The sequence below is a fragment of the Achromobacter sp. 46006 genome, assembly GCF_059761975.1.
Map to the genome: position 1 here is coordinate 1 of NZ_JCBANN010000037.1, position 52,217 is coordinate 52,217.

Annotated in this window: 43 protein-coding genes and 1 other RNA gene; 22 read left to right on the top strand and 22 right to left on the bottom strand. The window is 67.0% G+C overall.

Going from position 1 to position 52,217, the window contains the following annotated elements; translation table 11 throughout:
* Positions 1-59: 59 nt before the first annotated feature.
* From AC6LKG_RS17425 to cphA (AC6LKG_RS17445), 5 genes are all read right to left on the bottom strand, one after another.
* Positions 60-398, bottom strand: coding sequence for a BON domain-containing protein (locus tag AC6LKG_RS17425; protein ID WP_498166258.1), 339 nt, complete (start codon positions 396-398; stop codon positions 60-62).
* 77 nt (positions 399-475) lie between these two features.
* On the bottom strand, positions 476-640 hold the full coding sequence (locus tag AC6LKG_RS17430) for a DUF1328 domain-containing protein (protein WP_006389411.1): 165 nt from the start codon (positions 638-640) through the stop codon (positions 476-478).
* A 25-nt stretch (positions 641-665) separates the two neighbouring features.
* Positions 666-866: a CsbD family protein gene (locus AC6LKG_RS17435; protein ID WP_006389412.1), complete on the bottom strand. Its 201-nt coding sequence runs from the start codon at positions 864-866 to the stop codon at positions 666-668.
* A gap of 599 nt (positions 867-1,465) precedes the next feature.
* Positions 1,466-4,036 carry a cyanophycin synthetase gene (gene cphA / locus AC6LKG_RS17440; protein ID WP_498166260.1) on the bottom strand — a complete coding sequence of 857 codons (2,571 nt, stop codon included), beginning with the start codon at positions 4,034-4,036 and terminating at the stop codon, positions 1,466-1,468.
* Between the two features lie 62 nt (positions 4,037-4,098).
* Entirely contained in the window at positions 4,099-6,714 is a 2,616-nt protein-coding gene (gene cphA, locus AC6LKG_RS17445; protein WP_498166262.1) for a cyanophycin synthetase, read from the bottom strand.
* Between the two features lie 260 nt (positions 6,715-6,974).
* Between cphA (AC6LKG_RS17445) and AC6LKG_RS17450 the strand changes: the two genes are divergently transcribed.
* Together AC6LKG_RS17450 and AC6LKG_RS17455 are read left to right on the top strand one after the other, a co-directional pair.
* Positions 6,975-9,260: a cyanophycin metabolism-associated ABC transporter gene (locus AC6LKG_RS17450; RefSeq protein ID WP_498166264.1), complete on the top strand. Its 2,286-nt coding sequence runs from the start codon at positions 6,975-6,977 to the stop codon at positions 9,258-9,260.
* A gap of 14 nt (positions 9,261-9,274) precedes the next feature.
* Positions 9,275-9,745 carry a cyanophycin metabolism-associated DUF1854 family protein gene (locus AC6LKG_RS17455; protein ID WP_498166266.1) on the top strand — a complete coding sequence of 157 codons (471 nt, stop codon included), beginning with the start codon at positions 9,275-9,277 and terminating at the stop codon, positions 9,743-9,745.
* Between the two features lie 4 nt (positions 9,746-9,749).
* Here the strand turns inward: AC6LKG_RS17455 and AC6LKG_RS17460 are convergent, their stop codons facing one another.
* Positions 9,750-10,889: a GNAT family N-acetyltransferase gene (locus tag AC6LKG_RS17460; protein WP_498166268.1), complete on the bottom strand. Its 1,140-nt coding sequence runs from the start codon at positions 10,887-10,889 to the stop codon at positions 9,750-9,752.
* Between the two features lie 106 nt (positions 10,890-10,995).
* Here AC6LKG_RS17460 and AC6LKG_RS17465 point away from each other — a divergent pair, with 106 nt between their 5' ends.
* From AC6LKG_RS17465 to AC6LKG_RS17485, 5 genes are all read left to right on the top strand, one after another.
* Complete coding sequence (locus AC6LKG_RS17465) at positions 10,996-11,829, top strand: ferritin-like domain-containing protein (protein WP_498166269.1); 834 nt, start codon at positions 10,996-10,998, stop codon at positions 11,827-11,829.
* 10 nt (positions 11,830-11,839) lie between these two features.
* Entirely contained in the window at positions 11,840-12,556 is a 717-nt protein-coding gene (locus AC6LKG_RS17470) for an MOSC domain-containing protein (RefSeq protein WP_498166270.1), read from the top strand.
* Complete coding sequence (locus AC6LKG_RS17475; protein ID WP_498166271.1) at positions 12,553-13,749, top strand: lytic murein transglycosylase; 1,197 nt, start codon at positions 12,553-12,555, stop codon at positions 13,747-13,749. The genes AC6LKG_RS17470 and AC6LKG_RS17475 overlap by 4 nt, the downstream gene beginning before the upstream one ends.
* Before the next feature lie 123 nt (positions 13,750-13,872).
* Entirely contained in the window at positions 13,873-14,286 is a 414-nt protein-coding gene (locus AC6LKG_RS17480) for a YidB family protein (protein WP_498166272.1), read from the top strand.
* Between the two features lie 89 nt (positions 14,287-14,375).
* On the top strand, positions 14,376-15,296 hold the full coding sequence (locus AC6LKG_RS17485; protein WP_498166274.1) for a DUF4434 domain-containing protein: 921 nt from the start codon (positions 14,376-14,378) through the stop codon (positions 15,294-15,296).
* Between the two features lie 12 nt (positions 15,297-15,308).
* Here AC6LKG_RS17485 and AC6LKG_RS17490 read toward each other — a convergent pair whose 3' ends face one another.
* The 16 genes from AC6LKG_RS17490 to ompA form a co-directional block, all read right to left on the bottom strand.
* On the bottom strand, positions 15,309-16,439 hold the full coding sequence (locus AC6LKG_RS17490) for an acyl-CoA dehydrogenase family protein (RefSeq protein WP_498166276.1): 1,131 nt from the start codon (positions 16,437-16,439) through the stop codon (positions 15,309-15,311).
* A gap of 9 nt (positions 16,440-16,448) precedes the next feature.
* Positions 16,449-17,123 carry an alginate O-acetyltransferase AlgF gene (locus tag AC6LKG_RS17495; protein WP_498166277.1) on the bottom strand — a complete coding sequence of 225 codons (675 nt, stop codon included), beginning with the start codon at positions 17,121-17,123 and terminating at the stop codon, positions 16,449-16,451.
* Positions 17,120-18,595 carry an AMP-binding protein gene (locus AC6LKG_RS17500; RefSeq protein ID WP_498166279.1) on the bottom strand — a complete coding sequence of 492 codons (1,476 nt, stop codon included), beginning with the start codon at positions 18,593-18,595 and terminating at the stop codon, positions 17,120-17,122. The genes AC6LKG_RS17495 and AC6LKG_RS17500 overlap by 4 nt, the downstream gene beginning before the upstream one ends.
* A 22-nt stretch (positions 18,596-18,617) precedes the next feature.
* Positions 18,618-18,857, bottom strand: a complete 240-nt coding sequence (locus AC6LKG_RS17505; RefSeq protein ID WP_498166280.1) for an acyl carrier protein — start codon at positions 18,855-18,857, stop codon at positions 18,618-18,620.
* 25 nt (positions 18,858-18,882) lie between these two features.
* Positions 18,883-20,463: an MBOAT family O-acyltransferase gene (locus AC6LKG_RS17510; protein ID WP_498166281.1), complete on the bottom strand. Its 1,581-nt coding sequence runs from the start codon at positions 20,461-20,463 to the stop codon at positions 18,883-18,885.
* Positions 20,464-20,469: 6 nt separating this feature from the next.
* On the bottom strand, positions 20,470-21,576 hold the full coding sequence (locus AC6LKG_RS17515) for an alginate O-acetyltransferase AlgX-related protein (RefSeq protein WP_498166282.1): 1,107 nt from the start codon (positions 21,574-21,576) through the stop codon (positions 20,470-20,472).
* Positions 21,577-21,580: 4 nt separating this feature from the next.
* On the bottom strand, positions 21,581-22,579 hold the full coding sequence (locus AC6LKG_RS17520; protein WP_498166283.1) for an alginate O-acetyltransferase AlgX-related protein: 999 nt from the start codon (positions 22,577-22,579) through the stop codon (positions 21,581-21,583).
* A gap of 37 nt (positions 22,580-22,616) precedes the next feature.
* Positions 22,617-25,346 (bottom strand): NfrA family protein, encoded by a 2,730-nt coding sequence (locus AC6LKG_RS17525; RefSeq protein WP_498166284.1) that lies wholly within the window; start codon positions 25,344-25,346, stop codon positions 22,617-22,619.
* Positions 25,343-27,043: a glycosyl transferase family protein gene (locus tag AC6LKG_RS17530; RefSeq protein WP_498166286.1), complete on the bottom strand. Its 1,701-nt coding sequence runs from the start codon at positions 27,041-27,043 to the stop codon at positions 25,343-25,345. Before AC6LKG_RS17530 ends, AC6LKG_RS17525 begins: the two co-directional genes overlap by 4 nt.
* An 18-nt stretch (positions 27,044-27,061) precedes the next feature.
* Positions 27,062-29,275: a hypothetical protein gene (locus AC6LKG_RS17535; protein WP_498166287.1), complete on the bottom strand. Its 2,214-nt coding sequence runs from the start codon at positions 29,273-29,275 to the stop codon at positions 27,062-27,064.
* 35 nt (positions 29,276-29,310) lie between these two features.
* Positions 29,311-30,471 (bottom strand): non-hydrolyzing UDP-N-acetylglucosamine 2-epimerase, encoded by a 1,161-nt coding sequence (wecB, locus tag AC6LKG_RS17540; RefSeq protein ID WP_498166288.1) that lies wholly within the window; start codon positions 30,469-30,471, stop codon positions 29,311-29,313.
* Positions 30,472-30,865: 394 nt separating this feature from the next.
* Positions 30,866-31,254: a transfer-messenger RNA gene (ssrA, locus tag AC6LKG_RS17545) on the bottom strand.
* A gap of 64 nt (positions 31,255-31,318) precedes the next feature.
* Positions 31,319-32,497, bottom strand: a complete 1,179-nt coding sequence (locus tag AC6LKG_RS17550; protein ID WP_498166290.1) for an MFS transporter — start codon at positions 32,495-32,497, stop codon at positions 31,319-31,321.
* 367 nt (positions 32,498-32,864) lie between these two features.
* Entirely contained in the window at positions 32,865-33,539 is a 675-nt protein-coding gene (locus AC6LKG_RS17555) for an HAD-IA family hydrolase (protein ID WP_498166292.1), read from the bottom strand.
* Positions 33,536-34,264, bottom strand: a complete 729-nt coding sequence (gene ubiG / locus AC6LKG_RS17560) for a bifunctional 2-polyprenyl-6-hydroxyphenol methylase/3-demethylubiquinol 3-O-methyltransferase UbiG (RefSeq protein ID WP_498166294.1) — start codon at positions 34,262-34,264, stop codon at positions 33,536-33,538. Before ubiG ends, AC6LKG_RS17555 begins: the two co-directional genes overlap by 4 nt.
* 146 nt (positions 34,265-34,410) lie before the next feature.
* Positions 34,411-35,007, bottom strand: a complete 597-nt coding sequence (gene ompA, locus AC6LKG_RS17565; protein ID WP_498166296.1) for an outer membrane protein OmpA — start codon at positions 35,005-35,007, stop codon at positions 34,411-34,413.
* A 412-nt stretch (positions 35,008-35,419) separates the two neighbouring features.
* Between ompA and gyrA the strand changes: the two genes are divergently transcribed.
* The 15 genes from gyrA to cysM all read left to right on the top strand — a co-directional run bounded on the left by gyrA (position 35,420) and on the right by cysM (position 52,152).
* Positions 35,420-38,077 carry a DNA gyrase subunit A gene (gyrA, locus tag AC6LKG_RS17570; protein ID WP_498166297.1) on the top strand — a complete coding sequence of 886 codons (2,658 nt, stop codon included), beginning with the start codon at positions 35,420-35,422 and terminating at the stop codon, positions 38,075-38,077.
* Positions 38,077-39,207, top strand: a complete 1,131-nt coding sequence (gene serC, locus AC6LKG_RS17575) for a 3-phosphoserine/phosphohydroxythreonine transaminase (protein WP_498166298.1) — start codon at positions 38,077-38,079, stop codon at positions 39,205-39,207. Before gyrA ends, serC begins: the two co-directional genes overlap by 1 nt.
* A complete protein-coding gene (gene pheA, locus AC6LKG_RS17580) occupies positions 39,200-40,285 on the top strand; it encodes a prephenate dehydratase (protein ID WP_498166300.1) in 1,086 nt (361 codons plus the stop codon). The genes serC and pheA overlap by 8 nt, the downstream gene beginning before the upstream one ends.
* A gap of 7 nt (positions 40,286-40,292) precedes the next feature.
* The gene (gene hisC / locus AC6LKG_RS17585; RefSeq protein ID WP_498166301.1) at positions 40,293-41,414 is read left to right on the top strand and encodes a histidinol-phosphate transaminase; all 1,122 of its coding nucleotides are present in this window, start codon (positions 40,293-40,295) and stop codon (positions 41,412-41,414) included.
* Positions 41,411-42,313 (top strand): prephenate dehydrogenase, encoded by a 903-nt coding sequence (locus tag AC6LKG_RS17590; protein ID WP_498166303.1) that lies wholly within the window; start codon positions 41,411-41,413, stop codon positions 42,311-42,313. The genes hisC and AC6LKG_RS17590 overlap by 4 nt, the downstream gene beginning before the upstream one ends.
* Before the next feature lie 5 nt (positions 42,314-42,318).
* Positions 42,319-43,641 (top strand): 3-phosphoshikimate 1-carboxyvinyltransferase, encoded by a 1,323-nt coding sequence (gene aroA, locus AC6LKG_RS17595; protein WP_498166304.1) that lies wholly within the window; start codon positions 42,319-42,321, stop codon positions 43,639-43,641.
* A gap of 30 nt (positions 43,642-43,671) precedes the next feature.
* Positions 43,672-44,361 (top strand): (d)CMP kinase, encoded by a 690-nt coding sequence (gene cmk / locus AC6LKG_RS17600; protein WP_498166306.1) that lies wholly within the window; start codon positions 43,672-43,674, stop codon positions 44,359-44,361.
* Positions 44,362-44,634: 273 nt separating this feature from the next.
* Complete coding sequence (gene rpsA / locus AC6LKG_RS17605; RefSeq protein WP_026382780.1) at positions 44,635-46,347, top strand: 30S ribosomal protein S1; 1,713 nt, start codon at positions 44,635-44,637, stop codon at positions 46,345-46,347.
* A 3-nt stretch (positions 46,348-46,350) separates the two neighbouring features.
* Positions 46,351-46,710, top strand: coding sequence for an integration host factor subunit beta (locus tag AC6LKG_RS17610; RefSeq protein ID WP_006388263.1), 360 nt, complete (start codon positions 46,351-46,353; stop codon positions 46,708-46,710).
* Positions 46,711-46,903: 193 nt separating this feature from the next.
* On the top strand, positions 46,904-47,218 hold the full coding sequence (locus AC6LKG_RS17615) for a LapA family protein (protein ID WP_498166307.1): 315 nt from the start codon (positions 46,904-46,906) through the stop codon (positions 47,216-47,218).
* Positions 47,219-47,278: 60 nt separating this feature from the next.
* On the top strand, positions 47,279-48,496 hold the full coding sequence (gene lapB / locus AC6LKG_RS17620) for a lipopolysaccharide assembly protein LapB (RefSeq protein WP_498166309.1): 1,218 nt from the start codon (positions 47,279-47,281) through the stop codon (positions 48,494-48,496).
* Positions 48,493-49,434 carry a D-glycero-beta-D-manno-heptose-7-phosphate kinase gene (gene rfaE1 / locus AC6LKG_RS17625; protein ID WP_498166310.1) on the top strand — a complete coding sequence of 314 codons (942 nt, stop codon included), beginning with the start codon at positions 48,493-48,495 and terminating at the stop codon, positions 49,432-49,434. Before lapB ends, rfaE1 begins: the two co-directional genes overlap by 4 nt.
* Positions 49,431-50,420: an ADP-glyceromanno-heptose 6-epimerase gene (rfaD, locus tag AC6LKG_RS17630; protein ID WP_498166312.1), complete on the top strand. Its 990-nt coding sequence runs from the start codon at positions 49,431-49,433 to the stop codon at positions 50,418-50,420. The genes rfaE1 and rfaD overlap by 4 nt, the downstream gene beginning before the upstream one ends.
* Positions 50,421-50,619: 199 nt before the next feature.
* A complete protein-coding gene (locus AC6LKG_RS17635; protein ID WP_498166314.1) occupies positions 50,620-51,108 on the top strand; it encodes a ComEA family DNA-binding protein in 489 nt (162 codons plus the stop codon).
* 132 nt (positions 51,109-51,240) lie between these two features.
* The gene (cysM, locus tag AC6LKG_RS17640; RefSeq protein ID WP_498166315.1) at positions 51,241-52,152 is read left to right on the top strand and encodes a cysteine synthase CysM; all 912 of its coding nucleotides are present in this window, start codon (positions 51,241-51,243) and stop codon (positions 52,150-52,152) included.
* The last annotated feature ends 65 nt before the right edge of the window (positions 52,153-52,217 follow it).

Below are 52,217 nucleotides of genomic sequence, written 5' to 3' on the forward strand. Positions count from 1 at the left end.
GCGCCTGTGTGTGAGCACAGGCGCCGTTATTCATTGCATGGCCATCAAGGGCCGGCGGTTTACTTCTTGTTCTTGGCCGGGTCGACCTTGATGTCGTTCATGACCTGCTTCACGCCTTCGACGCCGCGTGCCACGGTGGCGGCATGATCGGCTTCGGCGGCGGTGCCGACGCTACCGGTCAGCTTGGTCACGCCATCGGTGGTTTCGACGGCGATGTCCAGCGCGCTCAGTTGCTTGTCGGCCACGAAGGCGGCCTTGACCTTGGTGGTCACGGTCGCGTCGGACGCGTATTCGCCCACGGATTGCTTGGGCTTGCCGTCATTGGCGGCAAAGGCCATGGAAGTGAAGACAGCGCCCGTACCCAGTGCGGCGGCGGCGATCAGCTTGCGAAATTCCATAGTTGTGCTCCTTGTGTGTGGTTCAGCGCGTTTGTGACGCAACGGCTAAGCGAAAGTTCTTTGGGTGCGATGTTCTTCTATTTCTTGCGGAAAGCGCCGCCCAGAATGGACAGCAGCGCCAGAACCAGGAAGACGAAGAACAGGATCTTGGCGATGCCCGCGGCGCCGGCGGCGATGCCGCCGAAGCCCAGGACTGCCGCGATGATCGCAATGACGAAGAAAACTACGGCGTAGTGCAACATGTCGGCTTCTCCTGGTGGCTCGGGATCAGGGGTTGCGATCGAAGAAATCGCGCACTTCCTTTTCCGCCTGTTCCTTGGTCTTGCCGTAGCGCTCCTGGATCAGGCCAGCGAGGCGTTCGGCGTTGCCTTCGGTACGGGTCAACTCGTCGTCGGTGAGTTCACCCCAGGCCGCTTTGGCCTTACCGGTAAGTTGCTTCCACTTGCCAGCAATGATGTCGTTGTTCATGGTGACCTCTCTTCGTTGTGGCGGACGCTGCGGGCTTATGGCCGATAAGCTGCTGCGTTCGCGGTTGAGTTGGGCACTGATCAGCTTGAGTTCAAGGTACAGGTCGGCCGCGAGGCCTGTCAAAGAACGCTGTGGGTAAATGTAACTGCCGGGGACGAGTCAAATCGGCCGTCTTTCGACGGCCGGTAGCGCAGGCGTACCAAGGGCGAGAGTTACATTTGAGCAACCTATTGTCCCGATTTGAGCGGGGCTGGTAACGGGGTCTACACGCCAATGGCGCAAGGGCGCGGGCGAGTGGGTCGGCGTCGGCGCGCTGGATGCGCAACCGGCGCGGCGATATAGTCGGAACTTGTGCCGGATACCGCCTGGCGGTTGGCGTGATCGTCGACATCACTCGAAAAAGGACAGGTATGACGCAACGAATCCTCGGCACGATCCTGCTGACGCTGGCCGCCATGGCGACGTTGGGTTGCACGCACGTGACGGACCGGTATCAGGCCGCCGCGCCGGACACGGTCTTGCGTGGTTAGGCTGTCGCGGCGCACAAGCAAAAGGGGCGCTGGGCGCCCCTTTTGCTTGTGCTGCGACGCCGCGCGGCGTCAGGCTTCGCCGATGCGGCGGGCAATGTGCGCCAGGGCCTCTTCCACCTGGTCGACCAGGATCAGGCAGAGATCGCCCGCATTCAGGCGCGCCAATGCCTTGTCGATCGCCAGGAATTCGCCGTGGATCTCTTCGATGTGGCGGGCGCGGCTGGCGTTGATCAGGCCTTGCTGCAGCAGCGCCAGCACTTCGCCGTCGGCGCGGCCGCGCTGGCATTGGTCCTGGTACAGCAGCACGTCGTCGAAGGCTTCGCCGAGGATCTCGGTCTGCATGCGGATGTCTTCATCGCGCCGATCGCCGGCGCCGCTGATGACCACCGAGCGGCGCTTGGCGGGCATGGCATCGACCGCGCGCACCAGGGCCTGGATCGCATCGGGGTTGTGGCCGTAGTCGGCGATCACGGTGGCGCCGCGGTAATCGAACACGTTGAAGCGGCCCGGCGCGGTCTGGGCGTCGTTGACGAAGGTCGCCAGGCCGCGGCGGACGATGCTCCAGTCCAGGCCCAGCGCCCAGGCCGCGGCGATCGAGGCCATGGCGTTTTCGACCTGGAAGACGATGGTGCCATTGCGCGTGAGCGGGATCTCGGCCAGCGGGAAACGGGTTTCCTCGCTGCCCTGGGCCGCGACGATGGCGTCGCCATCACGGTAGACGACGCGCAGGCCCTGGGCCCGGTGCGTCGCCATGATCGGATGGTTGCGATCCTCGGCGAAGTAGGTGACTGAACCCGGGCAGCTTGAGGCCATCTCCGCCACAATGGGGTCGGCGGCGTTGAGCACGGCGGTGCCGCCGGGATGCACGTGTTGCACGATGACGCGCTTGACCACGGCCAGATCCTCGACGGTGCTGATGTAGCCCAGGCCGAGGTGATCGCCCATGCCGATGTTGGTGACGATGGCGACGTTGCAGCGGTCGAAGGCGAGGCCTTCGCGCAGGATGCCGCCCCGCGCGGTTTCGAACACCGCCGCATCGACGTCCGGATGCATCAGCACGCTGCGGGCGCTGCGCGGGCCGCTGCAGTCGCCGGTGTCGATGCGCAGGTTGTCGACGTAGACGCCGTCGGAGTTGGTCATGCCGACGCGGTTGCCGGCAGCGCCGAGGATGTGCGCGGTCAGGCGCACCGTGGTGGTCTTGCCGTTGGTGCCAGCCACCGCCACCAGCGGAATGCGGCCATCCTCGCCATCGGCGAACATGTTGGCGATGATGGCTTCGCCCACCGCGCGGCCCTTGCCGAACGAGGGGTTCAGGTGCATGCGCAGACCGGGCGCGGCGTTGACTTCGACCACGCCGCCGTTCTGCTCTTCGAGCGGGTAGTGCACGCTCTCGGCCACCACGTCGACGCCGCAGATGTCCAGGCCGATCATGCGCGCGGCCGAAACGGCGCGCGCCGCCATCTCCGGATGGACTTCGTCGGTGACGTCGGTGGCCGATCCGCCCGTGCTGAGATTGGCGTTGTTGCGCAGGAAGATCAGGGTGCCCGGCGCGGGCACGGACTCGGCATCGAAGCCTTGTTTTTTCAGCGTCGCGAGCGCGATGTCGTCGAAGCGGATCTTGGTCAGCGAGGTGGCGTGGCCGTCGCCACGCAAGGGGTCGGCGTTGACCTGCTCGACCAGTTGGCGGATGGTGTGCACGCCGTCGCCGGTGACCTGCGGCGGATCGCGGCGCGAGGCCGCGACCAGCGCGCCGCCCACCACCAGCAGGCGGAAGTCGTGGCCGGGAATGTAGCGCTCGACGATGACTTCGGAACTGATTTCCTCGGCCACTTCAAAAGCCTGGATCACGCGCTCGCGCGTCTCGATATTGACCGCCACTCCGCGTCCCTGGCTGCCATCGCGCGGCTTGACCACCACCGGGCCGCCCAGTTCCTGGGCCGCGGCCCAGGCGTCTTCGGCGGTGGTGACCGAGCGGCCCAGCGGCACCGGCACGCCGGCGGCGTCCAGCAGCATCTTGGTCAGGTCCTTGTCCTGCGCGATCGATTCGGAGATGGCGCTGGTCAGGTCGGTCTCGGCGGCCTGGATGCGGCGTTGCCTGCTGCCCCAGCCAAACTGCACCATGCTGCCTTGCGTCAGGCGGCGGTACGGAATGTTGCGGGCGGTGGCGGCATTGACGATGGCGCCGGTGCTGGGGCCCAGGCGCACGTCTTCGTCCAGTTCGCGCAGGCGCTTGAGGGCGTCGGCCAGGTCGAACGGCGTGTCGTCCAGCGCGGCCTGCACCAGCTGCTGCGCCAGATCCATGGCGAGACGGCCGACTTCTTCTTCGCTGTATTCCACCACCACCTGGAACACGCCGGGTTCGATGGTGGACGAGGCGCGGCCGAAGGTGACGGGGCAGCCGGCGTAGGCCTGCAGCGTCAACGCGACGATCTGCAGCACGTGCGCGATGGAGACCGCGCCCTGGTGGCCCTCGGGGCGCAGCAGGCCGGTCTGGGGCAGGCGCGCGCGCAGGCGGGCTTCGAAGTCGGGCAGGCTGTCGATCGAGCATTCGGCGTCGGCGCACGACACGATGGCTTCGATCGCGGTGTTCTTGCTCCACAGATTGGGGCCGCGCAGCGCTCGGATACGGGAAACTTCCATGGCAGGTATTCCTGTCTAGCTTGCGCGCGCCGGCGGCGGTGGCCGTGGCGCGCGCGATGATGTCAGTGTTGCTGGATCCAGCGGCGGACGAGATCGATGGTGGGCCCGGAGAAGGCTTCGTCGGATTGCAGCAGCACGAAGTCGCCCGCGGCGATACCGGAAAGCTGGCTCTCGATGGCCTTGCCGTGGTCCGGCTCGTCGATGATCTGCCTGACGCGGCTGCCTTGCTCCAGCCCCTGGCGCAGCAGCGCGCGCGCCTGTCCGGCGGGGCGCTTGCTGGTGACGGTGGTGTCGTCGTACAGCACGACGCGGTCGAAGGCATCGCCCAGCAGCTTGCCCTGTTCGATCAGGTCCACGTCGCGGCGGTCGGCGCCGGCGGAATAGACGGCGGCGCGGGTGGTCGACGGGAACTGGTCGATGGCGGTGATCAGCGGACGCAGCGCGGAGGCGTTGTGGACGTCGTCCACCACCACGGTGCTGCCATTGCGTTCGAACAGCGTGAACTGCCAGGGCGCGTCGGCCTGATCGATGTCGAAGGTCTCGATGCCGGCGCGGATCAGTTCGACCGGGATGTCCAGCGCCCAGGCGGCGCCGACCGCGGCCAGCACGTTCTCGACCTGAAAGGCCACGCGGCCGCCATGTGTCAGCGGGATCGCGGCGACGTCGGCCAGGCGTTCTTCATGCGCGCCTTGCGCCAGGACGATGGCGCCATCGCGCACGAACACGGCGCGGCCTTCCTGCTGCAGGTGCGCGGTGATGGCGGGCAGGGCCGGTTCGATGCCGAAGAAGATCACGGCGCCGTCGCACAGTTCGGCCATTTCCACCACGCGCGCGTCGCGCGCGTTGAGCACGGCGGCGCCGGTCGGCAGCACCACGTCGACCTGGGTGCGGAACACATTGAACATGCGTTCGGTTTCGTTGATGTCGAAGTCGCCGAGGTGGTCGGCGTCGTCGATGTTGGTGACCACGCCCACCTGGCAGCGGTCATAGGCCAGGCCCTGGCCCAGGATCACGCCGCTGTCGTTCTCGATGACGGCGGCGTCGACGTTGCGGTTCATCAGCACGCGGGTGCCGGACGCGAAATCGGCGCGGTCGCCTTTCTGTACTAGCCGGCGGTCGAGATACAGGCCTTCGCTGCAGGCCAGGCCGGTGCGCTTGCCAGACAGGTGCAGCAGGCGCGCCACCAGGCGCGCGACCACAGTCTTGCCGTTGGTGCCGGTGACGCCGACGATGGGGATGCGGCCGGCATCGCCTTCGGGAAACAGATGGTCGACGATGGCGCGGCCAACCGGACGCGGGGGGCCGTCGGCTGGCTTCAAATGCATCAGCAGCCCGGGGCCGGCATTGACTTCGACAATAGCGCCGCGCTGTTCGTCCAGCGGGCGCGAGATGTCCTCGGCCACCAGGTCGACGCCGGCGATGTCCAGGCCGACGATGCGGGCGGCCAGGGTCACGGTGGCGGCGACGCTGGGGTGCACGCGGTCGGTGACGTCGAAGGCGACGTTGCCGCTGCGCTGCACCAGCACGCGCTGGCCGTCGGCCGGCACGCTGTCTTCCGACAGGCCCTGGCGGGCGATCTCGAGGCGCGCGGCCGAATCCAGCCGCACCGGATTGAGCGGATGGTTTTCGGTGCGGCCACGGCGCGGGTCGGTGTTGATCTGGCTGTCGATCAGTTCGGTGATGGTGGACTTGCCGTCGCCGGTGACCCAGGCCGGCTCGCCGGCGGCGGCGGCCACCATGCGGTTGCCGACCACCAGCAGGCGGTGTTCGTTACCCAGCACGAAGCGCTCGACGATGACACCGCTGCCTTCTTCCACCGCGACGCGGTAGGCCGATACCACTTCCTCGCGCGTAGTCAGGTTGGTGAATACGCCGCGGCCGTGGTTGCCGTCATAAGGCTTGACCACGACCGGCAGGCCGATGTCTTCGGCGGCCGACCAGGCGTCGTCCTCATTGTCGACCAGGCGGCCCTCGGGGACGGGCACGCCGCAGGTCGAAAGCAGTTCCTTGGTCAGGTCCTTGTCGCGCGAAATGCCTTCGGCGATGGCGCTGGTGCGGTCGGTTTCGGCTGTCCAGATGCGGCGCTGGCGCGAGCCGTAGCCGAACTGCACCAGGTTGCCCTCGAACAGGCGGATGTAAGGGATGTCGCGGTCGTCGGCGGCATCGACGATGCAGGCGGTGCTGGGACCCAGGCAGTGCTGGTCGACCAGCCGGCGCAGGCGCGCCACGGTGGCCTCGACGTCGAACGGACGGTCTTCGATGGCGGCCATGACCAGGTCGCGGCCTTCGTTCAGCGCCGCGCGGGTAACCTGTTCCTGCCAGGCGCGCACCACGACCTTGTAGACGCCACGCGTGGAGGTTTCGCGGGCCTTGCCGAAACCGCCGCGCAGGCCGGCCAGGTTTTGCAGTTCGAGGGTGACATGTTCAAGAATGTGGCCGGGCCAGGTGCCTTCCTTGACGCGGGCCAGGAAGCCGCCGCGCACGCCCGGGCTGCAGCGGTGCTCGATCAGGGTCGGCAGCCAGGCGGTCAGGCGCTCGTAGAAGCCCGGGATCGTGTTGGAGGGGGAGTCCTCCAGTTCGCCGATGTCCACCCATGCCTCAAGTACCGGACGGTACGTCCAAATGTTCGGGCCGCGCAAAGCCACGACATCGAGAAATTCAATGTCTTTCTTTTTCATGTTTTAATTTACTTGAGAAGCAGGTTGGCACGCGCGGACGCCCCTGTGCAAGACCGCGGATTTATTGGGGTTGCGCCTTAAGAATAATGCCAACGAGTGGGGGATCCCAGATATTCCTAATTAGAAAAATCGGCTGATACTATACGACGCCTTCAAAGGCGTGAACTCGTTGTGTTGTAAGGAAGGGACACGTTTCCGGCCTGGGGCCGGAAAGCCGTCGCCGCCTTGTAGGGCAGAGTCCTGGCCCGGTATGCGTTCCAATGAAAAAACCACACCTGCTTTCCGGCCTGGCCGAAGCCTTTCCTGCCCGTTGGCGGGATGAATTCCGCGCGGAACTGGCGCAGGGCGAAACCCTGCTGGCCTGGCTCGAGATAGACCTGGACCAGCGCCTGAAGTTCCGCCCGGGACTGGTGGCCGTGACCGACCGCCGCCTGATCGCACGCAATCCGGCCGATACCGCCTGGGAAAGCTGGTGCTACGGCCCTCAACTGTCCCTTAATCTGTCCGACCACGCCGGCGCCGCCGTACTGGAATTGCACGATGACGCCGCCCGCCTGGGCATCTGGCGCTTCACCCTGGCCTGCAATCCGGCCGCACTGCGGCTGCTGGGCCAGTTCGAGGCGCAGCAAGCCATCCGCCTGTCGGGCCGGCCGGCAGCGGCGCCGGGCGAGCGCCAGTGCACCATCTGCAACAACGCCATCCCGGCCGGGCAGGAGGAGTGTGCGGCGTGCAACCAGGAACAGGCGGCGCCGTCCTCGACCTGGGCGCTGCTGCGCCTGTGGCGCTTCGCGCGGCCGTACCGCGGCCCGCTGCTGGCCGGTTTCCTGCTGACCCTGCTGGGCACGGCGGCGACCCTGGTGCCGCCCTACCTGACCATGCCGCTGATGGACGACGTGCTGATTCCGTTCCAGAACGGCGCGCCCATCGATTACGACAAGGTCCGCCTGTACCTGGGCGGGCTGCTCGCGTCCGCGTTCCTGGCGTGGGGGCTGGGCTGGGCCCGCACCTATATCCTGGCCTGGGTCAGCGAGCGCATCGGGGCTGACCTGCGCACCACGACCTACGAACACCTGCAGCAGTTGTCGCTGGAATATTTCGGCGGCAAGCGCACGGGCGACCTGATCTCCCGCATCGGCAGCGAGACCGACCGCATCTGCGTTTTCCTGTCGCTGCACCTGCTGGACTTCGCCAACGACATCCTGATGATCACCATGACCGCGGTGATCCTGGTGTCGATCAATCCCTGGCTGGCGCTGGTCACGCTGGTGCCGCTGCCGTTCATCATCTGGATGATCCACGCGGTGCGCGATCGCCTGCGCCATGGCTTCGAGAAGGTCGATCGGATCTGGTCGGAAATCACCAACGTGCTGGCCGACACCATTCCCGGCATCCGCGTGGTCAAGGCCTTCGCCCAGGAAAAGCGCGAAGTGGCGCGTTTCCGCGAGGCCAACAACCGCAACCTGGAAGTGAACGACCGCGTCAATACCACCTGGTCGCTGTTCTCGCCCACGGTCACCCTGTTGACCGAGGTGGGATTGCTGGTGGTGTGGATCTTCGGCATCTGGCAGGTCTCGCAGAAGCAGATCACGGTGGGGGTGCTGGCTGCGTTCCTGGCGTACATCGGGCGCTTCTACACGCGGCTGGATTCGATGAGCCGCATCGTGTCGGTGACTCAGAAGGCCGCCGCCGGCGCCAAGCGCATCTTCGACATCCTGGATCATGTGTCGAGCGTGCCGGAGCCGCAGAACCCGGCCAGGCTGCCGCAGATCAACGGCCGCATCGAATTGCGCGACGTCGGCTTCCGCTATGGCAACCGCCAGGTCATCCGCGGCCTGGACCTGAGCATCGCGCCCGGCGAGATGATCGGCCTGGTGGGCCACAGCGGGTCGGGCAAGAGCACGCTGATCAATCTGATATGCCGCTTCTACGATGTGTCGGAAGGCGCGATCCTGGTGGACGGCGCCGACATCCGCTCGGTGCGGGTGGCGGATTACCGTCGCAACATCGGGCTGGTGCTGCAGGAACCTTTCCTGTTCTTCGGCACCATCGCCGAGAACATCGCCTATGGCAAGCCGGACGCCACCCGCGACGAGATCGTGGCCGCGGCCCGTGCCGCCCACGCCCATGAATTCATCCTGCGCCTGCCGCACGGCTACGACTCGCTGGTCGGCGAGCGCGGCCAGGCGCTGTCCGGCGGCGAGCGCCAGCGCATCTCGATCGCGCGCGCGCTGCTGATCGATCCGCGCATCCTGATCCTGGACGAAGCCACTTCGTCGGTGGACACCACCACCGAAAAGGAAATCCAGAAGGCGCTCGACAACCTGGTGCGCGGCCGCACCACCATCGCCATCGCCCACCGCCTGAGCACCTTGCGCAAGGCCGACCGGCTGGTGGTGCTGGATCGCGGCCAGATCGTCGAGCAGGGGCCGCACGAGGAACTGATGGCGCGAGAGGGCGCCTACTACCGGCTGTACCAGGCGCAGGCGCGCCAGAACGAGGCCGACGCGCAGGCCTCCGGCAGCGAAGACATGGCCGCCGTGGCCTGAGCGAGATGACCGTCATGACGCTTCCCGTTTTCCAGTTGCGACGCAATGCCTTCGGGCGCCTGGTGTTCGAGGGTGCAGATGGCATCGCGCACGAAGGCGTGATTCCGGTGCGCGCGTTTCCCATCAGCGAAGCCGACCGCGGGTTGTCGCTGGTCACAGGTGAAGGCCGTGAATTGCTGTGGATCGAACGGTTGGCGGAGGTGCCCGCCGCCCAACGCGCGCTGATCGAGGAAGAGCTGGCCGGCCGCGAGTTCATGCCCGAGATCCGCAAGCTGGCCAGTGTGTCCACCTTCGCCACGCCCAGTGTCTGGAGTGTGGAAACCGACAGAGGCCCGACCCGATTCACGCTGCGCGGCGAGGAGGACATCCGCCGCCTGGGGCCGCAGACGCTGCTGATCGCCGACAGCCACGGCATCTTCTACCTGGTGCGCGATATCCTGTCGCTCGACAGGCACAGCCGCAAGCTGCTGGATCGCTTCCTCTGACCGCTCAGTCCGAGGCCGCGCGCTTGAACGGCGTGTGGGCCTCGAGTTCGCCCAGGTAGTCATCCACCGCGGCGGTTTCCTCATCGAGAAAGTGCTGGATCGCGGCGGCGAAGCGCGCGTCGGCCACCCAGTGTGCCGACCAGGTGGGGGTAGGCAGCAGTCCGCGCGCCATCTTGTGTTCCCCTTGCGCGCCACCCTCGAAGCGGGCCATGCCATGGGCGATGCAGTAGGCGATGGCCTGCAGGTAGCAGGTTTCGAAATGCAGCCCGGGCACGTATTCCATCGCGCCCCAATAGCGCCCGTACAGCGTGTCGCCGCCCGCCAGATTCAGGGCCGCGGCCACCGGCTGGCCGTTGCGCTCGGCCATGATGAGCACGAAGGCGTCTGGCTGGTCGCGATAGGCGCGCAGGAAGAATTCGCGGCTCAGGTAGGGCGGGTTGCCGTGGTTGAAGTAGGTATGGCAGTAGCACTGATAAAAAAAATCCAGGTCGGACGCGTCGATCTGCGCGCCGCGCAGCCAGCGGAACGCCAGCCCGGCCTGCGCCACCTTCTTGCGGTCCTGGCGGATCTTCTTGCGCTTGTCGTGGCTCATCGTGGCCAGGAAGGCGTCGAAGTCGGCGTAGCCCGGATTGGTCCAGTGGAACTGCACGCTCTCGCGCACCATGAAGCCGGCCTCGCGCAAGGCGCGCAGGTCGGCCGCGGCGGGAAACAGCAAGTGCAGCGACGACACCTGGATCTCTTCGGCGAAGGCCACCAGCCCGCGCACCAGCGTATCGCGGTCTTCGTCGCCGGCGGCCAACAGGCGCGGGCCTGAAACCGGGGTGAACGGCACCGCCGCCAGCAGCTTGGGGTAATAGCGCAGGCCATGGCGCTCGAAGGCGTCGGCCCAGGCGTAGTCGAAGACGTACTCGCCGCGCGAATGCGATTTCAGGTAGAGCGGCACGGCGCCGGCCAGCGCCGCGCCGCGCCACAGCATCAGGTAGTGCGGCGACCAGCCGGTGCGCGGCGCCACGCAGCCGCTGTCGTGCAGGGCGTGCAGGAAGGCGTGCCGCAGGAACGGCTGGTCGCCGGCCAGCGCGTCCCACTGGCGGGCGTCGACGCGGGCAAGGTCGGTCTCGATGGTCAGGCGGAGCGGCGAATCCATGGACGAATGATAAAGTCTTCGTTGGCGCGTGGCGCACCGCGCCCGATGAGTGCGCAGGGTTATTGTCTTGCGGGCGGCGCGGGGTCGCCACGCAGCGGAAATTCTCATGGACAGCAATTCGATCCTTTCCCCGGGCGGGAGCGGCCCGGACGGCGGCGCGGCCTGCCTGCGGGCGCAGGCGCTGCAAGCGCTGGCCGCCACCGGCTGGGCGGACAAGCTGGCGCGGGTGCGCGCCATCGGCGCCGATGCGCCGCTGGATGGCGCGCGGCGCTATGTTGCGCATACCGCCCTGCCGGGGCGGCCCGCCGTACCCTCGCTGGTATCGCCGGCCGAGGTGCCGCAGCGTTCCATGGCCACGCTCGAGGGCCGCGCCGCGCTGCTGCACGCCCTGGCGCATATCGAGTTCAACGCGGTCAACCTGGCGCTGGATATTCTCTGGCGCTTCGCGGGGATGCCGGATGCCTTCTACCGCGACTGGTTGCGCGTGGCGCATGAAGAGGCCAGCCATTTCGAACTGCTGAACCGGCGCCTGGCCGACCTGGGCTACGCCTATGGCGATTTCCCCGGCCACAACGGCTTGTGGGAAATGGCCGAGCGCACCGGTGACGACCTGCTGGCGCGGCTGGCGCTGGTGCCGCGCACGCTGGAGGCGCGCGGGCTGGATGCTTCGCCGTTGATCCGAAACAAGCTGGCGGGGGCCGGTGACGCCCAGAGCGCGGCCATTGTCGACATCATCCTGCGCGACGAGATCGGCCATGTGGCGATCGGCAACCATTGGTACAAGCATCTCTGCGCCGAGCAGGGCAGGGAGCCCGTGGCCTGCTATGCCGAACTGGCCGCGCGCTACAAGGCGCCGCGCCTGCGCGGCCCCTTCAACCTGCAGGCGCGGCGCGCCGCCGGCTTCGACGAGGCCGAACTGGCCGCGCTGCAGGCGGACTGAGGACGCACGCATGGAAATCGTCATCGACGCGTTGCTGACGGGCGTGGTGCGCCCGCTGGGCGATTCCGGCCGCGGCAGCGGCATCGACAAGCATCCGGTGGCCGCGCCGCTGTGGCTCGGCGCGCACGGGCTGCGCGGCGATGAACAGGCCGACCACCGCTTCCATGGCGGCCCCGAGAAGGCGCTGCACCACTATGCGCGCGAACACTATGCGGCCTGGCTGCGCGACCTGGGCGAACGCGCCGTGCTGCGTGCGCCGGGCGCGTTTGGCGAGAATCTCTCCACCACGGGCATGACCGAACACGACGTCTGCGTCGGCGACACCTATGCCGTGGGCCAGGCCCTGATCCAGGTGTCGCAGGCGCGCCAGCCGTGCTGGAAGCTGAACCACCGTTTCGACCAGGCCGGCATGTCGGCCCGGGTGCAGGCCAGCGGCAGGACCGGCTGGTACTACCGCGTGCTGCGCGAGGGCTGGCTGGCGCCGGGCGATACGCTGTCGCTGCGTGACCGGCCCTATCCCCAATGGACGCTGGCCCGCGTCCAGGACATTCTCAACCGCCGGGTGCTGGACGTGCCCACGCTGACCGAGCTGGCCGCGCTGCCGGCGCTGTCGCCCAACTGGCGCGCGCTGTTCGAGAAGCGCGCCAGACTGGGCCAGGTCGAAGACTGGCAACGGCGCCTGCAAGGCGACGCGGCCGATCCCTCCACAGGAACCTCCACGACATGAAGATCCGCTACGCCGCGTCCCTGGCGGCCTTCGCCCTGGCGCTGTCCAGCGGCGCCGCGCAGGCCGCGGACGCCTTCGCGACCTGCCTGGCGGGCCTGCGCGCGCCCGCGGCCAGGGCCGGCGTGTCTGGCGCCACGTTCGACAGGCACACCGCCAACCTGGCGCCCGACATGGCGGTGATCGGCCTGCTCGATGCCCAGCCCGAATTCAAGACGCCGATCTGGGATTACATGGCGGCCCTGGTCGACGACGAGCGTGTCGCCGACGGCAAGGACGGCATCGCGCGCTGGCGCGCCGAGCTCGATCGCGCCGCCTCGCGCTATGGCGTGGATCCCGCCACCATAGCGGCGGTGTGGGGCGTCGAGAGCAACTACGGCCGTACCCTGGGCGGACGGCCGCTGCTGACGTCGTTGTCGACGCTGTCGTGCTTCGGCCGCCGCCAGGCGTATTTCCGCGGCGAGTTCTACGCCACGCTCAAGATCATCCAGGACGAGCATATCGATCCGGACAAGCTCAAGGGCTCGTGGGCCGGTGCCTTTGGCCAGACCCAGTTCATGCCGTCGACCTATCTGCGGCTGGCGGTGGATTTCGACGGCGACGGCCGGCGCGATCTGATCGACAGCGTGCCGGACGCGCTGGCGTCCACGGCCAATTTCCTCAAGCGCGCCGGTTGGAAGAGCGGGCTGGACTGGGGCTACGAGGTCAGGCTGCCGTCCGGCCTGAGCACCGCGGGCGCGGGGCGCAAGAACAAGCGCCCGCTGGCGTTCTGGCGCGGCCAGGGCGTGACGCGCGCCGACGGCACGCCGCTGCCGCCGGGCGATACCGCGGCCGGCCTGCTGCTGCCGGCCGGCCCCCAGGGGCCGGCTTTCCTGGTGACGCGCAACTTCGACGCGCTTTACTCGTACAACGCCGCCGAGAGCTACGCGCTGGCGATCGCGCACCTGTCCGACCGCCTGCGCGGCGGTGGGCCGCTCGCGCGGGCCTGGCCGACCGACGATCCGGGCCTGTCGCGGGCCGAGCGGCGCGAGCTGCAGCGGCTGCTGATTGCCCGTGGCTATGAACCGGGCGAACCCGATGGCATGATCGGTGAACGCACCCGCGAGGCCTTGCGCGCGGCGCAGCGAGCGCTGGGCCTGCCCGCCGACGGCCGCGCCGGCCAGAAGGCATTGCGGGCGTTGCGCGGCGCGGGCTGAGGCGGTGGGCGGTCCACGGCAAACGACAAGTTTTGCAAAGATCGGGGGGCGGTATCCGTCGGATGGCGGAATGTGCGGCGCCATGGGCCTATACTGGATTTCCGATTTTCCTGGAGTACGGCGATGAGTCTATTGGATACTTTGGCCTCGATGGCTGGCGGTGGTCAGCAGGGGGGCTCGGCCTCGTTGCTGCCGGCCTTGATCGAACAACTGAACAAATACCCGGGCGGCCTGTCGGGCCTGATCGCCAGCTTCCAGCAGGGGGGCCTGGGCGAAATCGTCGCATCGTGGATCGGCAAGGGTCAGAACCTGCCGGTCAGCGCCGACCAGCTCGGCCAGGTGCTGGATCCGGGCGTGGTCAATGAGCTGGCCGCCAAGACCGGTCAGGACACCGGTTCAGTGCTGGGTTCGCTGTCCTCGCTGCTGCCGCAGTTGATTGATAAGGCCACGCCCGAAGGCGCCGTCCAGCCGGGCCAGTCCTTCAACCCGACCGACCTGCTGGCCTCGCTGTCGGGCCTGCTCGGCAATCGCGGCTGATCCCGGCAAGGGTTCTCTTCCTGACCCGCCCACGCCTCCAATCCTCCGCGCGCCGCCGTCTGCTGCAGGCGGCGGCGCTGGGCGCCCTCATGCCGCTGGCGGCCTGTGCGCCGCCGATCTCGCTGAACGCGACGTTCCTGCAACTCTGGCTCAGCCACCTGGACCTGACGCGCGCCGAATGGCGCCGCCGCTTTGCCGCCTATCGCCAACTGGGCTGCCGCGAGCTGTTCCTGCAGTGGGTCGGCCTGGAAGGCGGCCGGCCGGATGACTGGATGGCGCCGCCATCGATGCTGGACATCATCTTCGAGGAAGCGGACCGCAACGGCCTGGGCGTGCACGTGGGCCTGCCCTATGACCAGCGCTGGTGGAACATGCTGGCCGCGTCCGACGACACGGCGCTGGCCGCCTACCTGGACCATACCCGCGACCGCGGGGTGGCCTACATGCGCGCCGCCGCCTGGCCCAAGCGCCGCAATTTCCGCGGCTGGTACGTGCCGTACGAGCTTGAGCAATACAACTGGGCCCGGCCCGAACGCCAGGCGTTGCTGGTGCCGTGGCTGGACGCTTTCACCCGCGCCTCGCTGGCCAGTTGCCATCGCATTCCGTCCATTTCGACCTACCACAGCCGGCTCGGCGGCGACGGCTCGCTGATGCAGCTATGGTCGCGGGTGCTGGACGCGGTAAGCATCCACCCCATGATCCAGGACGGCGTGGGCGTGGCGGGCCTGGCCAACTACCGGGCGCTGGAACCGCTGCACGACATGCTGCTCAAGCGCCGCGCCCCGTTCGACCTGATCATGGAGTTGTTCGAGGAACTGCCCTCGGGCAGCACGGACGGCACCACGTTCAAGGCGCGTTCAGCCGATTTCGGCCGGGTCAAGCAGCAGTGGGACGTGGCGCGCGGTTATGGCGCCAAGCGCGTCGTGGCATTCACGATGGACCCCTGGGTGATCGGCGATACGCCCGAGGCCCGCGCGCTCAGGGATGCCTGGATGGCGGCGCGCGTCTGAGCCCGCGGGTCTTCAGAGAAAGCTGCGGCCGATGATCTCCCGCATGATTTCGCTGGTGCCGCCGAAGATGCGCAGCGCGCGCGCATCGACCCAGGCGCGGCCGATGCCGTACTCGGCCATGTAGCCATAGCCGCCGTACAGTTGCAGCAGGTCGTCCAGCACCGCGCCCTGCATTTCGGTGGCGTTGAGCTTGGCGATGGCGGCGCTGGTGGCGTCGAGTTCACCCGCCATGTGGCGCGCCAGGCAATCGTCCAGGAACACCCGCAGCATGGCGCTCTGGGCGCGCGCGCTGGCCAGCTTGAAGCGCGAGTTCTGGTAGTCGAACACCCGGCGGCCGAATACCTTGCGGTTGCGGGTGTATTCGGCCGCCTCGTCCAGCATGCCCTCGAGCGAGGCGCCGGCGCGCAGTGCGATCGCCAGGCGTTCGCGCGCGAGTTCCTGCGTCAGGTATTCGAAGGCGCCATTCTCCTGGCCCAGCAGGCAATCGGCTGGCAGGCGCACGTCATCGAAGTACAGTTCGCAGGTGTCCTGGCAGTGCTGGCCGATCTTGTCCAGTGCCGCGCCCTTGGTGTAGCCGGGCAGGTTCTCCTCGATGCAGAACAGCGACAGGCCGCGCGCGCCGAGGTCGGGGTCGGTGCTGGCCAGCACGATCGCCAGACCGGCGTTGACGCCGTTGGTAATGAAGGTCTTCTGGCCGTTCAGGATGTAGTGATCGCCATCGCGGCGGGCGCGCGTGCGCACCGCCTTCAGGTCGCTGCCCGCGCCCGGTTCGGTCAGGGCGATGGCGCCGATGATTTCCCCGCGCGTCATGGCGGGCAGCCAGCGCTCTTTCTGCGCGGAGGTGCCGAAGGCGTCCAGGTATGGGGCAACCATGTCGGAATGGATCGAGAAGCCGATGCCCAGGAAATTGGCGCGCGCCAGTTCCTCGATCACCACCGCGGCATGGCCGAAGTCGCCGCCGAGCCCGTAGGGTTCGGGCAGCGCGCAGTTGAGCAGGCCTTCTTCGCCGGCGCGGCGCCACAATGCGCGCGGCACGAGTCCGGCCTTTTCCCAGCCGGCGTAGTGCGGTGCGATCTCTTCGGCGACGAAGCGCCGCACCTGATCGCGAAAGAGTTCGTGGTCGTCCCGGAACACGCGGCGCATGCGGCCTCCTTACTTGCTATAGGGGTCCGTGGCGCTGGCCTGGCCGCGCAGGTTGGGCGCGGTGGCGCTGCCGGTGAGGAACAGGCTGTAGTGGTCGCCGGGCTGCAGGGCCGGCAGCGCCAGCGAGGGCGACAGCACCGTGCCGCAACCGGCCGCCAGCGTGGCGCTGACCGGGTTGATGGCGCGCGCCGCCGAGGCGCCCGGCTTGACGTCCTGGAACAGCGTGGGCCCGGTGGGGCTGACTTCGAGCCTGGCGCCGGGGCAATCGGCCGCCAGGTTGTAGAAGCGCAGCTCGGCCTTGAGCGCGTCCTGCGTGCCGTTGCTGTCATCGATGGCGGAGTAGGTGACGTTGACACCGTCGCGGCGCACCACCAGGGTGGTGAAGGTGTCGGGTTTGACCTGCAGGCTGGCCGCCGGCTTGCCGTCGATCAGCAGATCGAATCGCTGGCTGCCCTTGACAATGGCGTAGGTGGTGGCCGGTTGGGTCGGGCCGATTTCCTGAGACGGACCGTTGGCGATCTGCACGCGCACGGGGCCGGTGTCGGGATTGACGACCCGCACGAATGACGAGCCCGCGGGGGGGCGGGCGGCATAGAGCTGGGCGAACACGCCCTCGGCCTGGGCGGCGGCGCCCGGCAGGGCCAATGCCAGCGCCAGGGCGGGAAAATGAATGGGACGGATCATGCTTGCGGCTCCGGTTTCTTGCTGAGGCGGGCATCGAGATACATGCGCTCGAGTTGCTTGCGGTCCGCCTTGTCGGTGCTGGTGGTCGGGAAGCGATGGCAGGCGACCAGCTCGGACGGGATCATGTAAGGGGGCAGCTTGTGGCCCAGCGCGGCTTTCCAGTTGTCGAGCGCCGCGGGCAGCGGTTGCAGGCCGGCGGGGCCGGGCGCGGCCGGCTCGACGAAGCCGATCAGCCGGATGATAGCGCCATCGGGCCGGCGCAGCGCCACGGTGGCCCCGGCGCGCGCGCCGGGCAGGGCGGCGATGGCGGCATCGATCTCGGCCAGTTCGATGCGGTAGCCGTGCAGCTTGATCTGGTCGTCGATGCGGCCGCGGAACGTCACCAGGCCGCGCGCATCGATCTCGCCCAGATCGCCGCTGCGGTAGCCGCGCTTGCCATTGCGCGTGAACATGCGCGAGGCGTTCAGGTCAGGTCGGTTGAGATAGCCGCGCATGACGTGGTCGCCGGCGATGCTGATCTCGCCGTTCTCGATGAAGACCCCCGCATAGGGCTTGGCGCGGCCGACGGGGAACGGATTGGGCGCTTCGCCGCGCAGGGCGGCATCGATCTCGACCCAGGTGGTGGAGCAAGTCGCCTCGGTGGGGCCGTACGAGTTGATGATGCGCACGGCGGGAAAGCGCCGCCACAGCTCCTCGGCCAGCGTGGGGGTGAGCGATTCGGCGCCGAATACGAACACGCGCAACAGCGGCAAGTGGGCCTGGTCGAAGTCCGGATTGAACAGTTGCTGGCGCACGAACGAAGGGGTCGAGGCCCAGACATTGATGCGGTTGTCGGCCAGATACCGCACGAAGGTATCGCGTTGCGCGATGGTTTCGCGCGGGCACAGCACGCACGCGCCGCCCAGTTCCAGTGCGCCGACCCAGTTGAAGAGCGAGAAGTCGAAGCTGAACAGCATCTGGTCCATGAACGCCGGCGCCGGGCCCAGGTTCAGGCAGTCGCGGATCCAGCCGGCGAACAGGGTCACGCTCTCGCGGCCGATCTGCACGCCCTTGGGATCGCCGGTGCTGCCAGAAGTGAACATGATGTAGGCCAGACCTTGCTCGGCCAACGGCGCGGGGCTGGCGCAGCCGGGCGCGAAGGCGCCGGCCTGTGCGTCATAACGCAGGCCGGCGCGCACCAGGTCGCCGATGCGGGCGATGCGCTCGGGCGGATTGATGACATCGACCGGCACGAACGGCACGCGCAGCCGCAGGCAGCCCAGGATCGCCACCAGAAAGGCGGCTTCCTTGTGGCCCGAGATCACCAGCGGCACGCCGGCGCTGACGCCCGCCCGCAGTGCCTGCTGTTCCCAGGCCCGGATGGCGGCCAGCAGCGCGTCCCAGGTGAGGGCGCCTTGCGCGTCGACCACCGCGATGGCGTCGGCGCCGCTGGCCGTGTCGGCGAAATCGTAGGCATTGAAATCAAAACGCATGTTGCAGCCCCCCGGGGAAACGTCAGGCGCGCGCGTGCTCCGCGATGAATTCCGCCAACGTGTGTACGGACTCCAGGTGCACGTCGATCTCGGTCGGCGGGATCTTGCAGCCGAACTGGCGCTCCACCGCCAGCGCCACGTCCACGGCGGCCAGCGAGTCCACCAGGCCTGATTCGATCAGCAGGGTATCGGAATCGACCTTGGTGAGGATGATGCCTTCGATGAGTTCGGCGACCTTGGCTTCGATGTCGTTGATGTCCATAGCGTGCTCCGAGACCGCGCCGCGGTCAGAATTGGAAATAGAGGAACCGGGTTTCCTTGTGCAGGTTCACCAGGCAGACGAACAGCAGGGCCAGCATCACCGTCAGCCAGGCCAGGTTGGGGCGCCAGCGCATCCAGGGCGTGGGCGCTTCCTGGGGCTTGAACAGCGCAGGCGAGTAGCGGCCCAGGATCTGGTGCGCGTTCGGCGCGAACCAGGCGATGCCCAGCAGCACCACAGCATAGATCAACTGCAGGTGGTGGCCGACCAGCACCCGCCAGGCATCGCCCCAGGCCAGGCCGCTGACGTGGGTGGCCAGGTCCAGCGTTTCCATGCCGCGCAGGCCGATCATGCCCTGCATCAGCAGCATGGCGTCGCCGACACCGTGCGCGCGAAAGAAGGCCTGCGCCACCAGCACCGCCACAAAGGTCAGCAGCACGCAGGCGGCGCGCTTGACCACGCCCAGATTGCGGGCGGCCGCGGGCTTGCGGCCGACCACGAAGATGCGCCAGGCGTGGTTCACCGACAGGTACATGGCATGCAACAGGCCGAACACCAGGAACTGGAAGCCGGCGCCGTGCCAGACTCCCGCCAGCGCCATCGTGAACAGCGTCGGCGTGACGATGCTGGCCAGGAAGCCGCCCACTGTGGCCACTCCCTGGGCGCCGACCGGCAGGTTGCGGTCGGTGCGCCATTTTGAAATGGCCATGGCCACCGGGTAGTACAGGTAGGCCGTCAGGTAGCGCGTCAGCGTCATGTGCCAGCGCGCCCAGAACTCGATGATGCTGCCGGCCTTGTAGGGCGAGTTGAAGTTCAGCGGAAAGCGGATGCCGAACATCTTGGCCAGGCCCAGCGCCATGTCCGAATAGCCGGAGAAGTCGAAATAGAGTTGCAACGCATAGCACAGGCTGGCGCCCCACGAGGCCCAGAACTGCAGTTCGCCCGGCGCGGCGAAGCCGGCATCCGCGTAGGGCGCGATGCCGTCCGCCAGCAGCACCTTCTTGGCCAGGCCGATCACGAACAGCATGCCGCCGACCGACAGGTTCTCGGCCTTGAAACGGTAGTTTTCCGGCTGCGCGAACTGCGGCATCATCTCTTTGTGATGCAGGATCGGGCCGGCGATCAAGTGCGGGAAGAAGGTCACGAACAGCACGTAGCTGAGCAGGCTGCGTTCCTTGACCACGCCGGCGCGGCAATCCAGCAGGTAGCCGATCTGGGTGAACGTGAAGAATGAAATGCCCAGCGGCAGGATGATCGCGTCCATGGTCGAACTGGTCATGCCCAGGTCGGTCAGGAAATTGAGCAGCGTGGCGAAGTACTTGTAGTGGAACAGCAGCGCCAGGTCGGCGCCCACGCCCAGGCCCACGATCAGTCCCTGCAGCTTTGGCCGGGCCGCCGTGTGCAGGATCAGCAGGCTGACCACGAAGTTGAAAGCGATCGACCCCGCCAGCAGCGCCACGAATTGTGGATTCCACCAGCCATAGAACACGAATGAGGTCAGGCACAGCCACAGTGCCGCCAGCCGCAGGTTGAGACGCCCCGCGCCGTAGTACACGGCCAGCGTGACGGGCAGGAATATCAGCAGGAACAGGTAGGAGTTGAATAGCATCTGGGGTCAGGGCAGTCGGGCCAGCACGGATTTCTCGTCGTCGGTCAGCGGCAGCGACAGCGCCATTTCGGAAAACTCCCAGATCACCAGCTTCAGGCTTCGGGGCCAATGGTCGCGTTGCTTTAGCGCCACCAGCAAGGCCCCGGAAAACTGGCCGCCATCCAGGCTCAAGTTCCAGACCTCGCGGCCCAGCCCCATGCCCAGCCGTTCGGCGAAGTTGCTGCGGCGGCCGTTGGAACTGCCCGCCAACATCACTTCCACCGGTGGCGTGTCGTCGAGCAGCCCGCCGCCGCGCACCGGTTCGATCTTCTGCGGCGCCGCCAGGTCCAGCTCGGGACGCCACCCGGGGCGCGCCTGTTCCAGTCCGGCCAGCACGATCAGGTCGCCCATGCGCGGTTGCGGTGCGCCCGCCGGTTCTACCCTGAAGGCCTGGCTGCCGGGGCCGCCCAACAGGGGCAAAGCGGCCTGCGCCACGCGGTCGGCGGCGGCCTGGGCGCCGGCGGCATTCATATGCACGTCGGTGCGGAAGAAACGCGGCGCCTCGGCCTGCGTCAGGGCATCGCGCAGGTCGACAAAGGGCACGCCCTGCGCGCGCAACGCCTGCTGCCAGGCGTCCAGCGTGCGTTGCATCGGCAGCGAGACCGTCTGGCCGCACAGGTGGTCGGCCTCGATACGCGACTTGTCGGGCACGGCCACCACCAGTACCTGCACCTGCCGCTGGCGCAGTTGTTCGACCCAATGGCGCATCAGGCGCAGGCGCTCATCGAAGACGTGAACCCCGGGCTGCGGCCGCAGGCCGTCACGGTAGAACAGCCATTGCGGACAGCCCATGGCGACCTGGTCGCCCAGGTCGCCTAGCAAGCGATAGCGGATCGAGGCGTTCCAGGTATTCACCGCGGCCTGCGCCGGCAGGCTCAGCGACTGGTTCAGCCTGGTGCCGGCAGAACCGTTCAGCCACGCCGCGGGCGCGATGTCGGCGGCGCGCAGCCTGGCTTGCGCCAGGCACCAGGCGCCCCAGCCCAGGCCGAGCGCCAGCAGCACGCCGATCACGATCGCGTTGCGCCGGTGGCCGGGCTCCGCCGGTGCCGTTACCGCCTTGTCCGGTTGGGCCACGGCGCTACTTTCCCACCGCCGCCTTCATGCGGCCGCGCCAGGTGTCGACGGTCATGATGGAGGCGTTGTCCCACAGGCCCTTGGCATCCGGGCCCTGCGCATAGGTGGGCTCGAACATCTGCCACACCAGCACTTGCGGTTTGTTCTGCTTGAAGGCGGGCGACTCCAGGTACTCCAGCAGCACGATCCATTGCCCGACGTTGCCGGGCTTCCAGTTCACGGAAACAGGACGGTCCAGCGCATTGGAGAGTTTCTGCGGAAAGCCGAAGTAGGGTTGCACCATGCTGTGGCCGGTCACGTGCACCGGCGCGGGCGCGTCGTCGATCAAGCTCTGGTTGTCGGCCTGGCGGCGCACGGTGAAAGTCTCGCGGCCGGCCTGCTTGCGCTGCTCGGGCGTCAGGAACAGTTCGGCCAGGTCGCCATAGCGGCGTTCATTGACTACGCTGCCCAGCGGCATGCCGCTGCCGGGCTTGCCGGCCAGCGTCTTCACGTCCTGCTTGATGCGTTCGGCCAGGGCTTCGGCGGTGGCATCGGCGGCGGCCTGGGTCCAGTGTTGGTCGGTCCGATAGAACACGTTCTGGCCGCTGTCCTTCAGGCGGCGCAGCACGGCTTCGTCATCGATGGTGGCGATGCCGGCGGCCTTGAGCTTTTCCTGGATGGTCTGGTAGCGCTTCTTGACTTCGGCGCTCAGCGCGGTACCATCCGGCAGCTTGTCCTGGTAGAACAGGGTCTTGTCGGGCAGCACCAGCACTTCCAACTGGATGCCCCTGGCCGCCAGCGCATCGCGGGCTTCGCGCACCAGTTGGGTGGCGGCGTCGATGCCGCGCGTGTCCACCTGGGTCAGGCTGCCCCAACCGGGGAACAGCCAGTTGTCCTTGCCCTGGATGACGATGGACGACGCCTGCTGCGCCTGCGTGAGGCCGGCGGCCAGCGCCAGCAGCGCGCCACACAGCGCCGAAGCGAAGCGCAGGCGGCGCGGCGGGCGGGAGATAAAAGTGGTCATGCTTGCGGACTCCTTCATGGATACGTGCGGACGCGGTTCAATACGACAGGGTCAGGTTGATGAACAACCCCTTGGCCCGGTCGGCCTGGCCGCCGCCGATGTTGAAGCGGTACTGGGTGGTCAGATCCAGGTACGAACGCGGCGCGTTGTAGTGGTCTTCGCGGAACCAGTAGCGCAGATTGAAGCCGGGGCCGGCGCCCATCGACCACGATGAGCCGTCGCCAAGCTGGCGATACGAATCCGAGCCATCGATGTCCAGACCGACCATGCGGTTCTTGTTCCAGAGCCAATCGGCACCCACCACCGCATAGGGGAAGAACACCAGGCGATCGCTGAGCGCATCCATCCGGTAGCTGCGACCCACGCGCAGTTCGCCGGCGCCGAAGGCCTGGTCGCGTTTGATCCTGCCCGAAGTCCGGTCGGTGTCGGCGCCGGTGGCGTTGTTGCGCTTCCACAGGCGCGCCGACATGTCCTGCCACGAGTAGCCCGCCTGCACGTAGCCTTCCATGGTGAACCAGTCGGGACGGTCGATGCGCAGTGTGGTGCCTTCGTACAGGCCATACGTGACATAGGCCAGCCAGCCGCCGCCGCCGGCGTCGGTCTTGTAGTAGGCGGTCTCGTTGCTGCGGTTCAGGCTGCAGCGCAGGTCCGCCGGCGCCGGGCTGAAGGTGCCCTTGCGCGTGGCGGTTCCCAGATTGAATTGGCGTTCCAGGCCGAACGTCAGGCCGACCTCGGTGGATGGCGTGAAGCGCATGCCCAGCGAGCCCACCGTGGTGGGGATGCCAGAAATTCCCTGGTTCGAGGTCTCGGCCACATTGATGGTGCCACCGCAAGGGTCCGACACGGTCTGGCCGGCGGTCTTGCCGCCCTTGTTGTAAAGCGTGTTGGACAGGCGCCCATACAGCTCGAACGTGCGGGTCGACGAATTCAGGAAGTCGGATGGCCGCCAGAAAATCTCGGCCGTGCTGAATACCGCGTCGCCCGGCACGGTGATGGCCGCGCCGCCCAGCCCGGACGATGCCGGCCGGGCCCCACGGTAGCCGGCCGAGACATAGCCGCCCCATTCGCGCGACAGCCCGGCGATGCCGCTGCGGGTGTCAAAGCGCTGCTGTGGCGTCAGTTCCAGCTTGCCGGCATCGGCCTCATCGATGGCCTGCTTCAGCTTTTCCACCGCGCCGCGCTTGTCGCCCACGCCGGACAGGGCATAGCCTTCGTCCAGGATCACGGTCGGCGGCGCCTTGCCGGTGGCGCGCGCGGCCTGGAAATCCTGCAGCGCCAGCCTGGGCTGGCCCATGCGCTGGTGCAGGTAACCGCGCTGCATCAGCAGCGCGGGGTCGTCGGGCTGGGCGGCCAGGGCTGCGCTCATGCGCTGTTCGGCTTCGGCCAATTGCGCAGCGTTGCCCGCGGCCAGCGCGGTGGTCAGCAGGCGCTGAAACTCTTTGTTGGCCGGATCCTGTTCGGCCGCCTTGCGCGCCAGGGCGATCGCTTCCTGGTAGTCCTCGCGGGCATAGGCGGCATAGGCCTGGGCGGCCGGACCGCCGCTGCCGGCGGCATCCGAGGGCAGCAATTCGCACGATGTGCCGTAAGGCGTGTCGCGGCAGTCCTGCAAGGGCGCGGGGTAGTTGGCCAGCGTCAGCGTGGCCGGCACGGTGGGGGCCGAGCGGGCCCGCTTGAGGCGGGCCGTGGCGGCTTCGTCTTTGTTGCCGAGCGGCGCCAGCAGAGCCAGCGCGCGCTGGGTCTCGCCGCCGACCAGCGCGGCATCGGCCGCGATCAGGCGCACGTTGCGGCGCTGGTCGTCATCCAGCCAGTCCTGCTTGAGCGCGGCGTCGAAGTCGGCGTTGGCCTGCTCCGTCTTGCCCTGGCGCTGGCGCAGGTAGGCGCGCATCACCAGCGCGACCGTGTTTTCGTCGTCCTGCCTGAGCGCGTCGGTGGCGGCATCCTCGGCCGCCGCCAACTGGTTGTCCAGCATCAGGGCGGTCATCAGCAGCAGCCGATGGCTGGCGGTGTCGGGCGCCAGTGCCACGGCCTGACGCGCCAACGGCACCGCGTCGCCGGGGCGGTTGGCGATGAGCGCCTGATAGCCCTGTTCGGCGGGCTTGATCGCCATGCGGCGCTTCATGGTGGTGCGGCGCGCGGTCAGGTCGTTCTTGTTGGGGGCGCCCAGCGCGATGGCCTTGGCGGCGGCTGTCTCGGCCTCGGCATACTTGCCCTGGGCTTGCAGCGCGTCCAGCCATAGCATGGCCCAGGCCCCCTGCTCGGGATCGATGCGGAAGGCTTGTTCGGCGCCGCGCTGCGCGGCCGGATAGTCGCCACGGTTGTAGTCGGCGTAGGCGCGCGTAGCGATCGGAAAGCCGCGGCGGTAGGCCGCGGTGGTGGCGGGTGCGCCGCCCGTGGCCGGCTGCGCGCCGCGCGGCCGCAGGTTGGCGCGCGCCTGGCGCAGGGCCGGGGTGTCCAGGCCGCTCTTGATGGCGTCCGCCGCGGCCTGTTCGGCTTCGCGCAGCTTGCCCTGCTTCTGCAGCGCGTAGATCAGCAGCAGACGCAGGCGTTCGACGTCCGGGCGCAAGGCGATGGCGGATTCGGCTTGGCGCTGCGCCTGCGCATAGTCGCCCGCATCGTAGCGCTTGTAGCCTTCGTTGGCGAATTGGTATGCGGCGCCTTCCAGCGGCGCCTCGGCGGCGGGCGGCGCGGCTTGGGCGGTGGCGGGCCCGGCGTGGCCGGCGCAGGCCAGCGCGGCGGACAGCAGGAACGAACGGGTCAGTGGCTTCATGGGGGCGCGGGTTTGTCTTCGGAATGCGCGGGCGCGGTGTCCGCCGCCTGGCCGCTCCGCTGGAAATGGATGGCTTCCTGCAGCGTGCCCTTATCGAGCCAGCCTTGCTCCATCAGGATCTCGCCCAGCGGCCGCTTGTCGCGCGATTGGATCTCCAGCGCGCGCGCCAGTTTGTCCTCATCGATCGCCTGCCAGGACAGGAGCAATTCTCCCAGGCGCTGGCGTTGCTGCGCCAGTTGATCGGTGGACGGGAAGTCGTGCATGGTCTTGTCCCAGACCAGCCGCTTGCCGGTGATCAGGTGGCCGATGAACAGCTTCCAGGCGCGCGCCGCGGCCATGGCATTGATGAAATTGCCGACGATCATGCGCGGAATCGACAGCAGCGCGTGTTCCCAGCCGTACATGCGGCCAACGAAGTAACTGCGCTGGACCACTCGCAGCAGCAGGGCCACCGCGTTGATCCACATCAGTGTCACCAGCCAGCCGCCGGGACGGAAGTACGACGGGTAGTACACGGTCCACCAGCCGAACAGGTCGGCCAGGTAGAACAGGAAGAAATTGGCCAGCAGCAGGTATGCCAGGATGGCGATGAACGATGTCACCAGGCCCTTGCGGTCGCGGAACAGCAGGTACTTGGTGGCCAGCGAGCCGGCCCAGCCGACCTGTTGCCAGCCCTGCAGCCCGATGCCCAGCGTCCAGCGCGCCTTCTGCCGGTAGGCGGTGCGGAAGGTGTTGGGGAAGTACTCCCGCACCCCCAGCGGCATATGGATGCTGGATACCTTTTCCTTGCCCAAGCCGAACCAGGCGCGGCGCCGGGTCACGTATTCGACGCCGAACTTGCCGAAGATCTGCCGCATGCCGCGCTGCGCCAGCCGCGCGCCGATGTCGTAGTCCTCGGTCAGCGTGTCGGTGTTGAAGGGCTGGTTGTTGGTCTCGGCGGCCAATTCGACCAGCGCACGCCGCGAAAAACAAGTGCCGACCCCGGCCGAGGGCACCATCTTCGACATGCTCTCGCGCACCACCAGATCCTTGGTGTGCCATTCGGCGAATTCGTCCATGTAGGTGCCGGCCACCAATTCGTACCAGTGGCGTTCCAGCGACGTCACCGGCAGTTGGATGAAGTCGATGCGCGGCAGCAGGTAGTTGTAGTACTTCAGCTCCAGCGGGTGCAACACGTCTTCGCTGTCGTGCAGGACGACGCCGGCGAACGGCACCGGCTGCTTGGCGTCCTGGGCGAAGATGGCCTGCACGATCCAGTTCAGGCAGTCGGCCTTGCAGGTCGGGCCATCGTGCGGCACCTCCACCCGGACGAGCTGGCGGTAGCGCCGCCGCATGCGTTCGACCTCCTTGATGGTGCGCTCGTCGTTCTGGTAAGTGCCCACGAAGATCATGTAGTTCTTGTATTCGAGCGTCGATACCATCATCTCGAGCATCGAGGCGATGACGTCGTACTCGAGCCAGGCGGGCACCATGATCGCCAGCGGTTGTTCTTCCTTCGCGCGCAGTTGCGATGCCGCCAGGGGCGTATAGCGGCGCTTGATCGTCAACGAACGCCGCAATTCGCGCACCCAGTACCAGGCGTCGATGAACAGGTCATCCAGGCTCGAAAGCAGGATAATCACGCCGACGACGGCGGTCACGATCTCAAGGCCGCGGTAATAGTCGGCGATGAGATAGGGCCAGTAAAGCGAGGACATGGGCGGGCGCGGCCAGGTTTACTTGCTGTCCTGCTTCTTCCTGCGGCTGGCGCGTGTGGCCAGGATCAGGATCAGGATCAGCACCAGCAGGCCCACGCTGACCGCGGGCACGCTCCACGAGATGTAGCGGCGCCACTCGAAGAACGCACTTTCTCCAGCGCCGGGCGGATGGCTGGCGTCGGGATTGGCGCTCTCGATCCAGGCCACCGGGCCGGCGGCGCCGATCAGCGCGACGTTGCCGCGGTTCAGCACGAATGGCGCGTCCAGCATGCCGGCTTGCCGTCCCAGGGTGTGCCATAGCACGCCGTCCTGGCCGCTGGCGCTGACCACCTCGGCGGAGCTCAGGTGCTCCAGCCCGGAGATGTCCAGCCACGTCGCATTCCTGCCATCGATCCGCAATTGTTTGCGGTCGGTGACGGTCACCATCGGCTTGGCGCCTTCCACTGGCACCTCCATGGCCAGGAACGGACGGGTTGGCTTGACCGCCTGGCCAGCGGGCATCACCGAGAGTTCGGCCCGGGCGGTCGAGATGCCGCTGGCCGAGGCGATGCCGATCAGGCGCTTGAGATTGTCGGGCGCGTTCGCCAGGTAGCTGTCGGGCACGATCACCTGCGGGGAGCCGGCAAGCAGGGGTAGCAGGCCGACGAAAGTACCGTCCGGCTCGGCCTTTTCCGGTTTCACGTAACTGGTCGGCAGCACGTTCACCGGATAACCCTGTGGAATCTCGTTGCAGTCGACCGAGACTGGCTGGCGCTGGAAGGTGACGCGCACCGCGTTGGTGACCCCGAGCACATAGCCGGGCACGCGCGCGGTCAGGCGTTCGGGGCGGCCGTCGGCCTCCAATTGCTTGGCGGCCAGCAGGATGCCGTTCCAGAAGACCGAAGCCACCGGCCGCGTCGACGATGCGCCGGGCGCGGCCGACACGTCCATGACCAGCTCACCGGGCATGCGCCCATCGGCCGAGACCGCGGCCAGCGGGAACGTGGTGGTCCAATCGCCGCTGGCGACCACGTTGAAGCTGTTCGGCGAGCCGCCCAGCGCCGTCAGGCGCAGGCCGCCGTCCTGGAAGGTCTGCGGCGGCATCGCGGTCTTGACCTGCACCTGGCGCGTCACCAGGATGCGGCGCCAGGCGCTGTCGAACGCGCCCGCGCCCTGCGCGCCGGCGTCGGCCGCCAGCGCGATCACGGCCTGGCGGCCCATCGCGGCCAGCCGGATTTCCTTGGGCTGCAGGTCGGCGGCGGCCAGCGGCACGCGCCGTTCGCGCCAGGACTGGAAGGCCGAGGCGGCGTCGGCATCGCCGGCCAGTTGGGCCTGCAGTGCGTCCAGCGCTTGGTTCAATTTGGCGCGCAAGGCGGCGTCGGCGATCACCACGTCACCGGCGACGGCGGGCGCGCCCATCACCAGCAGCGCGCCGATCTCGGCAGCGTTGGCGATCCTGTGCTTGCCGTTGTCGGCCAGCGACGCGAACGCGGGGATCTGCGCCAATCCCTTCGGGGCCTGCAGGCCGCGCGTGTCGATCTCGTCGCCCACCGACGGGAAGGCGCGGACCGCCACGCGCTTGCCGGCGCGCTCCAGCGCCACTCCGACGCGCCACGCGCTGTCGAAGGCCTGCTGGTTCAACTTGTCGCCGCCGACGATCAAGGTCGGCTTGCCCGGCAGCGTGCCCCAGGCATCGTCCAGATTACCGATGGCCGAAGCATCGTAACGATAGGTCAGGCGCGTTTGCGGCGAGATGGTCAGCGCGTTCGCGGTGGCCCGGTTGCTTTCGCAGTGGCGCAGCGCGATTTCCGATTGCCAGTCCACGCCCACCCGCAGGAAGCCGGTTTCGCGGCCACGCGGATCGACCGTGTAGCCCCGCGCGATGCTGCCATCGCCATCGGCGATGCGTTGCGCGTTCAGCGGCACGCCATCGGCCCACAGCACCAGGCTGGTGCGGCCCGGCTCGCCCTTGGTGTACTTGGCATCGAAGTTCAAGGTGGCGTCGGCTATCGGCACGCCGCGCGGCACCGGCACGTAGAACTCGTGGCGTGAATCGCTGTTGCTCAGGACAATCGGCTCGGTGATTCCCAGATCCGCCAGCGTGGTGTTACGCGTGACCCAGTCATCGCCTTGCAGTTGCCGCAGCGCATCGCCGGCCGGGCTGGCCATGGCGCCCAGTGGCAACAGCAGGCCAGCGGCCATGAGCGCACGGCAAAGCACCTGCGCGGCGGGTAGGGACGTGGGTTTGGGCATGGGAACTCCAGGCGGAAAGTTCAGGGCGGGACACATCAGGCCGGCGTGCCGGCGGCCGAACCATAGGGATCGAACTCCGCGACCGGCCGGCCACAGAGCGCATCGACGATGCGCGCGCTGGCCTTGCCGTCTCCGTACGGATTGATGCGGCGCGAAAACGAGGCATGCAGCGCGGGGTCGTCGAGCAGCCGGTTGACCTCGGCGACGATGCGCCGCGTATCCGTGCCTACCAGCGCCACCGTGCCGGCTTGCACGGCTTCCGGGCGCTCTGTCACCTCGCGCATCACCAGCACGGGCTTGCCCAGATATGGCGCCTCTTCCTGCACCCCGCCGGAATCGGTCAGGATGAGATGGGAACGCCGCATGAACCAGACGAAATCGAGGTAATCCAGCGGATCGATCAGGTGGACCCGTTCCAGCCCCGCCAGGTCGGTCATCACCACATTGCGCACCTGCGGGTTCAGGTGTACCGGATAGACGATCTGCAGGTCTTCGCGGCGGGCCAGCTCGGCCAGCGCGGCGCAGATGTTCTTGAAGCCGTCTCCGAAGCTCTCGCGCCGGTGGCCGGTCACCAGCATCAGCCGGCGTTGCGGATCGAGCCAGCCGTAGCGGGCGGCGACCCCGCGCGCCAGCGGCCCGTCGGAGTCCAGCTTGGCGCAGGTCATGGCCAGGGCGTCAATGACCGTGTTGCCGGTCACGGTGATGCGGCCGGCAAGGTTCTCGCGCCGCAGGTTGGCGCGCGACTCGGCGGTGGGCGCGAACAGCCAGTCGCCGATAGCGTCGACTACGCGGCGGTTCATTTCCTCGGGGAAGGGCATGGCCAGGTTGCCGGTGCGCAAGCCCGCTTCGACATGGCCGATGTTGATACGTCGATGGAACGCCGCCAGCGCACAGGCCGAGGCGGTACTGGTGTCGCCATGCACCAGCACGCAATCGGGCTGCTCCGTTTCCAAGACCTCATCCACCCGGCTGATCAGGCGCGCGTACAAGCCGTTCAGGGTCTGGTTGGGCACCATGATGTCCAGATCGTGCTGCGCACGCAGATCGAACAATGCCAGCACCTGGTCCAGCATCTGGCGATGCTGTCCGGTTACGCAGACCACACTGTCCAACCGGGGCTCGTCCCGCAGGGCGGCGACCAGGGGCGCCATCTTGATCGCTTCAGGACGCGTTCCGAATATGGAAAGTATCTTCATCGCAGTCGGGCGGCCCGGGCCGGTGGCATTTTCTTGTGTTTATTATGTATCGATAATCTTCGCAGTATGTGACGGAATATTTCCTGATTGCCGTAGGAAATTGATACTTGCGGCAGGGCTGACCTGACAGCAATGAAAGCGATGCGCCCCAGAGCGATATAAACGGGGCCGCATCAAGTGTCGTTTTGCTTTCAATGGTGTTTCGGGCAATGTCTGGTTTTGTTTTTTATTGTTACTAACATGGCTTCGATGGCCTTGGCGCAATGCAAAGGGCTGGCGCCAGCCGAGAGCAGGCCCTTTCAATGCCGTTGGGTGCTTGCCGCATGTCCCCAATCGAAGACAAAAAAAATGGCCGACCTCTAAAGGTCGGCCATTCGGCGCTATGACGGAAATTTGGTGGAGCCGGGGGGAATTGAACCCCCGTCCGCAAGCCCTCCGCAACCAGTTCTACATGCGTAGTCGATTTATTTGGTTTTAACCCTGGACTTAGCCAACCGACAGGCCGGACCAGAGCGATTCACGTAATTTAAATTTGAACCGTGTGACCCCAGTTCAAACCGATTCCTTGTGAATGTCGCTGCTGCGGTTCGAGGGTTGCCCCCCTGGGAAGTTGCCTTCCCCCGCCTGACCCAAGGACAGATCAGTGCAGCGGCTCACCGCTTAAGCGGCGAGAGCGAAACGCTCGTCGTTGGCGTTTGTAGTGTTCCAGTGGTTTAACGAGCGTACTGGTGCTCGGCATGCCCTGGGTTGTTTCGCGACCCACGTCGAATCCGGATCGGCCCCAAGAAGCTCTATTGTACTGGGAAATACGATAGTCCGCTGTATTTCCGCGTGCCGCCGGGGTCCGTCACGTGACGTTGGCGCAGGCAGCCTTGCCCGCCGCACGTGGGCGCGATGCCGCCATCAGCGCGAACGCCAGGCCGACCGACAGCGCCACGATGCCCGCCGCCGCCCAGCCCAGCGCCGCCAGCCCATAGTGGTCGATCACGTGGCCACCAACCACCGCGCCCAGGCCAATGCCGATATTGGCGCCGGAAATATTGAGCGAGGCCGCAAAAGCGGGCGCCTCGGGCGCCGACTTCATCAGCCGCACATGGCAGACGATGAACAGCGCCGCCTGCGCAATGCCCCAGGCCGTAAGGACGACCGCCAGCAAGCCATACGACTGCATCACCGGAGTCACGAACGCCAGGCCGGCGGCCATCAGCGCCGAGAACAGGGCGGTCGCCCCCAGCGGGTTGCGGTCGACCAGGCGGCCGCCCAGCGTGTTGCCGATCAGGCCCACCGCGCCGAATGCCATCATGGTCCAGCCGACGATCTGGCCATTGAAGCCGGCCAGTCGCTCCAACATGTCCGCCAGATAGGTGTAAGCGGTGAACATGCCCGTGAATACCAATACCGACAACAGCACGTGGCCGACCACTATCGGATTGCGCAGGATGCGCAGTTGTGTCACCAGCTTGACGCTCTCGGCGCGGATATGGGTGCTGGGGAAGGCCAGCAGCAGCAACAGCGCCTTGGCGAACGCCACCGCCGAGAGCGCCGCGAAAGCCGCGCGCCAGCCGAAGGCGTCGGAGATCAGCACGCCGATGGGAATGCCGAACACTGTCGCCGCGACGATGCCGAACGCCACCATCGAGATGGCGCGCCCGGCCCGGGCCGGGCCCACCAGCTCCACTGCCGTGGCGCTGGCCAGAGACCAGAACACCGGCAGCGCCAGTGCGGGGACGAAACGAGCGAGCGCCATGACCCAGATATTCGGGGCCATCGCCGCCAGCGCGTTGGACAGGCCGAACACCACCAGCACGCTGATGAACAGGCGTTTGCGCTCGATATTGGCCATCAGCGCGGTCAGCAGAGGGCCGGTGGCAGCCACGGTGAAGGCGAACAGCGATACCAGCAGCCCGGCCTGGGATACCGTGACATCCAGGTCGCGGGCCAGGCTGGGTAGTAGTCCGACAATCAGGAATTCGGTGGTCAGGATGGTGAAACCGGCGGCCGAAAGTAACAGGATGGGCAAAAGCATGGGCGATTCCAGGTACGCGCGAAGCCGTGAGGCAACGCGCGGTGAGCGGATGAAAGGTCTGGGTTGCGTGCCGGAGAGACGTCGGCGCGCGGGGGGGCATGAGGGCGGCAAGCCGTCGATGCATGAAGGACCTGCCGTACGGTCGTAGCCGCACGGCATCCGGCCTTGGCCGGGAAAGGCAATCGGGAGGCACCCGTATTGCCTTGCATGAAACGTACTTTAATTCACCGGCGCCCAGGGATAAACCCTTTTTCGCCGGATAAATTATTCGGGCAGGTCAACTAATCCGGTCGAACCCCTGCCATCCCGCGCCGCCGGCAAGGGTGGCGCAGCCGGGGCGCAGGAGATCGGTGCGGATGATGGCGAATCAACGCAGATCGCGCGGCAGCAGCGGCGCGATCGCCGGCCACAATTCGGCCGGCGTGTTGGCGCAGGTCTCGGCTTCCCAGTTGCTGATGTTGTCTTCTTCGCCGACATAGCCATAGGCGGCGGCAACGGCGGGCATGCCGGCCGCGTGCGCCGCCTGGATGTCGCGCAGGTCGTCACCGACATAGACGCAGCGGTCGGTAGCGAAGCCGGCTTCGCGCGCGGCATGTTGCAGCGGCAGTGGATGCGGCTTGGCGTGGGCGGTGGTGTCGCCGCATACCAGCACGGCGCTGTCACGCGTCAGATTCAAGTGTGCGACGATCGGCAGCGTCAGGTAGGTGACCTTGTTGGTCACGATACCCCAGGACAGGCCGCGTTGGCGGATGTCGGCCAGCAGCGCCTCGATGCCGGGAAACAACTTGCTGTGTACGGTCGAGCTGGCGGCGTAATCTTCCAGGAACTGCAGGCGCGTCGGCTCGTAGTCGTCGTCGTCCGGCTTCAGCCCGAGCGCCACGCGCAGCAGGCCGCGAGCGCCCTGCGAGGCGACCGGGCGCAGCGTTTCGTAGGGCAGGGGGGGCAGCCCCCGGCGGGTGCGCTGCTGGTTGGCGGCGGCCGCCAGGTCCGGGGCGGTGTCGGCCAGCGTGCCGTCGAAATCGAACAGAATCAGGGCGCTCATTTGCGGGTAGCCATCAGATAGTTGACCGAGGTGTCGGAAGACAGGGAATAGATCTGGGTGATCGGGTTGTATTCCATGCCACGCATGCCGACCGGTTCCAGGCCGGCGCCGCGGGCGGCTGCGGCCAGCTCGCTTGGCTTGATAAACATGTCGTAGGTATGGGTGCCGCGTGGCAGCAGGCGCAGCAGGTACTCGGCCCCGACGATGGCGAACAGAAATGACTTGGGATTGCGATTCAGGGTCGAGAAGAACACCCAGCCGCCCGGCTTGGTCAACGCCGCGCAGGCACGCACGATGGAACCAGGATCGGGCACATGTTCCAGCATTTCCATGCAGGTGACCACGTCGTACTGGCCGGGCTGTTCGGCCGCCAGTTGTTCGACCGGCACCTTGCGGTAATCGACCTTCACGCCCGACTCCAGGCCATGCAGGCGCGCCACCTTCAACGACTTGTCGGCCAGATCGATGCCGGTGACGTCCGCGCCGGTGCGTGCCATGGCCTCCGACAGGATGCCGCCGCCGCAGCCGACATCCAGCACTTTCTTGCCCGCCAGGTTGCCCGCGCTTTCCTGGATCCATTCCAGGCGCAGGGGGTTGATGGCGTGCAGGGGCTTGAACTCGCTTTCGGGGTCCCACCAGCGGCTCGCCAGCGCGCCGAACTTGTCCAGTTCGGCCTGGTCGGCATTGACGGTGGCGTGGGCGGTATCGGAAGTGTGGGTGCTCATGGGCGGTCCAGCATAGGGCGGCACTCTATATATAGAGAGGGACTGCGGCGCGCGCGGGCGCCGGGGTGATTGCACCGCATTGGTGCAAGCCAGGCGAAAAAAAGGGCCTCGCAATGCGAGGCCCCTTATTGTAGCTAGTCCGGCAATTACTTGCGGCTACCCACGATTTCGATTTCAACGCGACGGTTCTGGGCGCGGCCTTCCTTCGTCTTGTTGGAAGCGATCGGGTTCAGTTCACCCTTGCCTTCCGTGTAGATACGGTTCGGATCGATGCCCTTGCTGACCAGGTAGGCCTTGACCGAAGCGGCGCGGCGCTCGGACAGCTTCTGGTTGTAGGCTTCCGTACCGATCGAGTCGGTGTGACCCACGGCGATGATGGTTTCCAGCTCGATACCGCGAGCTTGCTGGGCGACTTGGTCCAGCAGTTGGCGGCCTTCGGGCTTCAGGGTCGACTTGTCGAAGTCGAAGAACGTGTCAGCGTTGAACACGACCTTGGCCGCCATCGGGGCCGGCTTCGCCTTCTGTTGTTGTGCAACCGGAACGCCGTCGCAGCCGGGGATGCCGGTGGCCGGGGTCCAGAACGCATCGCGCCAGCACAGTTCGTTCGTGCCGTTCTTCCAAACGTCACCGAACGGATTGCGCCAGTTGTCCACCGTTTGGGGATAGGTCTGGGCCGAGGCTACACCCGAGGCCGTGACGGCGGCGAAGGCGAGCGCCAGAGCGAATTTGGAGGGTTTGTTCATGTTTCTCCTCGTTGAGCTTGAAGCTGGATAAGTGACTCGCAGCGAACCCCCGCCGCATATCAGGAAAACGGGGCCAGTATAGCAACGCCAAGAGCTGGTTCAAAGGAATAGCTACTGGGTTTCCTGCGTGCTGGAAACAATCTTAAGGCATTTGGGGGCCTTTGGCTTCCCTGGACAGCCGCATTGGTGCTGGATATGACGTTTTCCACGCTCCATCGGTTTGCCATGTTGGTTTTTGACAACAGGGTTCCGGATGCGGGCGAACGCGCCGGCGGCGCTTGCCGGCCACATCCGCCGCGGAGCCCGCGCCGGGGGCCGCGCGGGGCCCGTGGGGCCGCGATCCCAATCGAATGATAGAATTTCCTGTTTACCCGGCCCGGGTTCCTCCTTACACGATTCTGTCGTTATATATATGGATTCCTTTGCCAAGGAGACGCTTCCGGTATCGCTGGAAGAAGAGATGCGCCGCAGTTACCTCGATTACGCGATGAGCGTGATCGTCGGGCGGGCGCTACCGGATGTGCGGGACGGGCTCAAGCCCGTCCACCGGCGCGTGCTCTACGCGATGCACGAACTCAACAACGACTGGAACCGCGCCTACAAGAAGTCCGCGCGTATCGTCGGGGACGTCATCGGTAAGTACCATCCCCACGGCGACCAGTCCGTCTACGACACCATCGTCCGCATGGCGCAGGATTTCTCCATGCGCTACATGCTGGTCGACGGCCAGGGCAACTTCGGTTCCATCGACGGCGACAACGCCGCGGCGATGCGCTACACCGAAATCCGCCTGGCCAAGATCGCCCACGAGCTGCTGGCGGACATCGACCAGGAAACGGTCGACTTCGGCCCCAACTACGACGGCAGCGAGCAAGAGCCGCTGCTGTTGCCCTCGCGCCTGCCGAACCTGCTGGTCAACGGCAGCTCGGGCATCGCCGTGGGCATGGCCACCAACATTCCGCCGCACAACCTCCAGGAAGTGGTCGACGGCTGCCTGTATTGCCTGCGCAATCCCGCTTGCACGGTCGATGAACTCATGGAGATCATCCCGGCGCCGGATTTCCCGACGGGCGGCGTCATCTACGGCATGTCTGGCGTGCGCGAAGGCTATCGCACCGGCCGCGGCCGCGTCATCATGCGCGCCAAGACCCACTTCGAAGACATGGAAAAGGGCAACCGCCAGGCCATCGTGGTCGACGCGATCCCCTACCAGGTCAACAAGAAGACGCTGCAGGAACGCATCGCCGAGCTGGTCAACGACAAGAAGATCGAAGGCATCTCCGACATCCGCGACGAGTCCGACAAGGACGGCATGCGCCTGGTGATCGAGCTCAAGCGCGGCGAAGTGCCCGAGGTGGTGCTGAACAACCTCTACAAGAACACCCAGTTGCAGGACACCTTCGGGATGAACCTGGTGGCGTTGGTCGATGGCCAGCCCCGCCTGCTGAACCTGAAGCAGATGATCGACTACTTCCTGCAGCATCGCCGCGAAGTGGTGACGCGCCGCACGGTGTTCCAGTTGCGCAAGGCGCGCGAACGCGGCCACGTGCTGGAAGGCCTGGCTGTCGCGCTGGCCAACATCGACGACTTCATCGCCATCATCAAGGCCGCGCCGACGCCTCCCGTCGCGCGCCAGGAATTGATGGCCAAGTCGTGGGATTCCTCGCTGGTGCGCGAAATGCTGTCGCGCGCCGACGGCGATACGCCGGGCGGTCGCGCGGCCTTCCGTCCCGATGGCCTGGGCGCCGAGTTCGGCCTGCAGGGCGACGGGCTGTATCGCCTGAGCGACACCCAGGCGCAGGAAATCCTGAACATGCGCCTGCAGCGCCTGACCGGCCTGGAGCAGGACAAGATCGTCGGCGAATACAAGGACATCATGTCCACCATCGCCGACCTGCTGGACATCCTGGCCCGGCCCGAGCGCATCACGACCATCATCGGCGAGGAACTGCAGGCCATCAAGGCCGAGTTCTCGACCGGCGCCAAGGATTCGCGCCGCTCGGAAATCGAGCTGAACGCGACCGAACTGGATACCGAAGACCTGATCACGCCCACCGACATGGTCGTGACGCTGTCGCATGGCGGCTACATCAAGAGCCAGCCGCTGTCCGAGTACCGCTCGCAGAAGCGCGGCGGTCGCGGCAAGCAGGCCACCGCGATGAAGGAAAACGACTGGATCGACCAGTTGTTCATCGCCAATACCCATGACTTCCTGCTGTGCTTCTCGAACCGCGGCCGGGTCTACTGGCTCAAGGTCTGGGAAGTGCCGCAAGGCACGCGCAACTCGCGCGGCAAGCCCATCGTCAACATGTTCCCGCTGGCCGAAGGCGAGAAGATCACGGTGGTGCTGCCGGTCAAGGTATTCAGCGAAGACCACTACGTCTTCATGGCGACCTCGCGCGGCACGGTCAAGAAGACCCCGCTGTCCGACTTCTCCAATCCACGCAAGGCCGGCATCATCGCGGTCGACCTGGACGACGGCGACTACCTGATCGGCGCCGACCTCACCGACGGCAAGCACGATGTCATGCTGTTCTCGGACGCCGGCAAGGCCGTGCGCTTCGACGAGAACGACGTGCGTCCGATGGGCCGCAATGCCCGCGGCGTGCGCGGCATGATGCTCGAGGACACCCAGACCGTGATCGCGCTGCTGGTGGCTGGGGACGAAACGCAGAGCGTGCTGACCGCCACCGAAAACGGCTATGGCAAGCGCACCCCGATCACCGAGTACACGCGCCATGGCCGCGGCACCAAGGGCATGATCGCCATCCAGACCAGCTCGCGCAACGGCAAGGTGGTCGGCGCCGTGCTGGTGATGCCTTCGGATGAAATCATGCTGATCACCACCGGCGGCGTGCTGGTGCGTACCCGCGTCGCGGAAATCCGTGAAATGGGCCGCGCCACGCAGGGCGTCACCCTCATCAACGTCGACGACGGCAGTTCGCTGTCCGGCGTGCGCCGCGTCGTCGAAAGCGACGCCGACGATGACAGCGAAGACCTGGACGATGGCCAGGAAGAGGGCGACGGCGACGCCGCTGCAACGGATTCGACGGAACCTACGGAGCAATAATGGCCCGCCCCTGGAACTTCTCGGCAGGCCCCTCGGCCCTGCCCGAGGTGGTACTGCAGCAAGCCGCTGCGGAAATGCTGGACTGGCACGGCAGTGGCATGTCCGTGATGGAAATGAGCCATCGCGGCAAGCACTTCGTGCAGATCTGCGACGAAGCCGAAAGCGACCTGCGCGATTTGCTCGGCCTGTCTCCGGACTACGCGGTGATGTTCATGCAGGGCGGCGGTTCCGGGGAGAACGCCATCGTTCCCATGAATCTCATGGGGCGGCGCGGCACGCCGGCGGCCGACTTCGTCGTGACCGGTCACTGGTCGTCGCGTTCCCACAAGGAAGCCTGCCGCTATGGCGACGCGCAGGTCGCGGCCAGCAGCGGCCAGGCGACGCAGCTGGACGGCCGTGAACAGGCGCCGTTCACGTGGGTGCCGCCGGTCGACACCTGGAAGGTGCGCAAGGAATCGGCCTACCTGCACCTGTGCAGCAACGAAACCATCGGCGGCGTCGAGTTCATGGACTGGCCCGACACGGCCGCGCTCGGCGCGCCCGACGTGCCGCTGGTGGTCGACGCCTCCTCGCACTTCCTGTCGCGTCCGATGGACGTGAGCCGCTGCGGCATGATGTACGCGGGCGCCCAGAAGAACGCCGGCCCGGCCGGCGTGACCATGGCCATCACCCGCCGCGACCTGATCGGCCACGCGCTGCCGATCTGCCCGTCGGCGTTCGATTACGCCAACGTGGCCGCCGAGCATTCGCGCTATAACACCCCGCCGACCTTCGCGATCTACATCGCCGGCCTGGTGTTCAAGTGGGTCAAGGCCAATGGCGGCGTGGCCGGCATGGAGGCGGCCAACAAGGCCAAGGCCGAACTGCTCTACGGCTACCTGGACAGCACCAGCTTCTACCGCAATCCGATCCACGCGCCCGTGCGTTCGCGCATGAACGTGCCGTTCGTGCTGCGCGACGAGTCGCTCAACGATGCCTTCCTGCAAGGCGCCGAGGCGGCCGGTCTGACCCAGCTCAAGGGCCACAAGAGCGTGGGCGGCATGCGCGCCTCGATCTACAACGCCGTGCCGCTGGCCGCCGTGGCCGCGCTGGTCGAGTACCTGAAGGAATTCGAGCGCCGCTATGGATGATGACCTGCAGCGCAAGCTGCGCCCCCTGCGCGACCGCATCGACGCGCTCGATGCCCAGATCCTGGACCTCCTGTCGCAGCGCGCCCGCGCCGCGCAGGAAGTCGGCGAGGCCAAGCACGCCGCCCACGCCGACGGCCCGGTGCTGCGTCCCGAACGTGAAGCCGAAGTGATCCGGCGCCTGCAGCAACTCAATCCCGGCCCGTTTCCGGCGGCCGGCGTGGCCTCGGTCTGGACCGAGATCATCTCGGCCTGCCGCGGCCTGGAGCGCGGCATGACCGTCGCCTACCTGGGGCCGCAGGGCTCGTTTTCCGAGCAGGCCGCGCTGGAGCATTTCGGCCACGCGGTGCAGAAGCTGCCGTGCGTGTCGTTCGACGAAGTCTTCCGCGCCGTCGAGGCGGGGCAGGCCGATGTCGGCATGGTGCCGGTCGAGAACTCCACCGAAGGCGCGGTCAACCGCAGCCTGGATCTGCTGCTGAACACGCCCCTGCGCATCCTGGGCGAGCGTTCGCTGGTGATCCGCCATTGCCTGATGTCGCAGTCCGGCACCATGGAAGGTGTCAAATCGATTTCCGCGCATCCTCAGGCGCTGGCCCAGTGCCAGGGGTGGCTGACGCGCAACTATCCCGACCTGGAGCGCGTGGCCGCGGCCAGCAATTCCGAGGCCGCGCGCCTGGCCGCGTCCGATCCGACCATCGCCGCCATCGCTGGTGAAGTGGCGGCGCCGGCCTGGAACCTGCAGGTCGTCAGCGCCGGCATCCAGGACGATCCGCACAACCGCACGCGTTTCCTGGCGATCGGCAACATCGAGCCGCTGGTCAGCGGCAAGGACAAGACCAGCCTGATCCTGGCCGTCCCCAATCGCGCCGGCGCCGTCTACGAGATGCTGGCGCCGCTGGCGGCCAATGGCGTATCGATGACGCGCTTCGAATCCCGCCCGGCTCGCACCGGCGAGTGGGAATACTATTTCTACGTCGATGTCCTGGGGCATCGCAACGATCCGAACGTCGCGCTCGCCCTGAACACCCTGCGGGCGCAGGTCGCCTACCTGAAAGTGCTGGGTTCCTACCCGGCGCCGTGAGCCTTCCATGACCAACACTTCCAAGCCTCTCGCCGCTCCCGCGCACGTCAGCGCCATCGCCCCGTACCAGGCCGGCAAGCCGATCGAAGAGCTGGCCCGTGAATTCGGGTTGGACCCGGCCAGCATCGTCAAGCTGGCGTCCAACGAAAACCCGCTTGGCATGCCCGCGTCGGCGCGCGCGGCCATGCTGGCCGCGGCCGAGTCGCTGGCACGTTATCCCGATCCCAACGGCTTCGATCTGAAGGCCGCGCTGGCCGCGCGCTACGAAGTGCCGATGAACTGGATCACGCTGGGCAACGGCTCCAACGACATCCTGGAAATCGCCGCGCTGGCGCTGCTGGAGCCGGGTACGTCGGCGGTCTACGCGCAGCATTCGTTCGCGGTCTACCGCCTGGCCACGCAGGCCCGCGGCGCGCGCCACATCGTGGTGCCGGCCAAGGACTACGGCCATGATCTGGACGCCATGTTCGACGCCATCGCCGACGACACGCGCCTCTTGTTCATCGCCAATCCCAACAACCCCACCGGCACCTTCGTGCCGGGCGACCAGGTGGCCGCGTTCCTGGAGCGCGTGCATGCCGCCCACGGCGATCGTGTCACGGTGGTGTTGGACGAGGCCTACAACGAATACCTGGAACCGCAATTCCGGTTCGACAGTACCGCGCTGGTGCGCCGCTATCCCAACCTGATCGTCTCGCGCACCTTCTCCAAGGCCTACGGCCTGGCGGGCCTGCGCGTGGGCTTCGCGGTGGCGCAGCCGGCCCTGACCGACCTGCTCAACCGCGTGCGCCAGCCGTTCAACGTCAACACGCTGGCGCAGGCCGCCGCCGTGGCCGCGCTGGGCGATGCCGCCTACCTCGAACAGGCGTACACGTCCAACAAGGCCGGCAAGGCGCAGCTGTGCGAAGCCTTCGATCGCCTCAAGCTGCGCTACGTGCCCAGCTACGGCAACTTCGTGCTGGTGCACGTGGGCGATGCGCCGCGCATCAACCTGGCGCTGCTCAAGCGCGGCGTGATCGTGCGCCCCGTGGCCGGCGACGGCCTGCCCGAGTGGCTGCGCGTGTCGATCGGCCTGCCGCAGGAAAACGCCCGCTTCATCGACGCGCTGACCGCCATCCTGTCCGAATGAACGGCGCTTACTCCAAGCCGAATCAGGGGGCCGCTGGCCCCCTGATTCCTGTGTTGGCCGTTGTCGGCGTGGGCCTGATCGGCGGTTCCTTCGCCGCGGCCTTGCGCCGGGCGGGGCAGGTGGGACGGGTGCTGGGTGTTGGCCGCAATGCCGCGTCGCTGGCGCGCGCGGTCGAGCTGGGTCTGATCGACGAAGCCGTCAGCGCCGAGGAGGCCGCCGCCCGCGCCGACCTGGTGTTCCTGGCCACGCCCGTGGGCGGCCTGAAGGACATGCTGGCGCGCATGCTGCCGCATCTGCGTGATGCGACGCTGCTGACCGACGGCGGCAGCACCAAGGCCGAGGTGGTCGATGCTGCCCGCCTGGCGCTGGGTGCGCGCATCGGTCAGTTCGTGCCGGGCCATCCGATTGCCGGCGCCGAACGCACCGGCCCCGAGGCCGCCGACGCGGATCTGTATCGAGACCGCTGCGTCATCCTGACGCCGCTGGCCGAGAACGCCGCCGCCGCTGTCGCCCAGGTGCGCGATGCCTGGCTGGCCTGTGGCGCCCGGGTGATCGACATGGACGCCGGCGCGCACGACCGCGTGCTGGCCTCGGTCAGCCATCTGCCGCACCTGTTGTCGTCGGTGTACATGGAGCAGGTGGCCACGGCCGCCGACGCCGCGACTCGGCTGGCGCTGGCGGGCAGCGGCTTTCGCGATTTCACCCGCATCGCGGCGGGTTCGCCCGAGATGTGGCGCGATATCTTTCTTTCCAACCGCGACGCCATGTTGGCCGAACTGGCGGCTGTGCGGACCGTGCTGGACCGCGCCGAGCGTGCCATCGACGACGGTGACGGCGCGGCCTTGCTGGCGCTGTTGGACACCGCGGCGCAGGCGCGCCGCAACTGGCGCAAGGAGTAATCGACATGGGCGCTTTGCCTTTCCTGGATCTGCCGCGCGTACGGCGCGCGCAGGGCGTCATGGCCCTGCCCGGTTCCAAGAGCATTTCCAACCGTGTGCTGTTGCTGGCTGCCCTTGCCGAGGGCGAGACCGCCATCTCCGGCCTGCTCGATTCCGACGACACCCGCGTCATGCTGGCCGCCTTGCGCCAACTGGGCGTGGCGCTGTCCGAGCTGGCCGAGGGCCGCGTCACCGTGCGCGGCGTGAGCCGCTTTCCGGTCGACAGCGCCGACCTGTTCATGGGCAACGCCGGCACCGCCATCCGGCCGCTGACGGCGGCCTTGGCGCTGATGGGCGGCGACTACCGCCTGTCCGGCGTGCCGCGCATGCACGAGCGTCCCATCGGCGACCTGGTCGATGCGCTCAAGGCGCTCGGCGCCCGCATCGACTACCGGGGGCAGCCTGGCTACCCGCCGCTGCATATCGGCCGCGGCGAGATCGCGACGCCGGCCGTGACGCAGGTGCAAGGTTCGGTCTCCAGCCAGTTCCTGACCGCCTTGCTGATGGCCGCGCCGCTGCAGGCCGGCCAGAGCGGTCAGCCGGTCGTGATCGAGGTGCTGGGCGAACTGATCTCCAAGCCCTACATTGAAATCACGCTGAATCTCATGGCGCGTTTCGGCGTGACCGTGCAGCGCGACGGTTGGAGCCGCTTCACCATCGCCGGCGGCGCCCGCTACCGCAGCCCGGGCCGGATCGCGGTCGAGGGCGATGCCTCCACCGCGTCGTATTTCCTGGCGCTGGGCGCCATCGGTGGCGGTCCGCTGCGGGTCACCGGCGTGGGCGCCGACAGCATCCAGGGCGACGTCAAATTCGCCGACACCCTGGCCGCCATGGGCGCGACCGTGACCTACGGCGACGGCTGGATCGAGGTGAGCGGCGTGCGTGTGGCCGAGGGCGGCCGCCTGAAGGCCTTCGACACCGATTTCAACCTGATCCCCGACGCCGCCATGACGGCTGCCGCGCTGGCGCTGTACGCCGATGGCCCGTGCCGCCTGCGCAACATCGGCAGCTGGCGTGTCAAGGAAACTGACCGCATCCACGCCATGCAGACCGAACTGGAGAAGCTGGGCGCGCGGGTGGAATCGGGGCCGGATTGGCTGAGCGTGACGCCGCCCGCCGAGGGGGGCTGGCGCGATGCGCACGTCGGCACCTGGGACGACCACCGCATGGCAATGTGCTTTTCGCTGGCCGCGTTCGGCCCGGCTGCGGTGCGCATTCTGGATCCGGGCTGCGTCAGCAAGACGTTCCCGGGTTACTTTGATGTCTACGCCGGCCTGGTGTCGGCGTAGCGACCACGGGCTCCGGCCCATTTTCCCTACATGACTTCGACTGATCCGACCGTGACTTCCGCTGCTCCCGTCATCACCATCGACGGCCCGACCGCCTCGGGCAAGGGCACCGTCGCCCATCGCGTCGCCAAGGCGCTGGGCTGGGCGGTGCTGGACAGCGGCGCGCTCTACCGGCTGACCGCCCTGGCGGCGATCAACCGCGGCGTCGACGCGGTCGACGAGCCCGCCGTGGCCCGCGTGGCCGAGACGCTGGACGTGCGTTTCGACGGCCCCCATGTCTATCTGGAAGGCGCTGATGTCGGCCACGAGATCCGGCGCGAGGAAGTCGGAAATTTCGCTTCCCGCGTGGCCGCTTTTCCCGGTGTGCGGCAGGCGCTGCTCGAGCGCCAGCGCGCTTTCCGCCTGCCTCCCGGGCTGGTGGCGGACGGCCGCGACATGGGTACGGTAGTGTTCCCGGATGCGTCCCTGAAGGTGTTCCTGGTGGCCGATGTCGTCGCGCGCGCCGAGAGGCGGCGTAAGCAGTTGATCGAAAAGGGAATTTCTGCTAATCTAGACGACCTTTTGCGGGACATGCGCGAGCGGGATGCCCGCGATACGCAGCGCGCCACGGCGCCCCTGGCCCCCGCAACGGATGCACACGTGCTGGATTCGTCGAACCTGACGATTGCGGAAACCGTGCAGGCAATACTGGATCTCTGGCAGGCCCGCCCGACGCATTGAGCGTATCAAGCGTGGTGTATCGAGTGTGTCGTATCGAGTGCGGCGTATCAAGCACATGAATCGATGCGCATGAATCGATGCTCATGAAACGCATGAGGCTTACGGCGCGGGCACCCGCCAGTCTTTTTTATCGGCCCTGTCCTGGCCAGGCGACACCCCCACGGGACACCCCGCAAGGGCAAACCGGCAGGCAGGTATTTTGACTCCACTGTGGCGGGCAATCCGCTGCGGTGTGTTTTTAACGGCCATTTCGGCCCAATGGATTTCAACCCCATGTCTTCCGTTTCCACTACCGCCACCGGCGGCGAAAGCTTCGCCGACCTTTTCGCCCAGAGCCTCAAGAGCCAGGACATGAAGTCCGGCGAGGTCATCAGCGCCGAAGTCGTGCGCGTCGACCACAACTTCGTCGTCGTCAACGCCGGCCTGAAGTCCGAAGCGCTGATCCCCCTGGAAGAGTTCCTGAATGACCAGGGCGAGCTCGAAGTGCAACCCGGCGATTTCGTCTCGGTGGCCATCGATTCCCTGGAAAACGGCTACGGCGACACCATCCTGTCGCGTGACCGCGCCAAGCGCCTGTCGGCCTGGCTGCAACTGGAAAAGGCCCTGGAAAACGGCGAGCTGGTCACCGGCACCATCACCGGCAAGGTGAAGGGCGGCCTGACCGTCATGACCAACGGCATCCGCGCCTTCCTGCCGGGTTCGCTGGTGGACCTGCGTCCGGTCAAGGACACCACCCCGTACGAAGGCAAGACCCTCGAATTCAAGGTCATCAAGCTCGACCGCAAGCGCAACAACGTCGTGCTGTCGCGTCGCCAGGTGCTGGAAGCCAGCATGGGCGAAGAGCGCCAGAAGCTGCTCGAAACCCTGCACGAAGGTGCGGTGGTCAAGGGCGTGGTCAAGAACATCACCGACTACGGCGCGTTCGTGGACCTGGGCGGCATCGACGGCCTGCTGCACATCACCGACATGGCCTGGCGCCGTGTGCGTCACCCGTCCGAAGTCCTGCAAGTGGGTCAGGAAGTCGAAGCCAAGGTCCTCAAGTTCGACCAGGAAAAGAGCCGCGTCTCGCTGGGCGTCAAGCAGTTGGGCGAAGATCCGTGGGTGGGCCTGGCTCGCCGCTACCCGCAAGGCACCCGCCTGTTCGGCAAGGTCACCAACCTGACCGACTACGGCGCGTTCGTTGAAGTCGAAGCCGGCATCGAAGGCCTGGTGCACGTCTCCGAAATGGACTGGACCAACAAGAACGTCGATCCGCGCAAGGTCGTGACCCTGGGCGAAGAAGTCGAAGTCATGGTCCTGGAAATCGACGAAGACCGTCGTCGCATCTCGCTGGGCATGAAGCAGTGCCGCCAGAACCCGTGGGAAGAGTTCGCCACCAACTTCAAGCGTGGTGACAAGGTCCGCGGCGCCATCAAGTCGATCACCGACTTCGGCGTGTTCGTCGGCCTGCCCGGCGGCATCGATGGCCTGGTTCACCTGTCCGACCTGTCGTGGACGGAAACCGGCGAAGAAGCCGTGCGCAACTTCAAGAAGGGCGACGAGATCGAAGCCGTGGTTCTGGGCATCGATACCGACAAGGAACGCATCTCGCTGGGCATCAAGCAGCTGGAAGGCGATCCCTTCAACAACTTCGTTGCCACGTTCGACAAGGGCGCCGTGGTTCCGGGCACCATCAAGTCGGTCGAAGCCAAGGGCGCCGTCGTGACGCTGTCCGTGGACGTCGAAGGCTACCTGCGCGCTTCCGAGATCTCCTCGGGCCGCGTCGAAGATGCCACCACCGTGCTGACCGCCGGCGAGAACATCGAAGCCATGATCGTCAACATCGACCGCAAGACGCGTTCGATCCAGCTGTCGATCAAGGCCCGCGACAATGCCGAAACCGCCGAAACGATCCAGCGCATGTCCGACGCCAGCGCTTCGTCCGGCACCACCAACCTCGGCGCGCTGCTGAAGGCCAAGCTGGACCAACAGCGCAACGACGGTTAATTCGTGACCAAGTCGGAGCTGATCGCCGCCTTGGCGGCCCGCTATCCTCAGCTGGCCGCCCGCGACACCGATTACGCGGTCAAGACCGTGCTCGATGCGATGACCCAGGCCCTGGCCTCGGGCCAGCGCATCGAAATCCGCGGTTTTGGCAGCTTCTCGCTGTCGCAGCGGTCTCCCCGCATCGGTCGCAATCCGAAATCCGGCGAACAGGTGCTGGTGCCTGGCAAACAGGTGCCGCACTTCAAGGCGGGCAAGGAATTGCGCGAGCGGGTCGACTTGGTCGGCGGCAACGACGAGGACGCTCAATCCTCTGGATCGAGCGAACCGATGCCGTCCATGGCAGGCTTGCACGCCATGCATTGATGGCACGGCCAGCAAGCCGCCTTCGGGCGGATCGGACCGCGAGCAACGCCCCTTGAGCAATCAAGGGGCTTTGTTTTTGGGCGTCCACGCCAATAGACGTGGGGGGCCATCGAAGGCGGGTCTTAGAAGGTCGATACACGACGTGGGGAGGTCGCTTACAATTGTCCCTCTCGAATTCTTAGGAGCATGCGTCATGCGCTACCTTGTCTGGGCCCTGCGATTGCTCGTGTTCGTGGCGGTGTTGATGTTCGCGTTGAAGAACACCGATCCCGTCGCCGTGAAGTTCTATGCCGATTACGTGGTGCAGGACGTGCCGCTGATCGTCGTCATGCTGGTGGTGTTCGTGGCTGGCGCCCTGTTCGGCCTGCTGCTGACCGTGCCCGCCGCCATGCGCCGCCGCCGCGAGGCCATCCGGCTGCGCCGCGAACTCGACCGCGTGCAGGCCGCCGTTGCCGGCACCACGCCCGCCGTGCCGCCGGAAGCCGTCGCGCCGATGTCGCCGCTGTGACGGCGTTGCGCCGTCCCGCCGCCGTTTTTTCCGTATTGAATCTACGCAAGAGTCCGCACAGTGGATTTTGAACCTTGGTGGTTGATTTTCGTGCCGGTGTTGTTCGCGCTCGGCTGGCTGGCCGCGCGTTTCGACATCCGGCAGATGCTGCGGGAAACCCGCAGCCTGCCCGATTCCTATTTCCGGGGCCTGAACTTCCTGCTCAACGAGCAGCCCGACCGCGCCATCGACGCCTTCGTGGAAGTGGCCAAGCTCGACCCCGAGACCACCGAACTGCACTTCGCGCTCGGCAGCCTGTTCCGCCGCCGTGGCGAAATGGAACGCGCCATCCGGGTGCACCAGAGCCTGCTGAACCGTTCCGACCTGCCCGTCGCCGAGCGCGAGCACGCGCAGCATGAACTGGCGCAGGACTTCCTCAAGGCAGGCATGCTCGATCGCGCCGAAAGCGGCTTCGAGCAGCTCAAGGACACCCGCTACGCCTTGCCGGCGCTGCGCTCGCTGATCCGCATCTACGAATCCGAGCACGACTGGCCGCGTGCCATCGAGGCCGTCAAGACCCTGCATGGCCTGGTCGACGAGCCGGTGCCGCAGATCGTGCACTACTACTGCGAACAGGCCGCGACGGCGCTATCGGCCAAGCCGCCCAACGCCGATGCGGCCCATGCCGCCCTGGATGCCGCCGATCATGCCCTGGCCACCACCGATGCCGGCATGGCGGGCAAGGGGGCCATGGTGCGCGCCGCAATGCTGCGCGCGCGCCTGGCGCTGCTGGAGCAAGACCCCAAACGCGAGCGCTTGTACCTGGAGTCGGTCATGACCGACGCCCCCGAGTATGCCGGCCTGGTGGCCGAGCAACTGCTGGCCAATTACCGCGCCGCCGGCCAGGCCGAGGCCGGGCTGGAACTGTTGCAGCGCCAGTACACGCGCCACGCCTCGCTCGACTTGTTCAACGTGGTGTTCCGCGAACTGCGCGTGCAGCAGGGGGCGGCGCCGGCCTGGGCGTTCGCCCGGGGCGCCTTGCGCAATCATCCATCGTTGCTGGGCCTGGATCGCCTGCTGGAGGCCGAGCTGGCCAACGCCGAAGGCGCCACCGAACATGGCCCGGTGCCCGGCGCCGACCTCACGCTGCTGCGCAGCCTGATTCACAAGCATACGCAACGACTGGACCGCTACGCGTGCCGGAGTTGCGGTTTTCAAGCGCGCCGCTTCTATTGGCAGTGCCCGGGCTGCAATGCCTGGGAGACCTATGCGCCGCGCCGTCTGGAAGAACTTGAATGAGCCAATTTCCCGTCGAACCCATCTCGCATAGCCGCGTGCTCGTGGTGGGCGATGTCATGCTGGACCGCTATTGGTTCGGCGAGGTGGAGCGTATCTCTCCTGAAGCGCCGGTGCCGGTGGTGCGTGTCGCGCGGCGCGAGGATCGCCTGGGAGGCGCCGCCAACGTGGCTCGCAACGTCGCCGCGCTGGGCGGGCATGTCACCCTGGTGGGTGTGCTGGGCGAGGATGAGGCCGGTGACAGTGTGCGCCGCCTGTCCGCCGAGGCCGGCATCCATGCAGACCTGATCACCGACCGCAGCCTGCACACCACGCTCAAGATGCGCGTGCTGGGCCGCCAGCAGCAACTGCTGCGCGTCGACTTCGAGCAGCATCCGGCGCAGGAGGCGCTCGACAGCATCGATGCCGCCCTGGCGCGCCACCTGGCCAACCATGACATCGTGGTGCTGTCGGATTATGCCAAGGGCGTGCTGACCCGGGTCGAAGGGCTGATCGCGCAGGCCCGCCGCGCCGGCATCCCGGTGCTGGTCGATCCCAAGGGCGACGACTACACCCGTTACCGCGGCGCCACGCTGGTCACCCCCAATCGTTCCGAAATGCAGCAGGCGGTGGGCCGGTGGAATTCCGAATCCGAATTGACCGATCGCGCGCAGCGCCTGCGCGCCGACCTGGATCTGGAAGCCTTGCTGGTGACGCGTTCCGAGCAGGGCATGACCTTGTTTACCGACACGGGCCGCGAACACATCGATGCGCAGGCGCACGAAGTGTTCGACGTGTCCGGTGCCGGCGACACCGTATTGGCGACGCTGGCCGTCTCGCGCGCCATCGACCTGCCCTGGAAGGATGCCATGGGTTGGGCCAACCGCGCCGGCGGCATCGCCGTGGGCAAGCTGGGCACCTCCGTAGTGACCGCCGCCGAACTCGCAGGAGAACTCTCATGATCATCGTTACCGGAGCCGCGGGCTTCATTGGCAGCAACCTGGTGCGGGGCCTCAACCGCCGTGGCATCGAGGACATCATCGCGGTCGATGACCTGACCGAAGGAGACAAGTTCGTCAACCTGGTCGATTGCAGGATCGCCGACTACATGGATAAGGACGACTTCCGCCGCCGTGTCGCCGATGGCAGCCTGCCGGAAATCCGCGCCGTGCTGCACCAGGGCGCCTGCTCGGACACCACCGAGCGCAATGGCCGCTACATGCTTGACAACAACTACCGCGTCACGCTGGAACTGTTCGAGTTCTGCCAGGCGCGCCGTATCCCGTTCCTGTATGCCTCGTCGGCCGCGGTCTATGGCGGTTCGTCGGTGTACGTGGAAGACCCGGCCAACGAAGGCCCGCTGAACGTCTACGGCTATTCCAAGCTGCTGTTCGACCAGGTGCTGCGCCAGCGCATGGACAGCCTCACCGCGCAGGTGGTGGGCCTGCGCTACTTCAATGTCTATGGTCCGCACGAGCAGCACAAGGGCCGCATGGCCTCGGTGGCCTTCCACAACATGAACCAGTTCCTGGAACACGGCCATGTGCGCCTGTTCGCAGGCTGGGATGGCTATGTGGACGGCGGCCAGAGCCGCGACTTCATCTCGGTCGAAGACGTGGTGGCCGTCAACCTGCACTTTCTCGACCATCCGGAACAGTCGGGCATCTTCAATTGCGGCACCGGCCGCGCGCAGCCGTTCAACGACGTGGCGGCGGCGGTGGTCAACACGCTGCGCGCCGAGCGCGGCGAAGCCCCATTGACGCTGGCGCAACTGGCCGAGCTGGACCTGATCCGCTACATCCCGTTCCCGGATGACCTGAAGGGTCGCTACCAGAGCTACACACAGGCCGACGTCAGCCGCCTGCGCGCGACGGGTTTTTCCGCGCCCATGCGCGACGTGCAGACCGGCGTGTCCGAATACGTGCGCTACTGGCGCGCCCGCAAGTAGGCGGCAGGCTGCCCGCCCTTTGCGGGCAGCCGTCCGGGTCGTGCATGAGATGCCGCCGTGCCAGGCGGCATTTTTTCGTGTTCGTGATTGCCGGGGTGGATGAAACCATTCACAGCAGGTCCGCCGGCGGGGCCGGGCGGGCCATGATCAGGAGGTGGCGCGACAGCCGTTGCGCCGCTTTTCTTCCGGAGATCCAATCATGAATCCCTTCCTGCATTCCACTGTCGCCCGCCGCCTGCCGGCACTGCCTTGGCGCCGTTCACGCGCCGCGGTCGCCGGGCGCGGCCCAGCCGGGTTGCGGCAGGCGCTGGGCCTGGCCTTGCTGGTGGCCGGCGTCGCGCATGCGCCGGCGCAAGCCATCGACCTGAACGCTGCCACCGCGCAGCAACTCGAAGGCATCCGCGGCATCGGGCCGCGCACGGCTCAGACCATCGTCAGCGAACGAGAGCGCGCCGGCCGGTTCGAGTCGCTGGAGGATCTGGCCGAGCGGGTGCGCGGCATCAGTCCGAAGAAGGCCGAAGCCCTTGGGGCCGCGGGCCTGACGGTGGGCGCGGGCGCCGCAGCGTCGGCGAAGCCGGCTACGGCCCGGTCCACTGCACCCGCCAAAGGCGTGGAGGCTGCGGGTATCGCGGCGGGCAAGGGCGCCGCGGGGCAGGCGGGCAAGGCGGCGGTCCGGTCCAGGCCTTGATTTCCCTCCCGCGCGCCGGGCGTTGCGCTGGGGGGAGGCAGGCGTCCCGGCGGCCGGGGGCGTCTGCTGAGCCCCTGGCGCGAGCGCGGCTTTTGGCGGCGCCCGGCGCCGGGCGGGGTTATGATCGGCGGCATGACTACTACCTATCCCACTATCGAGCAGACCGTCGGCAATACGCCGCTGGTGCGCCTGCAGCGCATTCCCGGAGCCGCTGGCGCGGCGCGGGGCAATGTCATCCTGGCCAAGCTGGAAGGCAACAATCCCGCCGGCTCGGTCAAGGACCGACCGGCGCTTTCCATGATCAGGCATGCCGAGGAGCGCGGCGACATCAAGCCGGGCGATACGCTGATCGAGGCGACCAGTGGCAACACCGGCATTGCGCTGGCCATGGCGGCGGCCATGCGCGGCTACCGCATGATCCTGATCATGCCGGACAACCTCTCCGTGGAGCGGCGCGCGGCCATGACAGCCTATGGAGCCGAATTGATCCTGACGCCGGCTGACAAGGGGGGCATGGAATATGCCCGCGACCTGGCGACCGAAATGCAGGCGGATGGTCGGGGCGTGGTGCTGGACCAGTTCGCCAATCCGGACAATCCGCGCGCCCATGTCGAGGGTACCGGCCCGGAAATCTGGAACCAGACCGAAGGGCGCGTCACGCACTTCGTCAGCGCCATGGGCACCACCGGTACCATCATGGGCGTGTCGACCTACCTGAAGTCGCGCAATCCCGCGGTGCAGGTGGTGGGGGCGCAGCCCGCCGAGGGCTCGTCGATCCCCGGCATCCGCAAGTGGCCCGAAGCCTATCTGCCCAAGATCTTCGACCGCAGTCGCGTGGATGCCTACGAATCGATCGAGCAGGCCGATGCAGAAGCCATGGCGCGCCGCCTGGCCGCGGAGGAAGGCATTTTCGGCGGCATCTCGTCCGCCGGCGCCCTGGTCGCGGCGCTGCGTGTGGCCGAGCGCGTCAACGACGCAACCATCGTCTTCATCGTCTGCGATCGTGGCGACCGTTACCTGTCCACGGGCGTCTTCAACAACTGACGCTTCGCGCGGACCAGGGTTCATGAAAAACGCCCCCCGCCCGGGATATCATCCGGGGCGGGGGG

Bases quoted from the DNA above. Each gene is read 5' to 3' on its own strand.
- AC6LKG_RS17425 (WP_498166258.1), bottom strand. From the start codon at position 398: ATGGAATTTCGCAAGCTGATCGCCGCCGCCGCACTGGGTACGGGCGCT.
- AC6LKG_RS17430 (WP_006389411.1), bottom strand. From the start codon at position 640: ATGTTGCACTACGCCGTAGTTTTCTTCGTCATTGCGATCATCGCGGCA.
- AC6LKG_RS17435 (WP_006389412.1), bottom strand. From the start codon at position 866: ATGAACAACGACATCATTGCTGGCAAGTGGAAGCAACTTACCGGTAAG.
- cphA (WP_498166260.1), bottom strand. From the start codon at position 4,036: ATGGAAGTTTCCCGTATCCGAGCGCTGCGCGGCCCCAATCTGTGGAGC.
- cphA (WP_498166262.1), bottom strand. From the start codon at position 6,714: ATGAAAAAGAAAGACATTGAATTTCTCGATGTCGTGGCTTTGCGCGGC.
- AC6LKG_RS17450 (WP_498166264.1), top strand. From the start codon at position 6,975: ATGAAAAAACCACACCTGCTTTCCGGCCTGGCCGAAGCCTTTCCTGCC.
- AC6LKG_RS17455 (WP_498166266.1), top strand. From the start codon at position 9,275: ATGACGCTTCCCGTTTTCCAGTTGCGACGCAATGCCTTCGGGCGCCTG.
- AC6LKG_RS17460 (WP_498166268.1), bottom strand. From the start codon at position 10,889: ATGGATTCGCCGCTCCGCCTGACCATCGAGACCGACCTTGCCCGCGTC.
- AC6LKG_RS17465 (WP_498166269.1), top strand. From the start codon at position 10,996: ATGGACAGCAATTCGATCCTTTCCCCGGGCGGGAGCGGCCCGGACGGC.
- AC6LKG_RS17470 (WP_498166270.1), top strand. From the start codon at position 11,840: ATGGAAATCGTCATCGACGCGTTGCTGACGGGCGTGGTGCGCCCGCTG.
- AC6LKG_RS17475 (WP_498166271.1), top strand. From the start codon at position 12,553: ATGAAGATCCGCTACGCCGCGTCCCTGGCGGCCTTCGCCCTGGCGCTG.
- AC6LKG_RS17480 (WP_498166272.1), top strand. From the start codon at position 13,873: ATGAGTCTATTGGATACTTTGGCCTCGATGGCTGGCGGTGGTCAGCAG.
- AC6LKG_RS17485 (WP_498166274.1), top strand. From the start codon at position 14,376: ATGCCGCTGGCGGCCTGTGCGCCGCCGATCTCGCTGAACGCGACGTTC.
- AC6LKG_RS17490 (WP_498166276.1), bottom strand. From the start codon at position 16,439: ATGCGCCGCGTGTTCCGGGACGACCACGAACTCTTTCGCGATCAGGTG.
- AC6LKG_RS17495 (WP_498166277.1), bottom strand. From the start codon at position 17,123: ATGATCCGTCCCATTCATTTTCCCGCCCTGGCGCTGGCATTGGCCCTG.
- AC6LKG_RS17500 (WP_498166279.1), bottom strand. From the start codon at position 18,595: ATGCGTTTTGATTTCAATGCCTACGATTTCGCCGACACGGCCAGCGGC.
- AC6LKG_RS17505 (WP_498166280.1), bottom strand. From the start codon at position 18,857: ATGGACATCAACGACATCGAAGCCAAGGTCGCCGAACTCATCGAAGGC.
- AC6LKG_RS17510 (WP_498166281.1), bottom strand. From the start codon at position 20,463: ATGCTATTCAACTCCTACCTGTTCCTGCTGATATTCCTGCCCGTCACG.
- AC6LKG_RS17520 (WP_498166283.1), bottom strand. From the start codon at position 22,579: ATGACCACTTTTATCTCCCGCCCGCCGCGCCGCCTGCGCTTCGCTTCG.
- AC6LKG_RS17525 (WP_498166284.1), bottom strand. From the start codon at position 25,346: ATGAAGCCACTGACCCGTTCGTTCCTGCTGTCCGCCGCGCTGGCCTGC.
- AC6LKG_RS17530 (WP_498166286.1), bottom strand. From the start codon at position 27,043: ATGTCCTCGCTTTACTGGCCCTATCTCATCGCCGACTATTACCGCGGC.
- AC6LKG_RS17535 (WP_498166287.1), bottom strand. From the start codon at position 29,275: ATGCCCAAACCCACGTCCCTACCCGCCGCGCAGGTGCTTTGCCGTGCG.
- wecB (WP_498166288.1), bottom strand. From the start codon at position 30,471: ATGAAGATACTTTCCATATTCGGAACGCGTCCTGAAGCGATCAAGATG.
- AC6LKG_RS17550 (WP_498166290.1), bottom strand. From the start codon at position 32,497: ATGCTTTTGCCCATCCTGTTACTTTCGGCCGCCGGTTTCACCATCCTG.
- AC6LKG_RS17555 (WP_498166292.1), bottom strand. From the start codon at position 33,539: ATGAGCGCCCTGATTCTGTTCGATTTCGACGGCACGCTGGCCGACACC.
- ubiG (WP_498166294.1), bottom strand. From the start codon at position 34,264: ATGAGCACCCACACTTCCGATACCGCCCACGCCACCGTCAATGCCGAC.
- ompA (WP_498166296.1), bottom strand. From the start codon at position 35,007: ATGAACAAACCCTCCAAATTCGCTCTGGCGCTCGCCTTCGCCGCCGTC.
- gyrA (WP_498166297.1), top strand. From the start codon at position 35,420: ATGGATTCCTTTGCCAAGGAGACGCTTCCGGTATCGCTGGAAGAAGAG.
- serC (WP_498166298.1), top strand. From the start codon at position 38,077: ATGGCCCGCCCCTGGAACTTCTCGGCAGGCCCCTCGGCCCTGCCCGAG.
- pheA (WP_498166300.1), top strand. From the start codon at position 39,200: ATGGATGATGACCTGCAGCGCAAGCTGCGCCCCCTGCGCGACCGCATC.
- hisC (WP_498166301.1), top strand. From the start codon at position 40,293: ATGACCAACACTTCCAAGCCTCTCGCCGCTCCCGCGCACGTCAGCGCC.
- AC6LKG_RS17590 (WP_498166303.1), top strand. From the start codon at position 41,411: ATGAACGGCGCTTACTCCAAGCCGAATCAGGGGGCCGCTGGCCCCCTG.
- aroA (WP_498166304.1), top strand. From the start codon at position 42,319: ATGGGCGCTTTGCCTTTCCTGGATCTGCCGCGCGTACGGCGCGCGCAG.
- cmk (WP_498166306.1), top strand. From the start codon at position 43,672: ATGACTTCGACTGATCCGACCGTGACTTCCGCTGCTCCCGTCATCACC.
- rpsA (WP_026382780.1), top strand. From the start codon at position 44,635: ATGTCTTCCGTTTCCACTACCGCCACCGGCGGCGAAAGCTTCGCCGAC.
- AC6LKG_RS17615 (WP_498166307.1), top strand. From the start codon at position 46,904: ATGCGCTACCTTGTCTGGGCCCTGCGATTGCTCGTGTTCGTGGCGGTG.
- rfaE1 (WP_498166310.1), top strand. From the start codon at position 48,493: ATGAGCCAATTTCCCGTCGAACCCATCTCGCATAGCCGCGTGCTCGTG.
- rfaD (WP_498166312.1), top strand. From the start codon at position 49,431: ATGATCATCGTTACCGGAGCCGCGGGCTTCATTGGCAGCAACCTGGTG.
- AC6LKG_RS17635 (WP_498166314.1), top strand. From the start codon at position 50,620: ATGAATCCCTTCCTGCATTCCACTGTCGCCCGCCGCCTGCCGGCACTG.
- cysM (WP_498166315.1), top strand. From the start codon at position 51,241: ATGACTACTACCTATCCCACTATCGAGCAGACCGTCGGCAATACGCCG.